This window comes from Cupriavidus pampae, assembly GCF_914271485.1.
Classification (GTDB): Bacteria; Pseudomonadota; Gammaproteobacteria; order Burkholderiales; family Burkholderiaceae; genus Cupriavidus; species Cupriavidus pampae.
Genome location: NZ_CAJZAG010000001.1, coordinates 55,877 through 112,240, shown reverse-complemented (window position 1 = coordinate 112,240; position 56,364 = coordinate 55,877). Strand labels below are relative to the sequence as shown.

The following is a 56,364-nucleotide window of genomic DNA, read 5'->3' as shown; positions in this document are numbered from 1 at the left end:
TCAGCAATGCCTGGGCATCGGCATCCAGGTTCTCGACCTCTTCGATCACAAACTCGGGGCCAGCCTGCACTACTTTCTTTACCGTGCAACGATCGATGGAACGCAAAATTCCCTGCCGATCTTTGGCAGAAATATCTGCCGGCAATTCGACCTGAATCTTGAATATTTGTTGATATCGGTTTTCCGGATCAACAATATTATTCTGCGACAGACGGATGTTCTCGGTCGGAATATTGCGAGTGGCGCAATACAATTTGACAAAGTAAGCCGCACACAATGCCGATGAGGCCAGAAAATAGTCGAACGGCCCCGGTGCAGAGCCATCGCCCTTATAACGGATAGGCTGATCGGCCACTACCGTGAAATCATCGAATTTGGCTTCAAGACGAAGCTTATCGAGAAAGTTGACCTTGATTTCCATCGGGGAATTCCAAAAAAACGTACTCAAAAAAACGCGAGTTCCCGCCAAGCATGCAGTTTTTCCGCATACGGCATGGTATGGGCAGGACTACTGGAAGGAAGCCTGAGGATGCGATGGTTGCCACCGTACCGACCGAGAGCCCTCAAACCAAGACGCTCGGCCGTACCACCATTGAACGCAATCATCTGCAACTTGGGCAGCGAGTCGATCAACCCCATCAGGTCATTCCCCGCATGGTCGCGGATATTGCTGTCGAGGCTGCCTTCGCGTCTGGCTTCGGCGACAACGTCCCATAAGCCGACATTGTGCGCCAGAAGCGTTTGCAAGCGCTGCTCGTAGGGCATGGCGACGAGGTCCTGCCCGATGACCTCGCCGACCAGGCGCCAGAACTGGTTCTGCTTGTGCGCATAATACTGGCTCTGCGCGAGTGAGATTTCGCCCGGCAGGCTGCCGAGTATCAGGACGCGCGTGTTGGCGTCCACCACCGGGGGAAAGCAGCGTTTGGTAGTCACGGTGCTTTCACCCCGGCGCCGATCATCTATCTCAGGCCAGCAGACGATTCACGCGCTGCACGTACGCGGCCGGATCGTCCAGCATGCCGCCTTCCGCCAGCAACGCCTGATCGAACAGCACGCGCACGCGATCGCCAAACGCTTCGCCGTCCGGAATATCGCGCAGCTTCTTCACCAGCGCATGTTCCGGGTTCAGTTCGAGGATCGGTTGCGCGTCCGGGGCCTTCTGGCCGGCTTGCTTGAGCAGGCGCTGCAGATAGCCGCTCATGTCGCCGTCATCGGACACCAGGCACGAAGCGGACTCGGTCAGACGCAGCGTCACGCGTACATCCTTGGCCTTGCCTTCGAGCACGGTCTTCGCACGATCGACCACTTCCTTCCACTCGGTCTCGGCCTTCTCCTGCTCGGCCTTCTCTTCCGCATCGGCCAGCGTACCGAGGTCGAGGTCGCCGCGCGCCACCGACACCAGCTCCTTGCCATCGAACTCTTGCAGGTACGACAGCATCCACTCGTCGACGCGTTCGGTCAGCAACAGGACTTCGATACCCTTCTTGCGGAACACCTCGAGGTGCGGGCTCGACTTCGCCGCGGCATACGTGTCGGCCGTGACGTAGTAAATCTTGTCCTGGCCTTCCTTCATACGGCCCACGTACGCGGCCAGCGCCACCGATTGCTCGGCGGTGTCGGCATGCGTCGATGCAAAGCGCAGCAGCTTGGCAATGCGCTCGCCATTGCCGGTGTCCTCGCCCGTGCCTTCCTTCAGCACCTGGCCGAACTGCTCCCAGAACGTCGTGTATTTGGCGCGTTCGGCTTCGTCTTCGCTGTCGGCCAGCGTCTCGAGCATCGACAACACGCGCTTGGTGCAGCCTTCGCGAATCGCCTTCACATCGCGGGACTCCTGCAGCAGTTCACGCGACACGTTCAGCGGCAGGTCCGCCGAGTCCACCACGCCCTTGACGAAGCGCAGGTACGCCGGCAGCAGCTGGTCCGCATCGTCCATGATGAACACGCGCTTCACATACAGCTTGAGCCCGGCCTTGTGATTGCGATCGAACAGATCGAACGGCGCACGAGCAGGGATATACAGCAGCTGCGTATATTCGCTGCGGCCTTCCACACGATTGTGCGTCCACGCGAGCGGCGCCTGATTGTCGTGCGAGAGGTGCTGATAGAACGTCTGGTACTGCTCGTCCGTGATATCGCTCTTGTTGCGCGTCCACAGCGCGCTGGCCTGGTTCACGCTCTCCCACTCGCCCGTGACCTTGTGCGTGCTCGACTCCGCATCCCACTCTTCCTTGGGCATGCGAATCGGCAGCGAGATATGGTCCGAGTACTTCTGGATGATGTGGCGCAGACGGTAGGACGACAGGAAATCGTCCTCGCCCTCGCGCAGATGCAGCGTGATGGTGGAGCCGCGCTCGGCGCGCGAGATCGCGTCGATCGTAAACTCGCCGTCGCCGGTGCTTTCCCAGCGCACGGCCTCGTCGGCGGTCAGGCCCGCGCGGCGCGTTTCCACGGTGACCTTGTCGGCGACGATAAACGCCGAATAGAAGCCCACGCCGAACTGACCGATCAGCGCCGCGTCTTTCTGCTGATCACCCGAGAGCTGCTGGAAGAATTCCTTGGTGCCTGAACGTGCAATCGTGCCGAGGTTGCGAATCGCCTCGTCGCGGCTCATGCCGATACCGTTGTCGGTGATGCGCAGCGTGCGCGTGGCGGCGTCAGCCTCGATGCGGATGGCCAGATCGGCGTCGTTTTCCAGTAACGACGGATTGGCGATGGCCTCGAAGCGCAGCTTGTCGGTGGCGTCGGAGGCGTTGGATACCAGCTCGCGCAGGAAGATTTCCTTGTTGCTATACAGCGAGTGGATCATCAGGTGCAGCAACTGCTTCACTTCCGCCTGGAAGCTCATCGTCTCATGCGGCGCGGTCATGGTTCTCCTCTTGAAAACGAAACAATAGTCAAATCAGTGCCCCTGCCGTCAATGCGTTGATGCGGCGAGGGTCGATGTGCGCAAAAATGGGGCTGCCAAGTATGGATTTCAACCCCGATAGAATTCAACCTCAGTCAACCTCAGCGTTCGAGCTGCCCAGCCAGAAACCGCAGCATGCCCGGATCCGTACTGCTGGCCACGTTGAAGCGCATCCAGGCCGATGGCATCTGCGAGGGCGAAAACAGGCTGCCTGGCGCGAACAGATAGCCCTCCTCGTGCCCTGCCGTGGCGATGGCATTGGTGTCGCGCCCGGTGTCGGCCCACAGATACATGCCCGCCGACTGGCCCGGGAACATGCGCAGACCCAGATCCTCGAGCGCGCGCCGCGTATCGTCGCGCGCGCGGTCCAGCCGCATGCGCACGCGCTCCACGTGCTTGCGGTAATGGCCTTCGGTCAGCACCTTGTACAGCACGCGCTCGTTGATCTCGGGCGTGGCCATGCCGGTCAGCAGCTTGCTGTCGGTCAGCGTCACGGCCAGATCCGGGCTGGCCGCGATAAAGCCGACCCGCAGATTGGCCGCGAGCGTCTTCGAGAAGCTGCCAAGGTAGATCACACGGCGCAGCTGATCGAGACTGGCCAGCCGCGTCGCCGCGTGTCCCGGCGGGCACAGGTCGCAGTAGATGTCGTCCTCGACGATCAGGAAGTCGTACTGCTCGGCCAGTTGCAGCAGCCGGAACGCGCGTGCGGCCGACAGCGAGGTGCCGGTCGGATTGTGCAGGACGGAATTGACGACGAACAGCTTGGGCCGGTGCGCCTGCACGATACGCTCGAGCGCCTCCAGATCCGGCCCGTCGGCGGTGTACGGCACGCCCATCACCTGCGCGCCCTGCGCGGCAAAGCGCGCGAACATCACGAACCAGGCGGGGTCGCCCACCAGCACGGCATCGCCGGGATGCAGGAATTGCCGCGCGATCAGGTCGAACGCCTGCGTAATGCCCGAGGTCATGACGATCTGCTCGGGCGTAACGCCGATCTCTAGCTCTTCGAGCCGCGTCCGCAACTGCTGGCGCAGCGGCAGGAAACCCTGCGGCGTGCCACTGGCGAGGAAATGATTGCCGGGCTGCCGGCCCAGCCCGCGCAGCGCACTGCCGACCAGTTCGCCATCGAGCCAGTCGTTGGGCAGAAAGCCCCAGCCCGGCGCCTTATGTGGCTCCGCCGAATGAAACATGCTGCGCAGCAGCCAGGTCACATCGATCGCGCGCGCGGACGGCGAGAGCGGCGGCGTGGCGGCGATGCCCGCCGCGTGCTGGCCGGCGCGCTCGCGCACGTAGAACCCCGAGCCGCGGCGCGATTCGAGGTATCCCAGCGCCACCAGCCGCTCGTACGCCTCTACCACGGTGAAGCGCGAGATGCCCTTCTCCTGCGCCAGCTGGCGGATCGACGGCATGCGCATGCCCGCGCGGAACACACGCTCGTCGATACGCAGCCGGGCCCATTCGGTCAACTGCTCGACCAGCGTCATCTGCGCCGATGGCACCGGGTCCGGCATGCGCTCGGTGTTGGCATGGCCACCGGCATTGCCCGCGCCGGGCATGACCAGCCGCAGCGAGCGGCCGCCCGCCCTGGGGCCGACACCTTCGCCGCCTTTGTTCTCGATGGCCGGTTCATTTCCCGCCTCGCCAGCGCCCGCGCTAGCTTTTCCGCCGCCTTTATCACTATGCTTGCGGTCTTGGCCGGCACGCTCGGCGCCGTCCTGGATGCTTTCCATGTGGTGCTCCCGCAACTGTACAGAATACGATCCGCAGAACTGTACCGGTACTGTACCGAGAACCTTGTCTACCATCAACCCACGATGACACTCGCCCTGGACCACCTCGTGATTGCCGCGCCGGACCTCGATACCGGCGTGGACTATGTTGCCGCCACGCTCGGCATCGCCCCGACCGGCGGTGGTGCCCACGCACGCATGGGCACGCACAACCGCGTGCTTGGCATGTATGGCGGCATCTACCTCGAAGTGATTGCGATCGACCCGGACGGGACCGCCGAGCGCGCGCGCTGGTTCGGCCTCGATAGCGATCTGGTCCAACAGCGCCTGCGCGACGGCCCGTTCCTGCTGCACTGGGCCGCGCGCGTGGAGCGCCCCGCCGACCTGTCGCGCTGGCAGGCGCAGTATCCCGACCGCCTGGCACCCCCGATTCCGATGTCACGCGGCGATCTGCACTGGCGCCTGACCGTGCCCGACGACGGCGCGCTACCCGCGTGGCGTGGCGAAGCCGCGAGCGCGGGCGAGGGCCTGTTTCCCACGCTGATCCAGTGGGATGTCTCGAACTACCCCGGCCAGAGCCTGCCAAGGCAGGACCTTGCATTGCGCCGCCTGCATGGCAGCCATCCCCACGCGGAACTGCTGCGCCAGGGCCTCGCGTGGATTGGCGCCGAGCATCTGATCGCGATCGAGCAGAGCGACGGCGTGCCCCTGCTGCGCGCCGAGATTGAAACCCCGAGCGGCGTGAAAACGTTGCAGTAGCCCCAGCACCCAGAAGAACGGAGACCCCGGATGTCCGCCCCCACCCGCAAGCGCTTCGACGACGACGCCTACCTCACCTCGTGCGAGGCCACCGTGATCGCGGCAAGCGACGACGGCATCGAACTCGACCAGACCGTGTGTTACGCGCGCAGCGGCGGACAGGCCGGCGATACCGGCACGCTGACGCTTGCCGACGGCAGCCAGCTCGCCATCGCCGATACGGTCTATGCCGACGATCGCACGCGCATCGTGCATGTGCTCGCCCCCGAGTCGCCCCGCCCCGCGGTGGGCGATCGCGTCACTGTGGCCATCGACTGGACGCGTCGTCATCGCCTGATGCGTCTGCATACTTGCCTGCATCTGCTCGGCTCGCTGATTCCCGTACCGGTAACGGGCTGTGGCATCTCGCCCGATTCGGCGCGCATCGACTTCGATCTGCCCGAGTCGACACTCGACAAGGCGGACCTGACCACGCGGCTCAATGCGCTGATCGATGCGCAGACCGACATCCGCATCGATCGCATTACGCCCGAAGCATTGGCCGCGCAACCGGACCTCGTGCGCACCATCGGCGCCGCGCCGCCGGCCGGCACCGAGCACATCCGCATCATCGAGATCCCGGGCATCGATCGCCAGCCGTGTGGCGGTACCCACGTGGCCAACACGCGTGAGATCGGGGCCATCGTCGTGACCAAGATCGAGAAGAAGAGCCGCACCAACCGGCGCGTGGTGGTGAATTTCGCATGAGTAACGTCTGGCTCTCCGGGTTGCCCACCGAACAGTTTTTCGCGCTCGTCACGCTACTGGTGGTGGGCACGTTCACACCCGGCCCGAACACCACCATCGCCGCCGTCACCGGCGCGAACTTCGGCATGCGCGCCACGCTGCCGCACAGCCTCGGCGTGTCGATCGGCTTCGCCAGCATCGTCGCGTTGTGCGCGGCGGGCGTGGGCGCGCTGATCCTCGCCAGTCCGTGGCTCGCCACGCTGATCCATGTGGCGGGCGTGATCTATCTGCTCTGGCTCGCGGCACGCATCGCGCGCAGCACCACGCTCTCGGAAAAGCAGGTGCTGCGGCCGATGACCGTATGGCAATCGGCGGCGCTGCAGTACGCCAATATCAAGGCGTGGATGCTCTCGCTCGCGGTCGCCGCTTCCTATATGGCCGGCGCGCCGTCGACACTACATCGCGCGGCGCTCGTCAGCGCGGTGTTCGCCACGCTCGGCTTCGTCAGCAACGGCTTCTACGGCGTGCTCGGCGCGTCGCTGCGCCGCTGGCTCGCGCATGGCAATCGTGTCGCATGGTTCAACCGAATCATGGGGCTCGCGCTTGGGCTCACCGCACTGTGGATCGCCATGGGCGCGCGTCCCGGTAGCCACTAAAAGAACAGCGGAGACCCGTCATGACGCAACGCACCCCCACCCACAGCCCCAACGGCGGCGGCATGCTGCTGGGACTGATCGGCGTGGCCATCTTCAGCCAGACGCTGCCGTTCACGCGTATGGCGGTGGCCGAGTTCGATGCGCTATTCGTCGCGCTGGGGCGCGCGGTCATCGCCGCCGTGCTCGCGCTTGGCCTGCTGGCACTGCGCGGCGCGCTCTCCGCGGAACGCCGGCCGCAGGGCCGGCAATGGCTGCGGCTGATCGTCACCGCAATCGGCGTGGTGGTCGGCTTTCCGGTGTTTTCCTCGCTGGCGATGCGCGAAGTGCCTGCCGCGCACGGCGCCATCGTGATCGGCCTGCTGCCGCTGGCCACCGCCGTGTTCGCCGCGTGGTTCGGGCAGGAACGTCCATCGTTCGCCTTCTGGCTGTCCGCACTGGCGGGTAGCGCGCTCGTGGTCGGCTTCGCGCTGTGGCAGGGCGCGGGCGGCCTCCAGCATGCGGACTGGTATCTGTTTGCGGCCGTGGTGCTGGGCGCGCTCGGTTATGCCGAAGGCGGCAAGCTATCGCGCGAACTCGGTGGGCTCGAAACGATCAGCTGGGCGCTGGTGGTGTCGCTGCCGCTGCTGGTCCCTGTGGTGGCGTGGCTCACGCACCATCAGGCCGACGCCATCGCCGTGGCATCGCCGCGCGCATGGCTCGGCATGGCCTATGTTTCCGTGTTCTCGATGTTCATCGGCTTCCTGTTCTGGTACGCCGGTCTGGCAAAAGGCGGCGTGGCCCGCGTCGGCCAGATACAATTGCTGCAACCGTTTCTCACACTCGCGGGTGGCGCACTGATTCTGGGCGAGCCGCTCGACGCCGCGACGGTCGGATTTGCGATCGCGGTCATCGCCGTGGTGGCGCTGGGCCGACGGGCGGCTGTAGGAGGCACCTCGGTTGGGGCCACCGCGAACACCCGCCTGAACACCCGCCCGACCGTCCCGGGACGTTTTCACTGAAGGAGAATGCATGTCCGTCTATGACACCCTTTCGCGCCTCGGCGTGGAACTGCCCACCGCCGGCGCACCGGCCGCCGCCTACGTAATGGCCGCGCAGACCGGCAACACGGTCTTCCTGTCGGGCCATATCGCCAAGAAGGACGGCAAGCCCTGGGTTGGCAAGCTCGGCAAGGACGTCGATACCGAAACCGGCAAGGCCGCCGCGCGCGCGATCGCGATCGACCTGCTCGCCACCCTGCATGGCCATGTTGGCGACCTGAACCGCGTCACGCGCATCGTCAAGGTGATGAGCCTGGTCAACTCCACGCTGGAGTTCACCGAGCAGCATCTGGTCACCAACGGCTGCTCGGAGTTCCTCGTCGAAGTGTTCGGCGAGAAGGGCAAGCATGCGCGCAGCGCGTTCGGCGTGGCACAGATTCCGCTCGGCGCATGCGTCGAGATCGAAATGATTGTCGAAGTGCAATAACGTAGCACCCTCACACGATTCACCCCCACGACCAATAGAGACACATCATGAAATGGGCTATCTCCCGCCGGGCACAGCAACTGACCAGCTCGGCCATCCGCGAAATCCTCAAGGTCACCGAGCGTCCGGAAGTCATTTCCTTCGCCGGCGGCCTGCCCTCTCCGGCGTCGTTCCCGGTAGCGGCAATGGAAGCCGCGGTAGCCCGTGTATTCGCCGATAATCCGCAGGCCGCGCTGCAGTACGCCTCGACCGAAGGCTACCTGCCGCTGCGCGAGTTCGTGGCGAAGCGCTACAACGTGGGGGTGGAGCGCGTGCTGATCACCACCGGCTCGCAGCAGGCGCTCGACCTGATCGCGAAGGTCATGATCGATCCGGGCAGCCCGGTGCTGGTGGAAACGCCGAGCTACCTGGGCGCACTGCAGGCCTTCTCGCTGTTCGAACCCGAGTTCGTATCGATGCCGACCGACGAGCGCGGCCTGCTGCCCGATGCGCTCACGCCGGAACTGACCGCTGGCGCGCGCTTCCTGTACGCGCTGCCGAACTTCCAGAACCCGACCGGCCGCCGCCTGCCGCTCGAGCGCCGCCAGGCACTGGTCGCGCGCGCGAAGGAACTGGATCTCCTTATCGTCGAAGACGATCCGTACGGTGAACTCAGCTACACCGGCGACCACTTGCCGACACTGCTGTCGATGAATCCCGATGGCGTGATCTACATGGGCTCGTTCTCGAAGATCCTCGCACCCGGCCTGCGCCTCGGCTTCGTCATCGCTCCGCCGGACCTGCATTTCAAGCTGTGCCAGGCCAAGCAGGCCTCGGACCTGCACACGCCGAGCTTCACGCAACGCCTTGCGTACGAGACCGTGCGCGATGGCCTGCTCGAGCGCCATATCCCGACCATCCGCGACCTCTACGGCAAGCAGTGCGAGTTCATGCTCGATGCGCTGACGCGCCATATGCCCGCGGGTGTCACGTGGAATCGTCCCGAAGGCGGCATGTTCATCTGGGTCGAGCTGCCCGAAGGTCTGGACAGCATGAAGATCCTCGAGGAAGCCGTGCGCCGCAACGTGGCCTACGTGCCGGGTGCGCCGTTCTACGCGGGCGCCCCGCGCAAGAACACGCTGCGCCTCGCGTTCGTGACGGTCTCGCAGGAACGGATCGAGCAAGGCGTGACGATCCTCGGCGAGCTGTTCCGCGAAGCGATCGCCAACGCCGCACCGCAGGTACGCGCGGCCTGAGGATCTCGCACATGTCACGATCGGACCTCGCAACCGACGATGGCCAGGGCCAGGGGATGCTGCGCATCTGGGGCCGGCTGTCGTCGATCAACGTCCAGAAGGTGGTCTGGTGCGCGCGTGAACTCCATCTGGACCACGAACGCATCGATATCGGCCATGTGCGCGGCGAGCTCGATACGGAAGCCTACGTCCGGCTCAATCCGAATCGCCTGATCCCCGTGATCGAAGACTTCCGCGGCACCGACGTCGGTGGTGAGCCGTTCGTGCTGTGGGAGTCGAACGCCATCGTGCGCTATCTGTGCGCGCGCTATGGCGAAGGCACGTTATGGCCGGCCGACGTCAAGGCGCGTGCCTCCGCCGATCGCTGGATGGACTGGCAGACCACCGCCTTCAGTCCCGCGATGGGCCCGGCCTTTCTGAACCTCGTGCGCGCGCCGGCCGAAGCGCGAGACGAAGCCGTCATCGCAGCCTCGTGCGCCCGCACGGAGCCGCTCGCGGCCATGCTCGATGCCGCGCTCGAAGGCAAGGATTTCATCGGCGGCGATCGCTTCACGATGGCCGATATCTCGCTCGCCTGCGCCGCGCATCGCTGGTTCGGCACGCCGGTGCCGCATGCGGAGCGTCCCCACCTCGAGCGCTGGCTCGCCGCCATGCGCGCCCGTCCCGCAGCCACCGGCATCCTCGAACTGCCGCTGAAGTAATCCCTCGCCAACCTGCACCACTGAAATTCGAACGCGCGTTTGAGGAGTACCCTCGCGTAGGGTCCCCGGACGGGCGTCGCGCTGCCCTCACCCCCCGAGCAAACCCTGTTCCCTGAATCCGTTTCACGAAGTCGATGACGGGAATTTGGGTAGCGCGCGACAGCCCGCTCCTTAAAATCCGACATTTGCCATACAAGCGGCGGTCGCCGCACGTGGCAGAACGGTTGCACGAGCCCATAGAGGCAAGGCGGCCGCCTACACCAGAGGAGGAGTCATCGTGTGGAGTCAAGTCTATGACCCGCTAGGCAATATGGCGCTGTCGACCATTGCCGCGGCGGTCCCTGTTGCCGTGTTGCTCGCGGCGCTCGCATTTTTCCATCTGCAGGCTCACTTCGCCGCCGGCCTTGCGCTGATCGTCGGCATCGTGGTGGCCGCGTTCGTGTTTGGCATGCCCGTCGAGATGGCCGGTAAGGCGGCCGGGTTCGGTATCGTGGCCGGGTTGTTCCCGATCGGCTGGATCGTGCTGAACATCATCTTCCTGCACCGGCTAACTACCTTGAACGGGTCATTCAAGGTGTTACAGAACTCGATCTCGGGCATTACCGAAGATCGCCGGCTGCAATTGCTGATGGTCGCCTTCAGCTTTGGTGCGTTCTTCGAGGGCGCGGCTGGCTTCGGCACGCCCGTCGCGGTGACCGGCGCCATCCTGATCGGCCTCGGCTTCTCGCCGCTGGCAGCCTCGGGCCTTGCGCTCATCGCCAATACGGCGCCCGTGGCCTTCGGCGCGCTGGGCGCACCGATCATCGGTCTGTCGTCGGTGACCGGCATCGACCAGCTCCAGCTGTCCGCGATGATCGGCCGCCAGTTGCCGTTCTTCTCGGTGCTGGTGCCGTTCTGGCTGATCTGGGCGTTCGCGGGCTTCCGCGGCATGCTGGCAATCTGGCCCGCGATTCTCGTGGCCGGCGTCAGCTTCGCGATTCCGCAGTTCCTGGTGTCGAACTTCCATGGCCCGTGGCTGGTGGACGTGATCTCCGCGCTGATCTCGATGGCCTGCCTCGCCGGCTTCCTCAAGATCTGGCAACCGAAGGAGATCTGGACTTCGACCCGGATCCTCGGCCGTCACGACGACTCGAAGATCGACAATCCGGAAGCCATTGCCGCGGATGCCAAAGCCAGCGCGGCCTCGGCCGGCATCTCGGTCGTCAAGGCATGGATGCCGTGGATCATCCTTACCGTTTTCGTATTTGTATGGGGTATCCCGGAATTCAAGAAGGCGGTCGATGCGCTGTGGCAGTGGAAATTTCCGATTCCGGGCCTCGACAAGTCGATCATCAAGGGCCCGCCCGTGGTGCCGAAGGAAATCGCGGAAGGCGCCGTGTTCACGTTCAACGTGCTGTCGATGGCCGGTACCGGCATTCTGGTTTCGGCGATCGTCGGCGGCCTGCTGATGGGCTATTCGGTACCGCGACTGCTCAAGGAATACTGGGAGACCATCAAGCTCACGCGCTACTCGTTGCTGACGATCTGCGCGATGTTCGGCATCGGCTATCTCACGCGTTACTCGGGCCTGGACGCGACGCTTGGCCTCGCGTTCGCGCAGACCGGCGTGTTCTACCCGCTGTTCGGCACCATGCTGGGCTGGCTCGGCGTGGCGCTGACCGGATCCGACACGGCGTCCAACGTGCTGTTCGGCGGTCTGCAGAAGACCACCGCGGAACAGCTGGGTCTGTCGCCGATTCTGATGGCCTCGGCCAACAGCTCGGGTGGCGTGATGGGCAAGATGATCGATGCGCAGTCGATCGTGGTCGCGTCTACCGCGACCAAGTGGTACGGGCACGAAGGCGACATCCTGCGCTACGTGTTCTTCCACTCCATCGTGCTGGCGATTCTGGTCGGACTTTTCGTAACGCTGCAGGCCTACGTGCCGCCGTTCACGCACATGGTCGTTAAGTGATTTTGCACTTGCCGCCTCGCGCACGCGCGAGGCGAACCTTCGATGCCGCCTTGGTTTGCGCCAGGCGGCATTTTTGTTTGTGCAGTATCTGAAGTTTGTTTTAAAGAAACAGCGATTCATTGCGGCGGCATCGGCGACGAGAATCAAGGCGTCCTCCGTCAATCGCCATCCACGCTTCCGCCCCCGCACAATCATGAACACGCGCTTAACCACTCTCCGGCCAGCTCATGGCCGCTTTGCCTGCTTGCCTCTCGCCCGCTTCGTCGTCACCGCTTCCGCCGCGTTGTGCCTGGTGCCGCTGGGCGCGCACGCGGCGCAATCCGCGGACCTCACGGTCAAAGGCATGATTCGTCCGGCGGCATGCAATGCCGATCTGTCCGGCGGCGCAACCGCCGATTTTGGTGTCATCTCGGCGCGCGCGCTGAGCGCCACAACCCCCACCGTGCTGCCCGCGCGGATCGTCACGCTGACCATTACCTGCAACCCGGGTGCAAAGGTTGCCATCACCACCACCGACAATCGTTCCGGCACCGTCAATGACGCCGCCAGCGCCGCACTGATCGGCACGCCGGGCTATACGTTCGGTGTGGGCGAGGTGGGCGGCAAGAACATCGGCGCCTATTCGCTCATGCTGGGCACCAATGCCGGCGTTCAGGCCACGGCCGATGGCCGCAACGTGACGGCCATCTATTCGCAGGACGGCGGCAACGCGTGGATCAGTTCATTACAGGGGCCCGCGCAGCCGGGAGTACGACTGCATGGCTGCGCAGCCCCGGGCGAGAGTCTGCCGGGCACGTTCAATCTGATCACGCAGCCGATCAAGGTCACGCTCGCACTGGGCAAAACCGGCGATCTGCCCGACCTGAGCCAGGATGTGCCGATCGACGGTCTGGCGACCATCTCGCTCAAGTACCTGTAGGGGCGTTGCTGCTACCATGCCGGGCTGATGGCAAACAACCCTGCCCGAGGAGCCCCGCAGTGAAGATCAGATTGGCGCTGGCCGCAACGGCCTGCCTGTTGGCCGCGGCATGCAGCACGACGACACCGCCGCCGCCCCCACCGGCCGCGACGAATATCACGCGCCAGATGTCGACGTGGGACATGTCCACCGAGTACACGGTGGAATACGTCGCCGATGGTTTTATGCTGACGATGAACTACCGCTATCCGGATTTCGTGCTGCGCCGGAGCACTGCGGAAACGCGCTGCCGATCCGTGGCTACGAGTATCGCCGACAGTCTCGCGGAACGGCGTCAGCGGCCGATCGCCGTGCCCGCCGCGCAACAGATCCAGACCGTGACCCAGAGGAAGTGGACCGGCGCGATGGCGACCTGCGCCGCCGTCGCGCACGTGACATGGCGTCAGTAGCCGACGCCATCGAGGCTGACGCTTACTGGTGCTGGACCGATTGCCATGTGTGCCGGCCCGGCAGCGGCATCGGCAGGTAGTCGTCCTCGAGCATGTTGCGGATGGCCGCTTCCATGCGCTCGATCGCGGCGGACTTCGGCAGGTGCTCCGCCACGCCGCAGTTCTGCAGCGACGACGGTACACGCAGCCACATGTTGTCCGACAGCAGCAGAATGCGAGCGTTCGGCAGGGCCTGATGGAGACGGCGCAGCAGGTACCAGTTGTCGGTGGCATCCTCGGACATGCCGAAGATGACCAGTGCATCGTCCGAGCTATGCGCGAGGCTCAGCACGGCATTGGGCTCCAGGCTCCGCACGGCACCCACGCCAGGCATGCGTTCCAGCATGCGTTGCATGCCCAGGCGCACCAGCGGATGCGCTTCGATGACGATGGTCGACATGTTTGATCTCCCCGTTTTGTTTGTCTGTCGGAAGAGATATCGCAAACCCCGTGCCAGCCGCATTGCCACTTTTCGGCACTGGCACACGCATGCCGATGGCGCGGTGCCATCGCCCGCAAACCCTTGTGATCTACCGGTCTTGATCGTTTCCATGGCGCGCTCGCCGCGCGCGCGACGGGTGCCACGAGATGGCCATCCGCGCGCGCGTTACGTTACGACTGACGTAACGTGTCACCGCGCCCGTAACGTGACTGCCGTTGATGCGCCGCGTCAATTCACCTGAATGCGATCGTCGACCACGCGCACCTGGCCACCGGACTTGTCTTCCATGACCTTGAGCACCTTGTGACCCACCTGTAGCGTCACGCCGCCGTGAATGCGGCGGCCGGCCACGATCACCGCATCGGCGGCAGGCTTCATCTGCTCGGTCATGCGCGCGATCTCGGCTTCGAGTTCGAACAGGTCGCGGCTGATCTTGTGCATCGTCGCGCGCGCCTTCTCGCGAACCTCGCCGGTGGCACGTTCCGGATGCTTGGCGAAGAACGCCACGAGCTGCTGCAGCTTGGCCTGGTCATCGAGCACCTTGCGCCGCTGCGCCTCCAGCGCGGTGCGTTGCTCGTCGGCGAAGGGGTTGAGCCCCACCTGCACCGTCGTCGCGGTGCCGGCCGGCGCGCCCAGCGTGGCCACGCTGACGGTGGTCATCGCACGCGTGCGGCCACCGCTGATGCTGCCCTGGCTGGTGGGCGTACCCACCACCACGCGCTCGCCGGCGGAGACATCGCTCTGGCGAATGCCGCTTTCCACGATCACTTCGGTCACGGCCTCGACGATCGCGTTCTGGATATAGCGCGCATGCACGGCGCCCTTGCTGCGCACGCTCGCGATGTCGTCGCTGTCGCCATGCGCGGTCTCGGCCTTGCCGATGATGCCGCCCTTGACGATTACGTCGCCACCCGCCTCGACGTGCGCGGCCTCGATGGTGCCGTTGACCACCACATCGCCGGTCACCTTGACGGACATGCCGGTCCGCACATCGCCGGACACGCGCAGCGAGCCATCGAAGGTCACGTTGCCCGAATGCAGGTCCACCGCTTCCACATCGACGACCGGGCTCACGGTCACGCCGCGCGGCGTGACCTTTGGCGAGCCCGCGATGACGGCGAGCAGCAGATTTGGATCATTAGGGTCGGCGGCCACGCCGGTCAGGTCGTCGGCGAACGTGACGTCTTCCACCACCTCCGCCGCGATCGGCTTGCCGAACAGGTCTACGCCATCACGACCCTGCATGGCGGGCGTGCGGCGCATCAGCGCGGTACCGGGATTGACCAGCAGCAGACTGCCAAGGTCGCGCAGGTCGAAGTGGCCGTCGTCTTCGTCCAGCTGCGCGGGCTTGCGCGGCTGCACCATGCTCGCGAACACGGCCGGCGTGCCCGCCACCGGCGCGGTGCCGCGCGCGATCTCCAGGTTCTCGCAGGTGCCCGTCGCGAGCGCTTTCGTGATGGCCGGCATATCGAGCGGCGCGACAATCTGCAGCGAAGTAATGGCCGCGCGGATATCCTCGAGTTCGATCGGCTTGCCGCCTTCGGGCGCTACCAGTGTGAGCCGCAGCGCCAGCTTGTCGTCGGCAACCTCGAGTTCGAACTCGCCATCGTGCAGCGCGCCGATGACGGCGTCGATCTCATGCTCGGCGAGCTGACATTGCGTCAGGAACGCGTTCACCGCGTCGGCATCGAGCCGCGCGTCCTTCCAGCCCTGGGCTTCGAGACTCTCCTGTAGCGCGGCACGATCGGGTGGCATGCGATCCGCCACCGGCGCGAAACACGCGCGCACCTGCTCGCCAGGCTGACTCAATTCCAGACGCAAACCCCCGTCGGCAATCATGTGTCCCCGCTTCTCTTTCCGGCCATGCCTGCGACGGTGCGGCCTGTCGGCCCATGACCCTTCCGCTGGGATCCACCTTGTCGCGGGCTAATAGTTGTCTTCGATCTTTGAACAACGGCGCGCGTCAGGTGAACTTGAGCCTACAAAGTGGGGATTTACATTTAAATGCACTATTGCGCACATATGATCGGGGTTGCATGGGAAGCCAGCCCGCAGGACGGGAGTTCGGTAAACTGTCGGCCTTGCTTTCCCGCCTCGCCATGCCAGCCAAATCCCCCAAGCCCGCCAAAACCACTACCGCATCTGCCGCCTCCGCGCAGACGGATCCCAACGATATCCGTCCGGGCCAGTCCCTCGAGCTGCTCAAGGCGCTGCACATCCTGACGCGCGACGGCAAGATGAACCAGGACAGCCGCCGCAAGCTCAAGCAGGTCTATCACCTGTTCCAGTTCATCGAGCCGCTGCTGCAGGACGTCAAGGACGCGCGCGGCAGCCTGTCGCTGGTCGATCACGGCGCCGGCAAGTCGTATCTGGGCTTTATCCTCTACGACCTGTTCTTCAAGGCGTTGCAGGACGACTCGCATATCTTCGGTATCGAGACGCGTGAGGAACTCGTCGCCACATCGCAGGAACTCGCGCAGCGACTCGGGTTCGGCGGAATGTCATTCCTCAACCTGTCGGTAGCGGATTCCATCACCTCACCCGCGCTGCCGGAGACGGTGGATGTCGTCACCGCGCTGCACGCGTGCAATACGGCCACTGACGATGCGATTCGCTTCGCGCTCGCCAAGCAGGCGCGGCATATCGTGCTGGTCCCTTGCTGCCAGGCCGAAGTGGCCGCGGTGCTGCGCAAGAACAAGGGCGTGCAGCTGGCCGGCAATCCGCTTACGGAAATCTGGCGGCATCCGATCCATACGCGCGAGTTCGGCAGTCAGGTGACCAACGTGCTGCGCTGCCTGCAATTGGAAGCGCACGGCTATCAGGTCAGCGTGACCGAGCTTGTGGGCTGGGAGCACTCGATGAAGAACGAGTTGATCATCGCGCAATACAAGGATCTGCCGCGCCGCCGCCCTGCCGAGCGGCTCGAGAACGTGCTGGACACGCTCGGCCTGCAGGAAATGCGCGAGCGCTTCTTTACCGCGCCTCAGGTCTGAATTTCAGCGCTGATCGTCAGGTCTGATCGTCACCGGCCATCCACTTGCGCCAGCCTTCCAGGCCGAGCTTCCGCATGGTGGCCTCGTTGCGCTCGTAGATATCCGCCGCATCCGGAAAAGCTTCCACGGCGCGCTCGATACTGTCCTCGCGCAGCAGATGCAGGATCGGCCACGGTGAGCGGTTGGTGAAGTTCTCGATATCGTCGGGCTCGGTGCCTTCGAACTGGTATTGCGGATGGAAGCTGGCAATCTGCAGCACGCCGTCGAGCCGCAGGCTTTGCAGCAGGCTCTCCGACAGATAGAGGAAATCGTTGTAGGCGAGGAAGTCCTGCAACACATCGGGCAGAATCAGCAGCGTGGTGTCGGTCTGCTCCGGATCGGCTTCCGCGAGCCAGCGCAGTTCGCGCTCGAGGTCGTCGATCAACGCGCCTTCATCGGTGGCGCGGCTCACCACGTAGCGCACCTGATCCTTGACGTGCACGCTCTTGGCGAACGGACACAGGTTCAGACCGATGACCGCGCGCGTGAGCCAGTGGCGCGTGGCCTCGATGAGCTGGGCATCGCGTTGTGCATCTGACGGGTTTGAGGCTTGTGAGGACATGGTGAGCAGCACGACAAAACGCCATTCTACTGACCAACGCCTATAATCGGGCGGCCCTCAAATCACGCAGCCCTCCATGTCGTTTGCCGCTCCTCACACCCTTCCCGATCATGACCACGCCGATGCCATCGTGATCGGTGGCGGCCCGGCCGGCTTGATGGCTGCCGAAATGCTGGCGGCAGAGGGCCTGCGTGTGGATGTGTACGACGCCATGCCGTCGGTCGGCCGCAAGTTCCTGATGGCCGGCAAGGGCGGCATGAACCTCACCCATGCGGAAGCCGCGGAAGCGTTCCTGGGCCGCTATGGCAGCCGCGCCGACAGCATCGCGCCGTGGCTCGCCACGTTCGGCGCACAGTCGTTGCGCGAGTGGGTGCACGCGCATGGCATCGACACGTTCGTCGGCAGCTCGGGCCGCGTCTTTCCTACCGACATGAAAGCCGCGCCACTGCTGCGTGCATGGCTGCATCGGCTGCGTGAGTCCGGCGTGCGCTTTCATATGCGTCACCGCTGGCTGGGTTTCGATACCGCTGACAATGGACTGCACGCGCTGCGCTTTGCCACCGCCGCGGGTGAAACCACCGTTCATGCACGCGCGGTGGTGCTTGCGCTCGGTGGCGGCAGTTGGGCGCGTCTCGGTTCCGATGGCGCATGGGTGCCGATGCTTGCTACACACGGCGTCGACGTGGCACCGCTGCGGCCCGCGAACTGCGGCTTCGAGATTGCATGGAGCGAAGTGTTTCGCGCGCGGCATGCGGGCGAGCCGGTGAAGTCGGTGACGATGTCGCTGACGGCAGGCGATGGCACGCCATTGCAGCGCGTCGGCGAGTTCGTGATCAGCGAATTCGGCATCGAAGGCAGCCTCGTGTACGCATTGTCCGCGCCGATCCGCGATCGCATCGAAGCCGAGGGTCACGTCATGGTCGAACTCGACCTCGCGCCGGGACGCTCGGCGGAGTATGTCGCGCAGGAGATCGGCCGTCCGCGCGGCTCGCGTTCGGTCTCGAGCCATCTGCAAAGCCGTCTCGGCATTACCGGCGTCAAGGCCGGCCTGCTGCGCGAAGTATTGTCGAAGGAAGCGATGCACGATCCCGCCGCGCTGGCAGCCGCCATCAAGGCGTTGCCGTTGCGACTGGAACGCGCGCGGCCGATTGATGAAGTCATCAGCTCGGCCGGCGGCGTGCGCCTGGAGGCGATGAACGATCGCCTGATGCTGGCGGCATTGCCCGGCGTGTTCTGCGCCGGAGAAATGCTCGACTGGGAAGCGCCGACCGGCGGCTATCTGCTGACGGCCTGCTTCGCCAGCGGCCGCGTGGCCGGCATGGGCGCGGCGGACTACCTCAATACCTGAAGCGATGCATTACGTGCCGTTGGCAATCGCCAGCGCCACCGCTTCCGCCACCTCGATGCCATCGATCGCCGCGGAGTAGATGCCGCCCGCATAGCCGGCACCTTCGCCGGCCGGATACAGGCCCTTCACGTTGATGCTCTGATAGCTGTCGTCGCGGCGAATCCGCAGTGGCGACGACGTGCGCGTCTCTACGCCAGTCAGCACCGCATCGTGCATGGCAAAGCCAGCGACCTTCTTGTCGATCTCGGGCAGCGCCTCGCGAATCGCGTCGATCACGTAATCGGGCAGCGCCGTGCTGAGGTCGGTCGGCGTCACGCCGGGTTTGTACGACGGTTCCACCGAGCCCAGCGATGTCGACGGCTGCCGCGCGAGGAAGTCGCCCACCAGCTGCGCCGGCGCGCGATAGTCGCTGCCACCCAGCTCGAACGCACGCTCTTCCCACTTGCGCTGGAACGCGATGCCCGCCAGCGGGCCGCCCGGAAAATCGCGCTCTGGCGTAATGCCCACCACGATGCCCGCGTTGGCGTTGCGCTCGGCACGGTAATACTGGCTCATGCCATTGGTCACCAGACGCCCCGGCTCCGATGCCGCCGCCACCACGGTGCCACCCGGGCACATGCAGAAGCTGTAGACCGCGCGGCCGTTGCTGCAGTGATGCACGACCTTGTAGTCGGCCGCGCCGAGCAGCTTGTTGCCCGCGAACTTGCCAAAGCGGCTGCGGTTGATCATGCCCTGCGGGTGTTCGATGCGGAAGCCGAGCGAGAACGGCTTGGCCTCCATGAACACGCCACGCTCGTGCAGCACCTCGAACGTATCGCGCGCGCTATGGCCCACAGCCAGCACCACGTGCTCGCACGGCAGGTAATCGCCGCTGGACAGCTTGAGTCCGCGCAGTTTGCCGTTGTCGATATCGAAGTCCTCGACGCGCGTCTCGAAGCGAATCTCGGCGCCCAGCTCGAGCATCTCCGCGCGCATCTTCTCGACCATGCTGACCAGACGGAACGTGCCGATATGCGGCCGCGCCTTGTACAGGATGTCCTCGGGCGCGCCCGCGCGCACGAACTCCTCGAGCACCTTGCGGCCCAGGTGCTTCGGATCCTTGATCTGGCTGTACAGCTTGCCGTCGGAGAATGTGCCCGCGCCGCCTTCGCCGAACTGCACGTTCGACTCGGGGTTCAGCACATTCTTGCGCCACAGCCCGAACGTGTCCTTGGTGCGCTCGCGCACTTCCTTGCCGCGCTCGAGAATGATCGGCCGGAACCCCATCTGCGCGAGGATCAGCCCCGCCAGCAGTCCGCACGGCCCCAGCCCGATCACCACCGGTCGCGATGCGGTGCCCCCCGCGGGCGCCTGCGTCACGAAGCGGTAGGTCATGTCGGGCGTGATGCTCCAGTTCGGCTTGCCGGCCATGCGGCGTACCGCGGCGGCCTCGTCCGCCACCTCGATATCGATGATGTAGGTGAGCTTGATATCGGAACGCTTGCGCGCATCGTGCGCGCGGCGAAACACGGTGAATCCGACGAGACCGTCGTGCCTGACGCCGATCTGCGCGAGCGCGGCGCGCACGGCGGCGTCGAGCGCGCCCTCGTCATGGTCGAGCGGGAGTTTTAATTCGCTGAGTCGTAGCATGGGGACCTGATGAAACTTCGGCCTGTGTGTCTGGTGGCCAGGAGTTACCCGGCAGGAGTCCAGAACGGCCAAGGCGCGATTTTATCAGCCAGCTCCACCACGGATGCGGTGCCGGACGAATCAATCGCACCGAGGCCGGCCCCACGGCCGCGATCGTGACCCAGCCGCCATCCGCGGCGACCTCGGTCGCGCCCTCCGCCAATCGCAGATGCGCCCGCACCAGGGTCCCGCTCAACCATGCCGGCGCCCCGGCCAGGGTGACGCGTCCGGCCGCCACGTGTAGCACTGCGCCGCGCGAAAGATAAGTACGCAGCACGTGGCCCGCGGCCAGCTCGATCGATTGCGTGGAAGTGTTTGGGTGCCGATCCATGGCGGTCTCCAATGTGGAATGCATGGACCTCAGCGTACCGACGCGTCTGCCCGCGAAACAGGCACAACGCCGTACGGACTGAACCGAAACAGATCAGAAAATTCCTCTCTGTTGCGATACAGTGAAGCCATATCTGTATCTGTTCCTGCCGGACGCCTTCGCCGATCATCCCGAGCATGACCGCTCCGCTCTACCAGCAACTCGCCGCCCGCTACCGTCAGGCCATCACGGCCGGCACGCTAGCGCCTGGAGATCGCATGCCCTCCGTACGCACGCTGATGGGCCTGCACGAGGTAAGCCTCTCCACCGCGCTGCAGGCGTGCCGCGAGCTCGAGGCCGCGGGCCTGCTGGAAGCTCGTCCGCGCTCCGGCTACTTCGTGTGCGCGCCCGCGCGCCCGGCCTTGCGGCCGCTGGCCGAGCCCGATCTCACGCTGCCGGACGCGGATCAACTGGCGGGTCAGTTCGAAGGCATTCACGCGCGCATCTCGTCGATCATGGCCAGCTGGCAGCGTCACGAGATCCGCATGGACTTCGGCGGCGCGTTCTGCGCGCCCGCGCTGTATCCCAACGATGCGTTGCGCACGGCCGCCGCGCGCGCGCTGCGCCGGTATCCGGACGTGTACGGTCACGTGGTACAGGCCGACGGTCATGCGCCCTTCCGCGTGGCCGTGGCGCGCCATGCGATGCGCGCGCGCATTCGCGTCGCGCCGGAGGATATTGCCATCACCTATGGCTGCACCGAGGCCCTGCATATCGCATTGCGCGCGGTCACCGCACCGGGCGATGCGGTCGCGGTGGAATCGCCGACGTATTACGGCCTGCTGCAGACACTGGAAAGCCTGGGCCTGCGCGCGGTGGAAATTCCTTGCAGTTCGCAGACCGGCATCTCGCTGGAAGCGCTCGAACTCGCCGCGCGCACGCACGACGATATCAAGGCCGTGGTGGTGGTGCCCAATCTGCAGAACCCGCTCGGCTGCATCATGCCCGACGCCAACAAGGCGCGACTCGTGGCGTGGTGCGATGACCGTGCGCTGCCTCTGATCGAGGACGACTGCTTCTCCGCCACCGCCGACGACGAGGTGCCGCTCGCGGCCGCCAAGGCGTGGGATACCACCGGCAACGTGATCTACTGCGCGTCGCTGAACAAGGTGCTGGCGCCGGGCCTGAGGCTCGGCTGGATGGCCGCGGGCAAGTGGCAGGCGCGCGTGGAAATGCTCAAGATCAACATGTCGCGGCCCAACGAATTGCTGCCGCAGATCATCGCCGCCGACTTCATGCACGATGGCGCGTTCGAACGCCATCTGCGCCGCCTGCGCGTGCAATTGCGCGCGCAACGGGAATGGGTGGCCGGCAGGATCGCGCGCACGTTTCCGGAGGGCACACGGCTGACGTTGCCACGCGGCGGCATGCACTTGTGGATCGAATTGCCCGAGAGCGAGAGCGAAACATCGCAAACGCCGGTCTCCGCGCGCGTCGCCGATCAGGCGCTGCAGCAGGGTATTCGCGTGCTGCCGGGTGCGATGTTCTCGAACTCCACGCGTTACGACCGCTATCTGCGCGTGAACTGCGGCGCCCCGCGTTCCGACGATATCGAACGCGCGCTTGACACGCTCGCGGGAATTGTCCGGCAACACGCGAGATAAGCGTCCGGAAGTGTTGGAAGCAGGCATCGATCTTGCAAGTTTTCTCCCCAAAGCGTGGCGCGCTCGCCTATCCTAGTGCGCTAGATCAGACTGACCGCCGCAGCGGATTCCGGGAGAACAGATTTGCAAAGCGAACGCGCTGCCACGCCGCTCGACCACAACATCAACGCCACCACCGACGTTATTTTCGATAACGACTACGAGAGCCTGTTCGAGCTCGCGCCGGTCTCGCTGTGGCTCGAGGACTTCAGCGCCGTGCGCCAGGCATTCGAGGCGCTGCGCGCCGACGGCGTGACCGACCTGCGCGGCTACCTGCGCGCCAATCCCGTGGAAGTGGCGCGTTGCTCGGCACTGATCCGCGTAACTGCGGTCAACCGCCGCACGCTCAAGCTGTTCCGCGCGGCAGACTTCGACGACCTCGTCGCCAATCTCGACGCGGTATTCCGTGACGACATGTTCGATCAGCACGTCGAGGAACTGGGCCAGCTCTGGGACGGTGGCAATCATTTCTCGAGCCAGACCGTGAACTACACGCTCGATGGCGAGCGGCTCGACATTCGACTCGAGGCCAGCGTGTTGCCCGGCCACGAGTCCGACTGGTCGCGTGTGCTGCTGTCCATCGAGGACATCACGGTACGCGTGCGCACCGAGCGCGACCTGCGCCGCAGCCAGCAGTATGCGGTCGGCCTGTTCGAGCATTCGCCAGTGTCGCTATGGGTGGAGGATTTCAGCGCGGTCAAGATGCTGCTCGACGAGGTACGCTCGGCGGGCATCACGGACTTCCGCACGTTCCTCAACGTGCATCCGGACTTCGTCACGCGCTGCATGCAGGAAATCCGCGTGCTCGACGTCAATCAGCAAACGCTGTCGCTGTTCAGCGCGCCGAGCAAGGAGATCCTGCTCTCGCGGCTCGGCGATGTGTTTCGCGACGACATGCGCATCCACTTTGCCGAACAGCTCGTCGACCTCTGGCACGAGAAGCTGTGGCAGCAGCGCGAGGTCATCAACTACGCGCTCGATGGCCGCGCCGTCGATGTGTTCATGCAATGGTCGGTGTTCCCGGGTCACGAAGCGGACTGGGATCAGGTGCTGGTCTCGCTGACCGATATCACCGCGCGCAAAAAGGCCGAAGCCTACGTCGAGTTCCTCGGCAAGCACGATGTGCTGACCAAGCTGTTCAACCGCGCGTACTACGAGGATGAGCTCGCGCGACTCGGCCGCAAAGGACCGTGGCCGGTCAGCGTGATCGCATTGGATCTCAACGGACTCAAGGTCGTGAACGACCAGTTCGGCCACAGCGACGGCGACGCGCTGCTGCGCCGCACGGGCGAGGTACTGAAGAAGGCGGTCGGCGAACAGGCGTGCGTCGCGCGCACGGGCGGCGACGAGTTCATGGTGCTGCTGCCCGGCCGCGACGAGCGCGGGGCCGCGACGGTGGTCGAGCAGATCGAGCAGGTCATCGAGCTCAACAACAGCTTCTACCCGGGTGTGCGTCTATCGTTCTCGATCGGTGCCGCCACCTGCGTGCAGGGCGAACGCCTGACGGACACCTGCAAGATCGCCGACGCGCGCATGTACGAGGCCAAGCGCGCGTACTACCTGGCGATGGGCAACGAACGTCGCCAGACTGGCGACGTTTGATCGAACTGGATCAGATGAAAACGATCAGCGCGACGCCGCCGATGATCAGGCCGAACTTGGTCACGTAATACAGGCCCCGGTTCCACGACTTGAAGCGGCGGCGATACTGGCCGCCGAGCCACACGAAGCGGAACAGCTTGTTGATCGCGCCGGTCTGGTCGGCTTCGTCATTGGGCGAACTCGCTGCGGTCATCACCTTGCGGCCCATCCAGTGATTGAACGCCGCGGCCCAGCGATAACGCATCGGACGCTCGATATCGCAGAACAGGATCAGACGATCGGTCTCGCTCTTGTTCTCGGCCCAGTGCAAATACGTTTCATCGAACACCACGCCATGCCCATCGCGCCAGCTATGGCGCTCGCCGTCGACCTCGATAAAGCAGCGATCGTCATTCGGCGTCGACAGGCCCAGGTGATAGCGCAACGAACCCGCGAACGGATCGCGGTGCGGATTGAGCTTGCCGCCCGGCGGCAGCTCGGCGAACATCGCCGCCTTCACGGTCGGGAGTTCGCGCAGCAACGCCACGGTGTTCGGGCACAGCGTCTCCGCGGACGGATGCTGGGCTTCGTACCACTTGAGGTAGAACCGCTTCCAGCCGTATTTGAAGAACGAGTTGAAACCGGCGTCGTCGTTCTTGTCCGCGGCCTTGATCTTGCGCATGGCGATCAGCGCCATACCCTCGTCACGAATCTGTGGCCAGGCAGCGCGCAGTTTTTCGAGATCCGGAAAGCGTTCGACCGGAATATACGGCGTGGTCGGCACGCCGGAGAACATGTACATAAAGCAGTTGACCGGCGCAACCAAGGCGGAGTGGTCCAGCAACTGACGCATGAACGGCAACCGAACCTTGCCGCGCAAATGCACGTACAGAATGGCGCCGGCATAGGCGGCGACGATTATCCACTTGATCACCCGAGAATCCTCCAGTCATGCCACCGCGAGACGCGGCCCGACAGGCGTCTCCGGCGAAAGCCGGTATTTTAGCGAAATGCTGCCGGTGCCGCACCGGTGTCACATCGGTGTGCACCAAGCAGCACCCTTGATCGAGATCAAGGCACGTTCGCTCAAGGATTGTCGCGCGACTGCCGGGCGATGCGGTCGATCAGCGCGCGCGCATCCTCTGGCGCACCCTGCAATGTCAGCAGGCGGGCATTGAGCACGATGTTTTCGAGCACGAGCTTGGCGGTGGACGCCCACAATGTGGCAAGCAACGCGTCCATCGACATCCCGGACGCCTCGATCTCCTGCGAGCGCGCGGCGATCAGCCGGCACGCCAGCTCGCGCAGCCCTGCATCGTTGAACGGCAGGTCCGCATAGTCGATCGGATCCTCCCGCTCGACTTCGGCCATCAATCGCAGCAGCATTTCCTCGGTCATCGGCAAACTCCTGTCATCCAACGGTGATCACTACCCCTGCCCGCACCCTGCTCAAACCCTGCTCATACTCTGAATTCCGCCGCCATGTCCTCGTCATTGCGCGCGGGCAGTTCGCCCTTGCGGCACACGTCCACAAAGCGCGCGTAATCGCGCTCCACCTGGTCCGCATACACGTTTGCGTACGCGACCAACGCATCGGCCATGCGATCGCTGGTACCCAGATATCCACTGATCTCGGCCGCCTGTCCGCCCGCTTTCGCATGCGCGCGCGCCAGTACCCAGCCGCACACGGCCGCGTATTTGCCCAGCAGCGTTGCATCCATGAGCTCGAGTTGTGGTGACAGTTTCATATCGCGCAGCTGGCGCAGATAGAAACACCGGCCTGACGGTCCCTTGGCCCAGCCCAGAAACAGATCGCTCGCCGCCTGCATCAGACGCTGGCCCTCCACCACGCGCCGGCCCTCGTGCACGGCGCCCGCACCGTTCGCCGCACGCTTGCCCGCAGTGGCATGCCGCGCCTTCGCACCCGCCTTGAAATAGCGCGCCACCACCGACTGCCCGGCTTCCTTGATCTGCAGGAACAGCGGCTTGCCATGGCTGTCGATCATCAGCTGGATCAGGCAGCGCGTGCCGACGCTGCCGACGCCCACCACCTTGAACGCGATGTCGTGCCGCGTGAAATGCGACAGCAACTGTCGCCGGTCGGGCGCGAGCGTGGTCAGGTAGTCGGCATAGAACTTGTTGATGGCCGCATCGACGTTCTTGAATGTCATCCAGTCGTCGTCCGCCGCGAACAGGGTCTGGTTGCCACGCACATGGAAGACCGCGGGCGGTGCGTCGAGAATGTGCCAGCGGCCGTTGACCTGCGTGCCGAGCTTGGGCAGCAGCGCGACATGCGTGCGATCGGCCGCGCGCTCCATGCCGCGGCGAATCCTGCGTTGCGTTTCGGGATCGTCCGCCTCGTTCAGCAGGCGTTCGAACGTGATGTGGTCATACCAGGTGTCGAGAATACCCATGTCGCCGTACATCGCCATGCGATCGCGGTAGCTGCACGTGACTTGTCGCACGAGCGCGTCGGCGGTTGCGCGCGAATGGCGCAGATGGCGTGCCGCCACGACGAAGCTCGCGACCAGGCGCTTGAGGTCCCATTCCCATGGGCCCTCGCTGGTCTCGTCGAAGTCGTTGACGTCGAGCAGCAGCGCACGCTCGGGCGTGGCAAAGCCACCAAAGTTGGCCACGTGGCAGTCGCCGCAGATCTGCTGCACGATGCCCGAATGGGGCGTACCGGCGAGGTCGTGCGCCTGCAGGATGGCGCTGCCGCGAAAGAATGCGAACGGCGACTCGAGCATGCGCCCGTAGCGTAGCGGGATCAGCCGCTCGACACGGCCCGCGCTATTGATCTTGAGCAGGCCGATGGGGTCCCGGTCGACATGGCCGACCTCCGCATGCAGCCCGCGCGGCGCGTGCTGACGTAATGCCTTGCCGCGGGCACGACGTGCCTCCTGCAACGGCTCCGAACTTGCGACGATCGCCACGATGCCTCCATGCTGGGCCCCGATGTGATCGAACGTAATGCAACGTCTCGGGCTTGTCAATTTGACAACCCACACCCGCTGCGAGTGATGCATCGGGCGCGCACGGAAAAAATCAGACGCAACCCTACAAAAGCGTCACAACTTGTTGTGTAAGCTGTGGTCTCAAACATCGCATAGACACAGAACGAGTCAACTCATGACCAAAAGTTTTCTTGCTGCCATGCGTCAATACGTGTGGTTCAGAGGGGTGAAGCATCATGTGGTCCAGGGCGTCGAAGCACTGGCCGATCTGTTGAAGTCCCCATCCGTCGCGGCACGTGCCGTGGCTGCCATCGTCTCGGAAACCGAGCACGGCGTACAGGTGTGGGTGTCCTATTTCGGCAAGCCGATGGACCCGCATACGAACTACGTGCTGTGGCCCGCGCGCGCCATGAAACCCGCACGACGACGCATCCCCGTCTACCATCCCGGACAGTTGCCGCCGCCGCGCGACTGATCCCCGCTTTCAGCGCCCTCACGTCATCATTCAGGAGCCCGCAACATGTCTGAACCGAAGCACGATGAGGCGCTGGTTAACAATTTCCTCGAACGGATTTCCGCACTCTCCGTCAGCGCCTTCGATGGCGCCGACGTGAGTGGCGAGCTCGCGCAGATCATGCGCGAAGCGGCTTCACGCGCGGATGCCGGCACGCTGCAAGTACTTGCGCAACGGTTGCGCGAACGTGCGGAGGCTGCCGAACGCGAAGGTCAGGCGGTCGTGCGCGATACGTTTGCGAAAGCTGCAACGCTGGCGAAATAAACTTTGCGCCTGGGATTTTTACTGCTGGGAATTTACTGCTGAGTACTAACTTCGGCCGTCTGCAGAGAAACTCTGCAGAGGATTGGTTGCGGGGGCAGGATTTGAACCTGCGACCTTCGGGTTATGAGCCCGACGAGCTGCCAGACTGCTCCACCCCGCGTCTGAAGAAAGCAATTATGACTGAAACCCATCGCTCATGCAATCGTTATTTGCACAGCGATGGGGATTTCGCGGGTCATGCCATGCGCTGCTGTCGTGCATCGTGTTCGACGATCAGCGTTTCGATATGGCGATTCACCTGATCGAGCGCTTCGAGTTTCGTATCGAATGCATGCACGGGAAACGGATTGTGCCGCTGCGCAATGGTCGCACCGCTGTCGCGATGAATGACCTCGATCATGATGGCCCATTTGCCCTTCGGCATGGCGATCACTTCGTAGAGGACCTTATATCCCTCGTACTCCTTCATGGTTGGCTCCTGCCACTGCGACGCGCAACTCCGCGCCTGAATTCAGCGTAGGCCTAACCGTTCGGGACAAGAATGATCCTCGTCAAACGCGAGGCAATGAGCGTCGACATGCGCCATTGCGTATCTCGCAACGGCGCATGCGGAGGTCATGCAAGCAGCTTGTCGATCTGCGCGTATGCGGCAGCGAACGCCGCGGTCTCCGCCGCATGACGCGTGGCGAAGACATGATTGCCACTGTGCAGCACCTCGGTGTCGCCAGCATCGGTGGGATCGGTGCCCTCCTCCGTGATGCGCACCTCGTAGTGCCATAGCTGCGTCTCGTCCATGCTGCCCGCAACGTTTTCGCGCTGCGGCGAGACCAGGACGTAGGCGTCCTTGCCGCGGTATTGCTCCACGCGCCAGTCATCGCTTGCCATGAGGGCTCTCCCGTGTGTGATCACTCAGGTTTGAGCGTTGGAATGGGGAGGCGTTCCGGGGACAGAAGATTCGAGGACAGAAAAGGGCTTCTGCTTCCCGAGGACAAAAGAAAAGGGGCTTCCGTTTCCGGAAGCCCCTTGTCCTGATTGGTGGTGCGGCTGGCAGGATTCGAACCCACGACCCCTTGGTTCGTAGCCAAGTACTCTATCCAACTGAGCTACAGCCGCACGCGAGAAAAGAGATTATATAGAAGTTTTGATTTTTGGGAAGCCCCTTTGCGCATTTTTTTGCTGCCGGGACGCACCTTCCTATAATGACGGTCTCAGGAAGTGATCTCAACATGAACAAAGCATTCGTCAAAGAGTCGTCCGACGAGGATGACGAGGACCTCCCGGAAGGCGCGACCCCGCTGCCCGCCGGCACCAAGAACTACATCACCGCCACCGGTTACGACCGCCTGCGCAACGAGCTCATGCATTTGATCGACGTCGATCGTCCCGACGTGGTGCAGATCGTGTCGTGGGCCGCGTCCAATGGCGACCGTTCGGAGAACGGTGACTATCTGTATGGCAAGAAGCGGCTGCGCGAGATCGATCGCCGCATTCGCTTTCTCACGCGCCGGCTCGACAAGGCCGAGGTCGTCGACCCCTCGCTGCAGGGCGACAACGATCAGATCTTCTTTGGCGCCACGGTCACCTACACGAATCGCGCGGGCGAGGAGACGACGATCACGATCGTCGGCATGGATGAAGTGGATCTCGCCACGAATCGCGTGAGCTGGATCTCGCCCATTGCCAAGGCGCTGATCAAGGCGCGCGAGGGAGATACCGTACCGCTGCGTACGCCAGCAGGTATCGAACAGATCGATATTGTGGAGGTGCGATACCCGAAACCGGGCGAGGCCTGATCAGGTATCGTTGCGATCGCGGAAGATGCGGATCACGTCCGGGTTGCGGCGCAGTGCGCGCATGACGTTGGCCAGGTGCAGGCGGTTCTGGACCTGAAGCACGAACTGCATGTACGTCGCTTCCTGGTGGCCGCCCTGCTGCTGCTCCATCGAGATATGCGCGACGTTGGCATCGGCCGACGTGAGGTCCGCGGCGAGGCGCGCGACGATACCCTTGGTATTGCGCACCATCACCTTGATCGATACATCGAACGCGCGCGTAGTCTTCTTCGCCCACATGACCTCGATCCAGTGCTCGGGGTCCTTGCTGTGCAGCCGCTTGGCCACCTTGCAGTCCTGCACGTGGATCTGCAGACCTTCGCCCTTGCCGAGGTAGCCCACGATCGAGTCGCCGGGAATCGGCCGGCAGCACGCCGAGAAGATCATCGACATGCCTTCGTCGCCGGTAATCGCCACCGCTGGCGCTTCTTCACCTGCGAACGTCTGCACCGCCGCCAGCAGCGCGCTGTCGACATCGCCGGACAGCTCCTGCAACAGGATCTCCATGCGGCGCGCCACCACGGCCGGCACGCGACGGCCGAGCGCGAGGTCCGCGAAGATGTCTTCCCTGTGCTTGTTGCCGGTCCACTGGATCATGCGATCCCACACCGCCTGCGGCACCGCCTTGAGTTCGATGCCCAGTTGTCGCGCGGCCTGCTCCAGCAGGCGTTCGCCCAACTGGATCGCCTCGTCGAGCTTGGTCGTCTTGAGGTAATGGCGGATTGCCGCGCGCGCCTTGCCGGTGCGCACGAACGCGAGCCATGCCGGATTCGGCTTCGAGTACGGCGCCGTCACCACCTCGACGATATCGCCGCTCTTGAGCTCCGTACGCAACGGCAGCAGCTCGTTGTTGATCTTGACGGCCACGCATTGATTGCCGAGGTCGCTATGCACCGCGTACGCGAAGTCGAGCGCGGTGGCACCGCGCGGCAAGGCGCGGATATGGCCCTTGGGCGTGAACACGTAGACCGCGTCCGGGAACAGGTCGATCTTGACGTGTTCGAGGAATTCCTGCGAATCGCCAGTCTGGCTCTGGATATCGAGCAGCGACTGCAGCCACTGGTGCGCCTGCTGCTGGATATCGTTGGCGTGATCGGCCTGATGCTTGTACATCCAGTGCGCGGCCACGCCGGCTTCGGCGATCTGATGCATGCCGCGCGTGCGAATCTGGAACTCCACCGGCGTGCCGAACGGACCCACCAGCGTCGTATGCAGCGACTGGTAGCCGTTGATCTTCGGAATCGCGATGTAGTCCTTGAACTTGCCGGGCATCGGCTTGTACAGCCCATGCAGCGCGCCCATCGCCATATAGCAATGCATCTGCGTTTCCACCACCACGCGGAAACCGTACACGTCCAGCACCTGCGAGAACGACAGCTGCTTGTCGTGCATCTTGCGATAGATGCTGTATAGCGTCTTCTCGCGCCCCGACAGCTCGGCCACGATGCCAGCATCGGCCAGCCCGTGCTGCGCGGCTTCGAGAATGCGCTTGACCACTTCGCGCCGATTGCCACGCGCGGCCTTCACGGCCTTCTCGAGCGTGGCGTAGCGGAACGGTGAGCCGACCTTGAACGACAGCTCCTGCAGTTCGCGGTAGACCGTGTTGAGACCGAGACGGTGCGCGATCGGCGCGTAGATCTCCATGGTCTCGAGCGCGATGCGGCGGCGCTTCTCGGGCGGCACAAAGCCGAGCGTACGCATGTTGTGCGTGCGGTCGGCCAGCTTGACGAGAATCACGCGCACGTCGCGCGCCATCGCGAGCAGCATCTTGCGGAAGCTTTCCGCCTGCGCCTGTTCGCGACTCTGGAATTCGAGCTTGTCGAGCTTGGTCAGCCCATCGACGAGTTCGGCCACCTTGGGCCCGAACTTCTCGGCGAGCTCGCTCTTGGTAATGCCCTGGTCCTCGATCACGTCGTGCAGCAGCGCCGCCATGATCGACTGCACGTCGAGCTTCCAGTCGGCGCACAGCTCCGCCACCGCGACCGGGTGCGTGATATACGGCTCGCCGCTCTGCCGGTACTGGCCGAGGTGGGCTTCGTCGGAAAACTGGAACGCCTCGCGCACGACGGCCTGATCGGCTGGCTTCAGATAAGCCAGCTTCTCCATGAGCCGTGCGATCGAGATGACCTGCTGCCGCGGTGGCACCGCGGGCTGCGACGTGGGACCGAAGAAGTGCCGGTAAGACTGCGCCAGCACCGCGTCGATATACAGGTCGCTGCCGGGCGCCGGCGGCGGCACGCTGGCCGGCGGCTCCGCCAACAGTTCGTTGGTCAGTGCCGTGGCGGCGCGCGCCTTGGTTTGCGCGATGGGCGGCACGGCCGCGCGCTCCCCGACAACGTCGTTGCCGAGCGGATCGGGGAGATTGGGTGCGCCGGTGCGTGCCGTCACTGAGGGCGAGCCGGGGTTGCCTTGCCTACGACCGGGCGGACCGGAGGGACCGGAAGAAGCGGGAGGTGCAGGCGGCAGAACAGACATGATGGCGGCCTATGGAATCCGGCTGGTAGCGAGGACGCACGATGGGCCGCCTGACAATCAGGTCGGGACCTTCTTCAGCATCTCGATGCCAACCTGGCCCGATGCGATTTCACGCAGCGCCACGACGGTGGGCTTGTCCTTGGCTTCGACCTTGGGGGTGTGACCCTGCACGAGCTGACGTGCACGGTACGTCGCGGCCAGCGCGAGCTCGAAACGATTCGGGATGTGTTTCAGACAATCTTCGACGGTAATACGCGCCATATCAAATCCACCTTGGGATAAAACCTGTTCGACAGGCCGCCATTTTACAGCACGCGGCCGAATCGGGTCCGGCCGCGTCTGGTTGACTGCCTCGCTGACCGATTGGGTCAGTGAATTCCGAGCTCGATAAACAGCTCCGCGTGACGCGCCTTTTGCGACGAAAAGCGCAGACGTGTCGCACGAACGACGTTCTTCAGCTGCTCCAGCGCATCCTCGAAAACCTCGTTGATGATCACGTAGTCGGACTCGCTGGCGTGCGCCATTTCGCTACCGGCGGCCAGCAGGCGGCGCGTGATCACGTTGGGCTCGTCCTGGCCGCGTTTCTTGAGGCGTTCCTCGAGCGCGGTCAGCGACGGCGGCAGGATAAAGATCTCCATGGCATTGGAGAAGCGCTTGTGCACCTGCTGCGCGCCCTGCCAGTCGATCTCGAGCAGCACGTCGTTGCCCTGCGCCATCTGCTCCTCGATCCACACACGCGACGTCGCGTAGTAGTTGCCGTGGACTTCCGCCCACTCGAGGAACTCGCCGCGATCGCGCGCGGCGCGGAACGCATCGATGTTCGTGAAATGGTATTCGCGGCCGTTCTCCTCGCCCGGGCGCGGCGCCCGCGTGGTGTGGGAGATGGACAGCCGGATGGCCTGGTCCTGCGCGAGCAGCGCATTGACCAGCGTGGACTTGCCGGCGCCCGAAGGCGCGACCACCATGAAGAGGTTGCCCGGATAGGCGGTGTCGATGGCAGTGTGGGACGAATCGCTCATGATGATGGTGGATCGTTATTCGAGGTTCTGAATCTGTTCGCGCATCTGCTCGATCAGCAGCTTGAGCTCCATCGAAGCGTCGGAGAGCTCCTTGGCGGCGGCCTTCGAGCCGAGCGTGTTGGCTTCGCGGTTGAGCTCCTGCATCATGAAGTCGAGCCGCTTGCCGACCTGGCCACCCTTCTTCAGGATATGCCGCGTTTCGTTGAGGTGGGCCTGGAGGCGTGAAAGTTCCTCGGCGATGTCGATGCGGATGCCATAGACCGTGGCTTCCTGGCGAATCCGTTCGCCGATCTCGTCGCGGCTCATCGAAGGCATGCCCGCTGGCGCCGCGAGGTTGAATGCCTCCTGCAGCCGCTCGGTCAGCTTTTCCTGATGATGCGCGATCAGTTGCGGAATCGTCGGCGTCAGGCGTTCGACGATCGCGAGCATCGCATCGACGCGCTCCTCGAGCGTGGCCTTGAGGGCCGCGCCTTCACGACGGCGGGCTTCGAGCAGTTGCTTGAGCGCCTCGCGCGCGGCGCCCATCACGGCTTCGCGCAGCGCATCCTGCGAGAGTTCCGGCTCCACCAGCACGCCGGGCCAGCGCAGGATTTCACCCATGCGCAGCGAGCCCGCGCCCGCGAAGGTAGCGCTCACCGTTGTTTCAAGCGCGCGAATCTGGTCCAGCAGCCCCTGGTTCAGCGCCAGCGTGGCGCCGCCGGTGTCGGTGCGCTGCAGGTTGATACGGCATTCGAGCTTGCCGCGCGACAACTCGCCCATCAGCATTTCACGCAGCGCCGGCTCGTACGCGCGGCACTCTTCGGGCGCGCGGAACAACAGGTCGAGAAAACGCGAATTGACAGTCCGGAATTCCACCGAAACCGAAGCAGTCCGCCCGCTGGGCTCGCCCTGCGCGTTCGTCAGCGGCGCCTGCCGCATGGCCGAACCAAAACCTGTCATGCTGTGAATCATTGGGTAATCTCGCGAGTGGGTCGGTGGCCGGTCCGATCAGCCATGGAAATCATGACTGCAACAAGACCGGCAACATCGAAAATCAGGGAAATAGCCATGCAAAACAGCGGCCCGGAATGAAATATAGCGGGGGTTGGATAATCGACAACACCCCGCTACGCTTTCCTTTACAAGTGACCGATTAGCCCGGACAATCCGTTGCAAATCCGGTCCCGAATCCTATGACAGAGTCCAAGGGCGCTAACCAACCCAAGAGTGCGCCGCTGCCCATCGGCACGCTGCTTGCCAATTACCGCATTGTAAAGAAGTTGGCCAGCGGGGGGTTCAGTTTCGTTTATCTCGCTACCGACGAAACCGGCGCGCCGGTCGCCATCAAGGAATATCTACCCTCCTCGCTCGCTCGCCGCAGCCCGGGCGAACTGATCCCCGTCGTACCCGAGGAAAATGCCGCGTCATTCCGGCTCGGCCTCAAGTACTTTTTTGAGGAAGGCCGCTCGCTCGCGCTTATTTCTCATCCGAGCGTGGTACGCGTGGTGAATTTCTTTCGCGAGAATTCCACCGTCTACATGGTGATGAACTACGAGCTGGGCAAGACGCTGCAGGAGCATATCCTGCAGGCCCGGCAGCAGGGTCGCGCCAAGGTCCTGCGCGAACGGTTCATCCGCAAGGTGTTTCACGACCTGATGAGCGGGCTGCGCGAGGTGCATATCCACAAGCTGCTGCATCTGGATATCAAGCCCGGCAACATCTATCTGCGCGAGGACGAGTCGCCGATCCTGCTCGACTTTGGCGCCGCGCGGCAGATCCTGACCATGGAGGCCGCGCGCTTCCAACCGATGTACACGCCCGGTTTTGCCGCGCCCGAACTGTACGGCAAGCATTCCGAGCTCGGCCCGTGGACCGACATCTACAGCCTGGGCGCCACGCTCTACGCGTGCATGGCGGGCATGCCTCCGCAGGAAGCGAACCAGCGCGAGAAGGACGATCGCATGATCGAAGCCATGTCGCGGCTGCGCAGCACGTACACCAACGGCCTCGTGGATCTGGTCGAATGGTGCCTGCGCCTGACGCCGTCCGAGCGGCCGCAGAGTGTGTTCCGCCTGCAGAAGGAGTTGCGCGACCAGAGCAATGCGCTCGGCGAGCAATCCGCGGCCGCGCTGGCATCGGCCGCGCCCGCCACGGAGCCTATGCCCGAGCGCCAGGGCGCGACCAGCCGCTTTATGACGCTGCTGCGCCGCCGCGAGGTGGGCACCGATTGATTACGACGCGCGCGGCCCGGGCCCAGCGGCCGGCCAGCGCGCGCCAGAACGTTACCGAATAGCCAACATGCGATTCTCCGTCTACCAGGAAAGCCGAAAAGGCGGCCGCCGCATCAACCAGGACCGCATGGGCTATTGCTTCACGCGCGACGCCCTGTTGATGGTGCTGGCCGATGGCCTCGGTGGCCATGCGCTCGGCGAGGTGGCCGCGCAGCAGGCGCTGCAGACCCTGGCCCGCCAGTTCCAGGCGCAGGCCCGGCCCCAGATCCGCAATCCCGCCGACTTTCTGCAGGACACGATCATGCTCGCGCACCGCGAGATCCATCGTTATGCGGAAGCGAACCGATTAGCGGATATCCCGCGCACGACCGTGGTGTGCTGCCTGATTCAGCAGGGGCAGATCCACTGGGCCCATGCCGGCGATTCGCGCCTGTATCTGATCCGCAAGGGCGGCCTGCTGACGCGCACGCGCGACCACTCGAAGATCGAGAACCTGCTGCAGCAGGAGCGTGTGCTGCCGATGGACGTGGCCAATCACCCCGAGCGCAACAAGCTCTACAACTGCCTGGGTTCGCCCAACCTGCCGCTGATCGATATCGGCGGCCCGGTGCGGCTGGAGCCGGGCGACGTGGCCATGCTGTGCTCGGACGGCCTGTGGGGCAGCATCGAGGAACGGATCATCGTCGAGAAGGTGACGAGTCTGTCGGTGGTCCATGCGATTCCGGACCTGATCGAACAGTCGCTGCTCAATGCCGGCGAAGGTGCCGACAACACCACCGCGATCGCGATGATGTGGGAGCTCGACACCGCGACCCCGAGCGAGGAAGCCGTGCTGACCGACACGCTGCCGCTCAACGCGTTCACCACGTCGATCCTCGAGCGGACCGGCAACGACAGCGACCTGCTGTCCGAAGAAGAGATCGAACGGTCGATTGCCGAGATTCGCGCGGCCATCGACAAGACCACGAACTTCATGCGCTAGCGGTCCGAGGGGGTAGCATCTTCGTGTGGCCGGCAGCACGCGACAGCGGCCGGCGTTAGAATCGCGGTCTTAACCCGATTCGACAAAAGATCCCCCTATGCGACCGAGCGGCCGCGCAGCCGATGCGCTGCGACCTGTCACCCTGACCCGTCATTACACGCGCCATGCCGAAGGCGCCGTGCTGAGTGCCTTTGGCGATACCAAGGTCCTATGCACGGCGAGCGTGCTCGCCAAGGTGCCCCCGCACAAGAAGGGCTCCGGCGAAGGCTGGGTCACCGCCGAATACGGCATGCTGCCCCGCGCCACGCACACCCGCTCCGATCGCGAAGCCGCGCGCGGCAAGCAGACCGGTCGCACGCAGGAGATTCAGCGCCTGATCGGCCGCGCGATGCGCTCGGTGTTCGACCTCTCCGCGCTGGGCGAATATACGATTCACCTGGATTGCGACGTGCTGCAGGCCGATGGCGGCACGCGCACGGCCGCCATAACCGGCGCATTCGTCGCCGCGCACGATGCGGTGAGCAAGATGCTGGCGGCCGGGCAGATCGCCGCCAGCCCGATCCGCGACTTCGTGGCCGCGGTGTCGGTCGGCATGGTCGATGGCGTGCCCGTGCTCGATCTCGACTACGTCGAGGACAGCAGCTGCGATACCGATATGAATGTGGTCATGACCGGCAGCGGCGGCTTCGTCGAGGTGCAGGGCACGGCCGAAGGCGCGCCGTTCGCGCGCGCCGACCTCGATGCGATGACGCGACTGGCGGAAGCCGGCATCGCCGAACTGGTCCGCCTTCAGCGTCAGGCGCTGGGGCTCTGATACGCGTGGGAGGCAACATGCAACGTCTGGTCCTCGCTTCGAACAACGCCGGCAAGCTGCGCGAGTTCGGCGCCCTGCTCGCTCCATTCGGCTTTGACGTCGTGCCGCAGGGCGAACTTGGCATCCCTGAAGCCGAGGAACCGCATGCGACGTTCATCGAGAACGCGCTGGCCAAGGCGCGCCACGCCAGTCGCCTGGCCGGCATGCCCGCGCTGGCCGACGACTCGGGCATCTGCGTCGATGCACTCGACGGTGCGCCGGGCGTGTTTTCGGCACGCTATGCCCAGTGCGTCGGCAAACCCAAGTCGGATGCCGCCAACAACGCCCATCTGATCTCGCAGCTGGCGGGCAAGCTCAATCGCCGCGCGCAGTACTACTGCGTGCTGGTGCTCGTGCGCCACGCCGAAGATCCGCGTCCGATGATCGCGGAAGGCACATGGGCTGGCGAGGTCGTCGACGCGCCGCGCGGCAACGGCGGCTTTGGCTACGACCCGCACTTCATGCTGCCCGCGTTCGGCAAGACCGCGGCCGAGCTCAGCGCCGACGAGAAAAACGCCGTCAGCCATCGCGCGCTGGCGTTGCAAGGGCTGGTGGCGCGCCTGCAGGCGCATGGCATGCGGATCGGCACATGATTCCGATCATTCCCGTCGGCAGCCTGCCATCTTCGTCATCGTCGCCGTCGTCACCCTCGTCACCCTCGTCACCCTCGTCACCCTCGTCGTCCTCGTCGTCCTCCACCACGCTGTCTCCCGCCGACAATCAGCAGTTGTGGCTCAAGCCCGGGCAGATCGCGCTACCGGGGTCGCCGCCGTTGTCGCTGTATGTGCATATCCCCTGGTGCGTGCGCAAATGCCCGTACTGCGATTTCAACTCGCATGCGGCACCGGGCGGGTCGCAGGAAATTCCCGAGGACGCGTATCTCGATGCGCTGCGCGCGGACCTCGAGCAATCGCTGCCGCTGGTCTGGGGCCGACCCGTGCATACGGTGTTTATCGGTGGCGGCACGCCGAGCCTGCTATCCGCGGCCGGCATGGATCGCCTGCTGTCGGATATCCGCGCGTTGCTGCCGTTGGATGCGGACGCCGAGATCACGATGGAAGCCAACCCGGGCACGTTCGAGGCCGAGCGCTTCGCGAGCTTCCGTGCAAGTGGCATCAATCGGCTATCCATCGGCATCCAGAGTTTCAGCGACCGCCATCTGCAGGCGCTGGGGCGCATTCATGGCGAGCGCGAGGCGCGCGGTGCGATCGAGATCGCGCTGCGGCACTTCGACAACGTCAATCTGGACCTGATGTATGCGCTGCCGCAGCAGACGCTGGACGAGTGCATGCACGACCTCGAAGCGGCGCTCTCGTACCGCACCACGCATCTGTCGATGTATCACCTGACGCTGGAGCCGAACACGCTGTTCGCAAAGTATCCGCCAGCGCTGCCGGACGAGGACATCGCCTACGAGATGCAGGATCTGATCGAGGCGCGCACGGCGCAGGCCGGCTTCCGTCATTACGAAACGTCGGCGTATGGGCAACCGCATCGCGAGGCGCGGCATAACCTCAACTACTGGCGCTTTGGGGATTACCTAGGCATCGGCGCGGGCGCGCACGGCAAGCTGTCATTTCCGCATCGTGTACTGCGCCAGATGCGCTACAAGCATCCGGCCACGTACATGGAGCGCGCGCTGGCCGGCGAGGCCGTGCAGGAGTCGCGCGACGTGAACGCGAGCGAGCTGCCGTTCGAGTTCATGCTCAACGCGTTACGGCTCACCGATGGGGTGCCGGCATCGAGCTTCCATGACTACACGGGGTTGCCGCTGCACTCGATCAGCAAGCAACTGGCGGCGGCGGAAAAGAAAGGGCTGCTGGAGGCGGACCTGACGACGATCCGCCCCACCGAGCTGGGACGACGCTTCCTGAACGATCTGCAGGAGATGTTCCTGTAGCGTCGGAATATCTGGGTTAGTACGGCGTGGCCCTTAGTAAGGAGTCGCCATATCGTTGGCCACGCGCGCGCGATCACCCACGCGCAAGGCGCCCAGATCGCGCTGCGTCACGCTGGCCATGCGGCCATCGTCGAGGCGCACGTTGACGCGGTACACGGTGCTGGTATTGCTGCCCGTGCGCTTCTCCACCTGATTGCCCGCTACCGCACCCACTACGGCGCCGCCAATAGTGGCCGCGGTGCGTCCACGTCCGCCGCCGATCTGGTTGCCGAGCAGGCCACCGGCCGCGCCGCCGATCACGGTACCGAGAATGCCCGAGCTGTTCTGTTGCTCGGTGGCGACGGGCTCGATCGACTCGACGCGACCCGTGAACACCGAACCCTGCGGCGCCTGATAGGTATTGGGCGCCTGTTGCTGGTAGCCGGGTTGTTGCTGATAGCCCGGCTGCTGCTGATAGCCGCCCTGGTTGTACGCGGGCGGCGGCGGCGCGTTGTAGGCCGAATTGCCGTACGGTTGGTTGTAGCCGGGCTGCGCGCAGCCGGCCAGCGTGGCCGCGACAGCCGTCACGGCGAGAATGGCGCCGCGGGTCAGCGCGCCTTGATGACGGATCTTGGTCATTGGGAATCCTCCTCTGTTTGGAATATGCGAGATGTCTGGTCGTATGCAGACATCTTCGCCATATGAGGCCAGAAAGGCCTGCAAGGTTCCGCGCTGTCCGACCGACACTGACAAGCCGCAAGTCAAACATCAGCGGAGAATCCAAGGGGATACGATTGTGCTAACGATGCAACTTTTTGTTGCTGCGTTAGCTTGTATAATGCGCGCTCTTCTCCAAGGAAGCGTGGCCGAGTGGTTTAAGGCAGCAGTCTTGAAAACTGCCGATGGGGTGACCCATCCGTGAGTTCGAATCTCACCGCTTCCGCCATCCCTCCCCGGTCAATCCACCCGGCAGTTGCCATAAACCTTGCCAACGGGCAAGATCGCGCATACGCTTGGTGTGCGTTATCTGTCGTCGTATAACTTACGACAACGTATAATGAACGCGTCCGTATTTCACGCAACAGGCTTGCCTTCACCGACTGATCTCGTCGACTTCTCCATGTCCAACGCCACGCTCACTCCGACGCTTGCCTCGACCGGCCCCTCGCCCGCACCCTTGCGCCGCCGCGGCCGTACGCTTGCCGAGGAAGTGGTCGCCAACCTCTCGGACAGCATCCAGCAGGGGCAACTGAAGCCCGGCGACAAGCTGCCGACCGAGTCCGAGATCATGGCGTCACTCGGCGTGAGCCGCACCGTGGTGCGCGAAGCGCTGTCGCGACTGCAGGCAAGCGGCATGGTCGAGACCCGCCACGGCATCGGCACGTTCGTGCTGACGCGTTCGCCGGAAGCGATCTCGCCGTTCCGCATCGACCCGTCCGCGATGATCACCGCGATGGACGTGCTGGCGATGCTCGAGTTTCGGGTGAGCCTGGAAGCCGAGGCCGCGAGCCTTGCCGCCACCCGCCGCACCGATGAGCATCTGGCGGCGATGCGCCGCGCGCTCGACGAGCTCAAGCGCAATGCCGCCGCCGGCAACGACGCGGTGCGGTCCGACTTCGAGTTTCATCTGTCGATCGCGCGCGCGACCGGCAACCGCTATTTCACCGACATCATGGGTCACCTCGGCACCATGGTGATTCCGCGTAGCCGGCTGCAGGTGAATACGCCGGAGCGCGAGCAGTACCTCGAGCGCGTCAATTTCGAGCACGAGAGCATCTATGATGCGATCGAGCGGCATGATCCCGAGGCGGCCAAGGCCGCGATGCGCATGCACCTGACCAACAGCCGCGAACGTCTGCGCAAGGCGTCGGCGATGGCTGGCACGGCGGGCGCCTGAGCCGTTACTGGCGCGGCGCGCGATGCGGGTTGTTGCGCGGTTGCGTCCTCGCACGCCATGTCATATGATGTCTTATGACGTCGGCTCGATGCCGAAAATGCAAAGCTGATTTTCAGGGCTCGCCAAAGACTTTCGTCAGAGCCCTGTATCCTCTCTTCCCTCCTCCCTTCCCAGCAGGACATCCCATCATGACGATTACCGGCGAAATGCTGATTGGCGCCAGCGCAGTGCGCGGCACCGAAGATACGTTCCAGGCCATCAACCCGGCCACTGGTGAAACGCTGACCCCGACGTTCCACGGTGGCGGTGCTGCCGATGTGGACCGCGCCTGCGTGCTGGCCGAAGCGGCTTTCGATACGTTCCGCGCGACCTCGCCGGAACAACGCGCCAAGTTCCTCGAGCAGATTGCCGACAATATCGAGGCCATCGGTGACGAGCTGATCCAGCGCGCCAATGCCGAAACCGCGCTGCCGCTGCCGCGCCTGACCGGCGAGCGTGGCCGCACCACGGGCCAGCTGCGTCTGTTCGCGCGCCTGCTGCGTGACGGCCGCTGGCAGAGCGCCACGCTCGACAGCGCCCTGCCCGAGCGTACGCCGCCGCGTCCCGACCTGCGCATGCAGAAGATCGCGATCGGCCCTGTGGGCGTGTTCGGCGCCAGCAACTTCCCGCTCGCGTTCTCGGTGGCCGGTGGCGATACCGCGTCGGCGCTGGCCGCTGGCTGCCCGGTGGTGGTGAAGGCTCACCCAGCGCATCCGGGTACCTCGGAACTCGTGGGCCGCGCGATCCAGAAGGCCGTGGCCGATGCCGGCCTGCCGGAAGGCGTGTTCTCGCTGGTGTCGGGTGCCGGCATCGCAATCGGTACCGCGCTGGTGGCGCATCCGGCCATTCAGGCCGTGGGCTTTACGGGTTCGCGTGTTGGCGGCCTGGCGCTGACGCAGGTGGCCAACAACCGTCCGCAGCCGATTCCGGTGTACGCCGAGATGAGCAGCATCAACCCCGTGTTCCTGCTGCCCGAAGCCCTGGCCGCGCGCGGTGAGTCGATCGCGCGCGATCTGGTGGATTCGCTCGTGATGGGCGTGGGTCAGTTCTGCACGAATCCGGGCCTGCTGCTGGCCATCGAAGGTCCGGCGCTGGACGCCTTCCGCGCTGCCGCCACGGCCGCGATCGGCGGCAAACCGGCCGCGACGATGCTGACACCGGGTATCCACGGCGCGTTTGAAAAGGGTATTGCGAAGCTGACCGATATCAACGGTCTGTCGCGTGTGGGTTGCGGCCTCGAGGCCACTGGCCCGAATCAGGCGCGTCCGGCCTTCTTCGAAGCCTCGGCCCAGCAGTTCCTGGCCGACGAGCGCATGCACGCCGAAGTGTTCGGTCCGTCCACCGTGCTCGTGACGTGCCGCAACGCGGACGATCTGCTCGCCGTGGCGCGTGCGGTTGAGGGTCAGCTGACCGTGACCGTGCAGGCCGATGCGGGTGACCATGCACTGGCCGCGCGCCTGCTGCCGACGCTCGAACGCAAGGCTGGCCGGATTCTGTTCAACGGCTACCCCACCGGCGTGGAAGTGTGCTTCTCGATGGTCCACGGCGGCCCGTACCCGGCCACGTCGGACACGCGCACGACCTCGGTGGGCACCACCGCGATCGACCGCTTCCTGCGTCCGGTCTGCTACCAGAACCTGCCGGCGGCCCTGCTGCCGGAAGCCGTGAAGGATGGCAACCCGCTGAACCTGTGGCGCCTGAAGGACGGCGAGCTGGGCCACGCGTAAGCAGCCCACGTCCGATGACGTGATGCCCCGCTCGCTGCGAGTGGGGCAGATAACAAAGGGCGGCTGGCGCATCGCGCGCCAGCCGCCCTTTGTCGCTCAGGCGCTCATCGCCAGTTTGGCGCCGCGCGAGCGGCCCGAGCTCAGATAGTCCGCGATCGATTCCTGCGTCACCTCGCCGAGATAGGCGCCGTCGGCATCGACCACCGGCAACCAGCTGGTGTTGTGCTGGTACATGCGCGACAGCACGATGCGCAGATGCTCGTCGAAGGCGGCCGTGGCCGCGAACGGACGCAGTGCATCGGCACAGACGGCATCCCCACGGCTCATGCCCGCGCGCGCGTCGCGGCGCGACACATATCCCACCGCCTTACCCGATCCATCGACCACCGGCAGATGCCGCACGTCCGCGTCATCCATCACGCCGAACGCCTGCGCGAGCGTCGTGTCCGGCGTCGCGTTCGGCGGCATCGTGGCCGCATCGCCGGCGCGCACCAGCAGCAGGCGCTTGAGCGTGTTGTCGTGACCGACGAAGGCCTGCACGAAGTCGTCGGCGGGATGTGCCAGCAGCGCGTCCGGATGATCGAACTGCACGAGCTTGCCGCGGCGGAACACCGCAACCTTGTCGCCCAGCTTGATCGCCTCGTCGATATCGTGCGACACCATGATCACGGTCTTGTTGAGCTGCCGCTGCATCTGGAAGAACTCGTTCTGGATGCTCTCGCGATTGATCGGATCCACCGCGCCGAACGGCTCGTCCATCAGCAGCACGGGCGCATCGGCCGCCAGCGCGCGAATCACGCCGATACGCTGCTGCTGACCGCCCGACAGTTCGCGCGGATAGCGGCCGAGCATGCGATCCGGATCGAGCTGCACCATGGACATGAGCTCGCGCGCGCGTTCGCGGCTGCGGCCCTTGTCCCAGCCCAGCAGACGCGGCACCACCATGATGTTTTCCTCGATCGTCATGTTCGGGAACAGGCCGATCTGCTGGATCACGTAACCGATCTTGCGGCGCAGGGCCACACCATCGATGCCCGAGGTGTCCTCGCCATCGATGCGCACGGTGCCCGACGTCGGCTCGATCAGCCGGTTGATCATCTTGAGCGTGGTGGTCTTGCCGCAGCCGGACGGGCCGAGGAACACGCAGATCTCGCCGCGCGGCACCGTCAGCGAGACGGCATCCACCGCGTTGGAACGCGTGCCGTCCTTCTGCACGAACGTCTTCGTCAACTGGTCGAGTTCAATCATGGGCACGGTCATTGTCGGATTCCTTTCGGTGTCAGCGCGCGCTGCAGGCTCTGCAGGCACAGGTCGGCGGCGATGGCGAGCACGCTCACGAGCGCCGCGCCGACCGCGAGCTTGCTCATGTTGCTTTGGCTGATGGCCTGCAGGATCAGCACACCCAGGCCACCGGCGCCGATCAGCGCGGCGATGGTGGTCACGCCGATGTTCATCACCACGGCGGTACGGACGCCACCGAGGATCACGGGTACCGCGAGCGGCAGATCGACCAGACGCATGCGCTGCCACGTGGTCATGCCGATGCCGCGCCCCGCTTCCTGAATGCCGGGGTCGACATTGGCGAGCGCGGTGTACGTATTGCGCATGATCGGCAGCAGCGAGTACAGGAACACGGCCGTGACCGCCGGCAGGTAACCGAGCGCGTGGCCAAAGCGCGCGAAGATCGGAATCATCAGCCCGAACAGCGCAATGGACGGCAGCGTCAGCACGATGGTGGCAAGCGCGAGCAGCGGCGTGGCCAGCCAGCGATGGCGCGTGATCAGAATGCCGAGCGGCACGCCGATCAGGATGGCGAGGCCGACGGCCGCGCCGACCAGCGCGAGATGCTGGCCCGTCAGGCGCAACAGCGTCGGCCAGCTATGTTGGAGGTAAGCGAGCAGATCCATGGTCCCCTCAGATCAGGCCGTGGCCGCGCAGGAAATCCCCGGCGACCTTGTCCACGGGCTGCTGCCCGATATCGACCTGGTAGTTCATATCGGTCATCGCCGCGTTGTCGAGCTTCGATGCCAGGGCATCGAGCAGCGCGGCGAGCTCCGGATGGGCGTCGAGCACCGCGCGGCGCACCACGGGTACCGCGTTGTACGGCGGGAAGAAATGCAGATCGTCCTCGAGCAGCGCAAGGTCGAAGCCCTTCACGCGACCGTCGGTCATGTAGACCAGGCCGAGTTCCACCTGATCGTTCTTGAGCGCGGTGTAGACGAGGCCCGGGTCCAGCTGGATCACGTCCTTGCGCGTGAAGGGCAACTGGTACGCAGCCTTGAGCGGCTCGAGGCCGTCGGGTCGCGCCGCGAATTCCATATCCACCGCGAATGGGTGCCTGGCATCGGGGTCGGCGCGCATCTTCGCGGCAAGCGCCGACAGCGTGGTCACGCCGGCGGCTTCCGCTCGCACGCGCGGCATGGCCAGCGCGTACGTATTATTGATGCGCGAAGGCGCGAGCCATACCAGACCCTTGTCGGCATCGAGCGCTTTCACGCGAGCATAGCTCTCGGGGCCATCAAGCTTTTCCTGCACGCGGTTGAACACGATCAGCGCGGTACCGGTGTAGTCCCACACCACGTCGAGCTGCCCCGATTCGAGTGCCTGCCGCATCAGCGTGCTACCGAGGCCCGACGTCAGCTCGGTGCCGAAGCCCTTGGCACGCAGGTACTGCGACGTCATCGACGACAGGATCAGCTGCTCGGTGAAATTCTTGCCGCCTATCTTCAGCGCGGAGGACGTCAGCGCTGGGGATGCCGCGGCGCCCTCCCCGGCCGACGGCTGCGAAGCCTGCGCGTGCGCCGGTGCAGTACCGAGCAGGACAGCCGCCACAATCGCGCCAACCACCGCGAAAATCCAGAACGCCTTGCGCTCCGTATCCGGTTTCCAAGCCATGCAAATACTCCTTCAGTTGGCCAGCCCGCGGCGGCGCAGATACACATGCCCCGCGTACGCAAACAGCGCATCGAGCACGAGCGCGAGCAGCGCGGTGGCGGCCGCGCCGAGCAGCAGCAGCGACTGGTTGTTGAGGTAGATGCCCGGGAAGATCAACTCGCCGAGGCTGTTCGCGCCGATCAGGAACGACAGCGGCACCGTGCCGACATTGATCACCAGGCTGATGCGCACGCCCGCGAGCACCACGGGCAGCGCGTTCGGAAACTCGACGCGCACGAGTCGCTGGATCGGCGTCATGCCGATGCCGCGCGCCGCCTCGCGCAATGCCGGCGAGACATTGCGCAGCCCTTCGTACGTGTTGCGCACGATCGGCAGCAGCGACGCGAGCCACAGTGCGAGAATCGCGGGCCGCTCGCCGATGCCGAGCACCGCGAGCGCCAGCGCGAGCACGGCCAGCGATGGCACCGTATTGCCGATGTTGAAGACCTGCATCAGCCGATCCGCCCAGCGGCGCATGCACGGGCGCGACAGCGCGATGCCGGCGGGCACGCCCGTGGCAAGCGCAAGCGTCATCGAGATGGCGACGAGGCGCAGGTGATCGGCCAGGTCATACAGCAGCCGGTCCCGGTGCGTGGCGATGACGTCCGGTCCGATCCAGGCGATCAGGCCGACGAGCGCCATGGCAATCAGCGCGCCCCAGGCGAGGCGCACAGCTTGTCGGTTCATGGGTCCTTTTCCTCAAAGGGGGTCCATGGCGGTCCATGAGCATGGATCGCCACACGACGAAAGCGAGAAACAATGGGTCCGCTGCGGGGACTCCGCCGGATCCGGTTCAGATTGCATTGCCGCCATGGCCGGCAGGGGCGCCGGCGGACGGACTATCGGGGCTCTGCCGCGAACGGCGAACACCTCTTTGATGGAACGCCACGAGCGTGACGATCCGGGTAGCGGCGCAAGAAGCTGGGCGGCGTGGGACAAATCCTGGGGGATTCGTACGGCTGCCGGCCTCGATGGCCAAGATTGATTGTTGCGATCTCTGCGCAACTTGTGACAAACAGGCCGCTATTCTACACAAGTTCTGCGAACCTGTCATTCCGCGCGGTTCTCCGCCCATTGAGCGGCCTTTTCCGACGACCAAATCAGTGTTCTGCCGACAGAACAATCTTTTGTCATTAGGGCGTCTACCGGAATTTCGCCAAATCTATACATTGCTCATATCGCATAGGCAGCATCAACCGGAGAACCCTTATGGACACCCGCACCCCCACCACCGTCACCGCCACGGCTATCGAGACGGTTTCCCGCTCGCGCACGGTCGATCGTGTCGTGCGCGGCGTTGCCACCTCCGACGGCGCCGGCGTCAAGCTCACGCGCGTGCTCACGCAGAACCTGCAGCGCCGGCTCGACCCGTTCCTGATGCTCGACGCGTTTGGCACCGACAATCGCGACGACTACATCGGCGGCTTTCCAGACCATCCGCACCGCGGCTTCGAGACCATCACGTACATGCTGGCCGGCCGTATGCGCCATCGCGATAGCGCGGGCCACGAGGGCCTGCTCGAGAACGGCGGCGCGCAATGGATGGTCGCCGGCTCAGGCGTCGTGCACTCGGAATTGCCCGAGCAGGAAGACGGCCGCATGGAGGGCTTTCAGCTTTGGCTGAACCTGCCCGCCGCCGACAAGATGACCACGCCGTGGTATCGCGACGTGCCGGCTCGCGACATTCCGATCGTCGCACTGCCGGATGGCGGTACCGCGCGCGTGATCGCCGGGGCGACGCACGGCATTGCGGGCGCCGTTACGCGGCCGGTCACCGAGCCGCTGTACCTCGACGTGCATCTGCCGGCTGGCGCGCGCTTCGCGCAGACGCTACCCGCGGGCCACAACGCGTTCGTGTACGTGTATCGCGGCGAGATCGCGATCGGTGAAGGCGAGGGTCGCGCCGTGGTGGAGGCGCAGCGCATGGGCGTGCTGGACAACACCGGGCTCGGTGATGGCGTGGTGATCACGGCGAGCGCCGATGCGCGCTTTCTGCTGATTGCAGGGGCACCGCTGAACGAACCGATCGCGCAGTACGGTCCGTTCGTGATGAACACGCAGGACCAGATCTACCAGACGCTCGCCGATTACCGCGATGGGCGCTTTGCGAAGATCCCGGCGGAGAATCATGGCTAAGCGCGATGGCTGACCACGGTTAAGCACGCTGCCGACCACGGTTAGCACGATCAATCCCCACAAGGCCACGGCACCCGCCGTGGCCTTTTTCATTCCGGCATGCGAATTGCAATCTCCCGCGAGCCGTTGCAGGACGCGGCATGCCGCGTGAAACGGGCATTCGCACCCCCGCACACTTATATAATCCGGAACTAATGTCGGACATTACCGCGCCATGATGATGGACCGTACTGTCTGAGATCAACGTTGCTGCCACAACAATTCGAGCCGCCTCAGTGACCCTACAAACCCCTCCCAGGCTGGCGCTTGCCCACATCACCAAGCGCTATCCCGGCGTGACCGCCAACGACGACGTGAGCCTGTCCGTCGCGCCCGGCGAAATCCATGCCGTGCTCGGCGAAAACGGCGCCGGCAAATCGACCCTCATGAAGATCATCTTCGGCGCGGTGCGACCCGATGCCGGCGAGGTGCACTTCAACGGGGCGCCGGTGTCGATCGCCAGTCCGCACGATGCGCGCAACCTGGGCATCGCGATGGTGTTCCAGCATTTCTCGCTGTTCGACACGCTGACCGTCGCCGAGAACATCGCGCTCGGCCTGCCGCCGAAGGACGCGGGCAACATGAAACAGCTGGCCGCGCGCATCCGCACCACGGCCGAGCGCTATGGCCTGCCGCTCGAGCCCCACCGTCATGTACATACGCTGTCCGTGGGCGAGCGGCAGCGCGTGGAGATCGTGCGCGCGCTGCTGGCCAATCCGCAACTGCTGATCCTCGACGAGCCGACTTCGGTGCTGACGCCGCAAGCGGTGGAGACGCTGTTCGTCACGCTGCGGCAGCTCGCGGCCGAAGGCACCAGCATTCTCTACATCAGCCACAAGCTCGACGAGATTCGCGCGCTGTGCCATCGCGCCACGGTCATGCGCATGGGCCGCGTGACCGGCGTGTGCGACCCACGCGAGGAAAGCGCGGCCTCCCTCTCGCGCCTGATGATCGGTGGCGAGCCGCCGCGCGAATCGCGCGTGGCCGCCGAGCGTGGACCGCTGCGCCTGTCCGTGCGCGAGCTGTCGCTGCCGCGCGCGCATGCGTTCGGCACCACGCTGGAACGCATCGCGCTGGACGTGCATGGCGGCGAGATCGTCGGCATTGCCGGGGTGTCGGGCAACGGCCAGCAGGAACTGCTGGCGGCGTTGTCCGGAGAAGATGGGCGTTCCACTGGTGACGCGGGTGGCGCGGTGCGGATCGACGGACGCCCGGTGGGCAAGCTCGATGCGCGTGCACGCCGCCGCGCTGGCCTGGCCTTCGTACCCGAGGAACGGCTGGGGCGCGGCGCGGTACCCGGCATGAGTCTGGCCGCCAATACGTTGCTCTCGCACCAGACCCCGCCGTTCGTGCGCGCGGGCCTGATTTCGCCGACGGCCGCCGCGGGACTCGCGGCCACCGTGATCCAGCGCTTTCGCGTGAAGGCCAACGGCCCCGCCGCGCTCGCGCGCAGCCTGTCCGGAGGCAATCTGCAGAAGTTCATCGTGGGCCGCGAGATCGCCTCGGGCCCGAAGGTACTGATCGTCGCGCAGCCGACGTGGGGCGTCGATGTGGGCGCCGCCGCGCAGATCCATAACGAAATGCTCGCGCTCAAGGCCACCGGCTGCGCGGTGCTGGTCGTGTCCGAAGAGCTCGACGAGCTGTTCGCGATCTGCGACAGGCTGCACGTCATCGCCAAGGGACACCTGTCGCCATCGATTCCTGTGGAGACCGCCACGCGCGAGCAGGTGGGCCTGTGGATGAGCGGACTCTGGCACGGCGGTCCCGCCACCGAACGCGACAAGACCGACGCGGAGGTGAGCCATGGCTGATTTCCGCCCACTGCTGACGCTGGCGCCGCGTGGCGCCCCGTCGCGCGCGATGGCCTATGCCTCGCCCATCATCGCACTCGCGCTGACGTTGCTGTTTGGCGCATTGCTGTTCGTTGCGCTCGGCAAGGATCCGGTGAGCGCGCTCAAGGTGTTCCTCGTCGATCCGCTGCGCGACAAGCGCGCGATCGGCGAAGTCCTGCTGAAGACCGTGCCGCTCGTGCTGTGCGCGCTCGGCCTCGCGGTCTGCTATCGCGCCAATGTGTGGAACATCGGCGCGGATGGCCAACTGATCCTGGGCGGCATCTTCGCCGGCGCCACAGTGCTGTATTTCGACGTGCCCGGTCACACCATCGGCGGCGTGCCGGTGCTGGTGATGGCCTCACTGGCCGGCATGGCCGGTGGCATGCTGTGGGCCGCGATCACCGCGCTGCTGCGCGACCGCTTCAACGCCAACGAGATCCTGGTCTCGCTGATGCTGACGTATATCGCGCAGCAACTGATCCTGTGGGTCGTCAACGGCCCGCTCAAGGATCCGCAGGGCATGAACTTCCCACAGTCGAAAGTGTTTTCGCCCGAGTTCCTGCTGCCGAATCTGCTGTCGGGCTCGCGCCTGCATGCGGGCTTTGTGGTCATGCTGGTGCTGGTGGCGATCATGACGGTGTTCGTGTTCCGCAGCTTTGCGGGCTATCGCCTGCAGGTGGGCGGCACCGCACCGGCGGCGGCGCGCTACGCGGGCTTTTCCGCGCGCGGGTCGCTGTGGAGCGCGCTGCTGATCTCGGGCGCCACTGCCGGCCTCGCGGGCGCGTTCGAGGTGACCGGACCGATCGGCCAGTTGCTGCCGTCGATTTCGCCCGGCTATGGGTTCACCGCCATCATCGTCGCGTTCGTCGGGCGACTGCATCCGGTGGGCACCGTGTTCGGCGGTATCGTGATGTCGCTGTTCTATATCGGCGGCGAGATGGCGCAGTCGCGCCTGGGCCTGCCCTCCGCGCTCGGCTGGGTGTTCCAGGGCATGCTGCTGTTCTTCCTGCTGGCGTGCGACACGCTGATCGACAACCGCCTGCGCTGGCGCGCCAGGACTGCCTGAAAGAGCCCGCAATCGCTATGGAACAACTCGCTCCCCTGATCGCCACCGCGATCAATGCCGGTACCCCACTGCTGCTTGCGGCACTGGGCCTGCTCGTCAACGAACGCGCCGGCGTGCTCAACCTCGGCGCCGAGGGCATGATGCTGGTGGCCGCCGCATTCGGCTTTATGGTCGGCTACCAGACGCAGTCGCCATTGCTCGGCTTTGTCGCCGGCGCGGGTGCCGGCATGCTGATGGCCACGCTGTTCTCGTGGCTCGCGCTCGTGCTGGCCACCAACCAGGTGGCCACCGGCCTGGCGCTGTCGATCTTCGGCACCGGCCTTTCCGCCTTCATGGCCCAGCGCTTCGTCGGCTATGCGATGCCCGCGCAGGCCAAGGCCGTGCCGGGCCTCGCCGATCTACCGTTTATCGGCCCCGCGTTTTTCCAGCATCACTGGATGGTGTACTTCAGCCTGCTGTTGTGCGGCGCCATCACGTGGTTCCTGTTCCGCACGCGCGCGGGCCTGACGCTGCGCGCGATCGGCGAGTCGCCGGAGTCCGCGCATGCGCTCGGCTATCCGGTGCGCTGGATCCGCTTCGGCGCGTTGCTGTTCGGGGGCGCGTGCTGCGGACTGGCGGGCGCGTACCTGTCGCTGGTCTACACGCCGATGTGGGTGGAAAACCTCGTCGCGGGGCGCGGCTGGATCGCGCTGGCGCTGACGACGTTTGCCACCTGGCGCCCGGGCCGCGTGCTGATCGGCGCATGGCTGTTCGGCGGCGTGACGATTCTGCAGTTCTACCTGCAGGGCATCGGCATCGCGGTGGCACCGCAGTTCCTGTCGATGCTGCCGTACGCCGCGACCATCGTCGTGCTGGCGCTGATTTCGCGCAATCCGGCCTGGATCCGCCTCAATATGCCGGCCTCGCTGGGCAAGCCGTTCCGCCCCGGCAATGCCTGACCCTGCCATAGAAGAACGACGCAAACGCTTTACCCATTCCACCAAGAAGACGGTCAACCAAGGAGAGATCATGAACATCACACGCAGGACCACCCTGGCGGCCCTCGCGGCCACCACCGTGCTGGCGCTGGCCGGTTGCGGCAAGAAGGAAGACGCGCCCGCTGCCGCCGGTGCGGCTTCAGCACCGGCCGCCGCTGCCACCGGCGAACCGCTCAAGGTCGCGTTCGTCTACATCGGACCGGTCGGCGACGCGGGCTGGACCTATGCGCACGACGCCGGTCGCAAGGCCGTGGAAGCGAAGTTCGGCGACAAGGTAAAGACCTCTTACGTCGAGAACGTGCCCGAGTCCGCCGCGGACGCCGAGCGCGTGTTCCGCGATCTGGCCAGCCAGGGCAACAAGCTGATCTTCGGCACCACGTTCGGCTATCAGGAATCGATGCTGAAGGTGGCAAAGGAATTTCCGGACGTGAAGTTCGAGCACGCCACGGGCTTCAAGACCGCCGACAACCTCGCGCAGTACGACGTGCGCACCTATGAGGGCGCATATCTGGCCGGCGTGGTCGCGGGCAAGATGAGCAAGAGCGGCAAGATGGGCGTGGTGGCATCGGTGCCCATCCCCGAAGTGGTCCGCAATATCGACGCGTTCGCGCTCGGCGCGCGCAGCGTGAACCCGCAGGCGTCGGTCAAGGTGGTCTGGGTCAACAAGTGGTTCGATCCGGGCAAGGAGCGCGAGGCCGCGACCACGCTGATTGGTCAGGGCGTGGACATGCTGATGCAGAACACCGACTCCGCCGCCGTGGTGCAGACCGCGCAGGAGAAAGGCGTCTACGCGTTCGGCTGGGACAGCGACATGAGCAAGTTCGGCGAGAAGGCCCACCTGGCGGCGTCGGTCATCTCGTGGGGCGTGTACTACACCAAGGTCGTCGACGACGTGCTGAACAACCAGTGGAAAAACAGCACGATCTGGTGGGGCCTCAAGGAGAACATGATCGACCTCAAGAGCTTCAACGCGGTGGTGCCGGAAGACGTCAAGGCGCTCGTGGAAGAACGCCGCAAGGGCATCGTCGATGGCTCGGCGCCGATCTGGAAGGGCCCGATCAAGGACAACACGGGCAAGGAACAGGTTGCCGCGGGCCAGACCGCCGACGACAACTTCCTGCATAACGTGAAGTTCTACGTGGAAGGCGTGGAAGGCAACGTTCCGGGCTAAAACGACCGAGGGAACTTGAAGCACGAACGAACGGCCCAAGCTAATTGCCTGGGCCGTGTCTTTTTGCGCGGCCTTGTGATCGTTATGATCGTTGTGATCGAGGAGGCCCTACGATGTGGAAACGTTTTTCCGCCCTGTGGACCATGATCCGCCGCGACGGACGGATGCTGTGGTTTGCGCTGCGGCACCCCGACGCCCCGGTCTGGCTGCGTCCGGCCACCATTGCGCTGCTGGTCTATGCGGTGTCGCCGATCGATCTGATTCCGGACTTTGTGGCCGGGCTAGGCATCGTCGATGACGTCGTACTCATTCCGCTAGCGGTGCATCTGATGTTGAAGCGCCTGCCGCCTCACATCATGCGGCAGGCCCAGCTGCGCGCCGGCGCGACCACGGTCAGACCGCGTTAGACCGCGCTAGGCCACGGCCGACCACGGTCGACCGCTTCCCCTCAATGACTGTCCTGCGAGAGCTGCGCGATCAGCAGCTCCGCCGTCGCCAGATTGGTCGCGCACGGCACGTTGTGCACGTCGCACGCGCGCACCAGCGCGTTGATGTCCGGCTCGTGCGGTTGCGGCGTCATCGGGTCGCGCAGGAAGATCACCGCGCTGACGCGCCCTTCCGCCAACTGCGCCCCAATCTGCAGATCCCCACCCCACGGCCCCGACAGCATGCGCGTGACCGTCAGCCCGATCTCGTCGGCAATGCGGCCACCGGTCGTTCCGGTGGCCAGCAATTCGCACTGCGACAGAAACTCGCGATGCCGGCCCGCGAACGCCACGATGTCGTCCTTCTTGTGATCGTGCGCGATCAGCGCAATGCGGGGACGCGTCATCTCACATCGTGCCCGGGAAGGCACCGCCGTCGAGCAGCAGATTCTGGCCGGTAATGAAGCCCGCCTGCTTGCTGGCCAGGAACGCGCACGCCGCGCCGAATTCTTCCGAGGTGCCGAAACGGCGCGTCGGGTTGGCGGCGGCACGACGCGCCGTGGCGTCTTCCACCGAGATGCCGGCCTTCGTGGCGGCGAGCTCGATGTTCTTGATCAGGCGGTCGGTGTAGAACGGGCCGGGCAGCAGGTTGTTGACGGTCACACCATGCTGCGCCACTTCGCGCGCGAGGCCCGCCACAAAACCGGTCAGGCCCGAGCGCGCGCCGTTGGACAGGCCCAGCACGTCGATCGGCGCCTTGACGGCACCGCTGGTGATATTGATCACACGGCCCCACTTGCGCGCGATCATGCCGTCGATCGATGCCTTGATCAGCTCGATCGGCGTCAGCATGTTGGCGTCGATCGCGGCGATCCAGTCATCACGCTCCCAGTCGCGGAAGTTGCCCGGGGGCGGGCCACCCGCGTTGTTCACGAGGATATCGAGGTCGCCGAGCTTGGCCACGGCATCCAGGGCCTGCTTGCGACCTGCCGGCGTGGTGATATCGGTCGCCACGGCCACCACACGGCGGCCATAGCGCGCGCGCAGTTCCGCCGCGGCCTTCTCGAGTGCCTCCGCGCCGCGCGCGACGATCACCACATCGACGCCTTCAGCGGCCAGCGCTTCCGCGCAACCGAAACCGAGTCCCTTGCTGGCGCCGCACACCAGCGCATGCTTACCGCGCAATCCGAAATCCATGTTTTCTCTCTCCGTTGAGTGTTTGTTGTTGCGTTGTGGGCAAATCAGGTCTTGCGCGCGGACAGCAGATACATGCCACCAAGCACGAGCGCACTTCCCGCGAGCTGTACGCCGGTGACCGGCTCGCCGAGCAGCCAGAATGCCAGGGCGAGCGTGGACACCGGGCCGATCATGCCGGCCTGCGAGGCCAGCGGTGCGCCGATGCGCGCCACCGCGACCATCGTCATCGACACGGGCAGCACGGTACAGAACACCGCGTTCAAGACCGACAGCCACAGCACCGGAGCCGGCTGCGCGAGCTCGGCCAGCGGCCGGCCCAGTACCACGTACTGGATCGCGCAGCAGGCGGTGGACACGCACATTGCATACGCCACGAGCCGCAGCGAGCCCACGCGCTTTACCAGCTCGCCGCTGAGTATCAGATACACACCATACGACAACGCACTGCCGAGCACCAGCGCGCCACCGAGCCAGACCTGCGCGCCGCTGACGTCGAGGTCATGCGCGAACACCAGCAGGATGCCCGCATAAGCCAGCAGCAGCGAGATCCACTGCCGTGCGTGAATCGGGCGGCGGAACAGGAACGCCGTGGCCAGCAGCACGAACGAGGGCGTGAGGAACAGGATCAGCCGCTCGAGCCCCGCGGTGATGTACTGCAGACCGATGAAATCGAGAAAGCTCGACAGGTAGTAGCCGATAAAGCCGAGGAAGACCACGCGACCGCGATCGGCCCACGACAGCGCCGGCAGCTTGCGCGCCTGCCACCAGCCGATGGCCATGAACAGCGGCACCGCGAACAGCATGCGCAACGTGATGACCATGACGGCATCCACGTTGTAGCGGTACATGAGCTTGGCGACGATCGCCTTGGCGGAGAACAGCACGGCGCCGACGGCGGCAATGGCCAGACCGGAGCGCTGCGCGATGGCCGCGGCATGCGGAGCGGATTGGGGAATGGTCTTCTGGGAAGCGGTCACGGGGACGACGGGGCGATGACGGAAGCGACGGGCAATGCGGATCGGCTGGCGGGGACGCCGGAGTGCGCCGGAACCCGCCGATTGTAAGTCAAAAGGCGCAACGGCGAGGAGGGTGCGGGAGGGCGACGGAGGCACCGACTCCGGACGCACGGTCGATCCCCTACAATGGCTCGCGCGCGGTCCGCGTCACAAGCGCGGACCAGACGCCAAGATAATCATCATGGAGACATTCAAGTCATGCCGTTCGCCTGCCCTTCCACCAATCACCCGTCGCGCGCGCGCCGCGCGCTGATGCAGTCAGCGCTGGTCCTCGCCCTGCCCGTCACGCTCGCCCTCGGCTTGCCGCGCGCGGGCCACGCCGCCGAGGCCTACCCGTCCAAGCCGATCCGCTTCGTCGTGCCCTACGCCGCCGGTGGCACTACCGACCTCGTCGCGCGCACGGTCGGCCAGCGCGTGGCCGAGAAGCTGGGCCAGCCGGTGGTGATCGAGAACCGCCCCGGCGCGGGCGGCAATATCGGCATGGACGCCGTGTCCAAGGCCGCGCCCGATGGCTACACGATCGGCTTTGGCGCGATCTCGACCAATGCGCTCAATCCGCATATCTACAAGCACGTCCCGTTCGATCCGCGCAAGGACTTCACGGCGATCAGCCTGCTGGGCACCTCGACGATCGTGCTGGAGGTCAGCGAGAGCCTGCCCGTGAAAACGGTGCCCGAGCTGATTGCCTATGCCAAGGCACATCCGGGCCTGACGTATGCGACCGCGGGCACCGGCACCTCGAT

General features: G+C 64.9%; 56 protein-coding genes and 3 tRNA genes (2 of these 59 only partly in view). 32 read left to right on the top strand and 27 right to left on the bottom strand.

Features of this window, described 5'->3' with window-relative positions:
• The 4 genes from LDO41_RS00575 to LDO41_RS00560 all read right to left on the bottom strand — a co-directional run.
• Positions 1-421 carry the 5' end (the start) of an OsmC domain/YcaO domain-containing protein gene (locus LDO41_RS00575; protein WP_223980531.1) on the bottom strand. The gene continues 1,784 nt to the left of window position 1, outside the view, so the window shows 421 of its 2,205 coding nt (coding positions 1-421); its start codon is at positions 419-421; the stop codon falls past the left edge of the window.
• Positions 422-444: 23 nt separating this feature from the next.
• Positions 445-933, bottom strand: a complete 489-nt coding sequence (locus LDO41_RS00570) for a DNA-deoxyinosine glycosylase (RefSeq protein WP_223980528.1) — start codon at positions 931-933, stop codon at positions 445-447.
• 31 nt (positions 934-964) lie between these two features.
• Entirely contained in the window at positions 965-2,866 is a 1,902-nt protein-coding gene (gene htpG / locus LDO41_RS00565; RefSeq protein WP_223980527.1) for a molecular chaperone HtpG, read from the bottom strand.
• Positions 2,867-3,006: 140 nt separating this feature from the next.
• Positions 3,007-4,461, bottom strand: a complete 1,455-nt coding sequence (locus LDO41_RS00560; RefSeq protein WP_223982301.1) for an aminotransferase-like domain-containing protein — start codon at positions 4,459-4,461, stop codon at positions 3,007-3,009.
• Between the two features lie 258 nt (positions 4,462-4,719).
• Between LDO41_RS00560 and LDO41_RS00555 the strand changes: the two genes are divergently transcribed.
• From LDO41_RS00555 to LDO41_RS00510, 10 genes are all read left to right on the top strand, one after another.
• Positions 4,720-5,394, top strand: a complete 675-nt coding sequence (locus tag LDO41_RS00555; protein ID WP_223980525.1) for a VOC family protein — start codon at positions 4,720-4,722, stop codon at positions 5,392-5,394.
• Between the two features lie 30 nt (positions 5,395-5,424).
• Positions 5,425-6,141, top strand: a complete 717-nt coding sequence (locus LDO41_RS00550; RefSeq protein ID WP_223980509.1) for an alanyl-tRNA editing protein — start codon at positions 5,425-5,427, stop codon at positions 6,139-6,141.
• The gene (locus LDO41_RS00545) at positions 6,138-6,776 is read left to right on the top strand and encodes a LysE family translocator (protein ID WP_223980506.1); all 639 of its coding nucleotides are present in this window, start codon (positions 6,138-6,140) and stop codon (positions 6,774-6,776) included. Before LDO41_RS00550 ends, LDO41_RS00545 begins: the two co-directional genes overlap by 4 nt.
• Positions 6,777-6,796: 20 nt before the next feature.
• On the top strand, positions 6,797-7,774 hold the full coding sequence (locus LDO41_RS00540) for a DMT family transporter (protein ID WP_223980504.1): 978 nt from the start codon (positions 6,797-6,799) through the stop codon (positions 7,772-7,774).
• A 10-nt stretch (positions 7,775-7,784) separates the two neighbouring features.
• A complete protein-coding gene (locus tag LDO41_RS00535) occupies positions 7,785-8,240 on the top strand; it encodes a RidA family protein (RefSeq protein WP_223980502.1) in 456 nt (151 codons plus the stop codon).
• A 47-nt stretch (positions 8,241-8,287) separates the two neighbouring features.
• Entirely contained in the window at positions 8,288-9,475 is a 1,188-nt protein-coding gene (locus LDO41_RS00530) for an aminotransferase-like domain-containing protein (RefSeq protein ID WP_223980500.1), read from the top strand.
• Between the two features lie 56 nt (positions 9,476-9,531).
• Entirely contained in the window at positions 9,532-10,176 is a 645-nt protein-coding gene (locus tag LDO41_RS00525) for a glutathione S-transferase family protein (RefSeq protein WP_223982300.1), read from the top strand.
• A gap of 277 nt (positions 10,177-10,453) precedes the next feature.
• Positions 10,454-12,130 carry an L-lactate permease gene (locus LDO41_RS00520; RefSeq protein WP_223980497.1) on the top strand — a complete coding sequence of 559 codons (1,677 nt, stop codon included), beginning with the start codon at positions 10,454-10,456 and terminating at the stop codon, positions 12,128-12,130.
• 193 nt (positions 12,131-12,323) lie between these two features.
• On the top strand, positions 12,324-13,049 hold the full coding sequence (locus tag LDO41_RS00515; RefSeq protein WP_223980495.1) for a DUF1120 domain-containing protein: 726 nt from the start codon (positions 12,324-12,326) through the stop codon (positions 13,047-13,049).
• A 59-nt stretch (positions 13,050-13,108) separates the two neighbouring features.
• A complete protein-coding gene (locus tag LDO41_RS00510) occupies positions 13,109-13,498 on the top strand; it encodes a hypothetical protein (RefSeq protein WP_223980493.1) in 390 nt (129 codons plus the stop codon).
• A 22-nt stretch (positions 13,499-13,520) separates the two neighbouring features.
• Here the strand turns inward: LDO41_RS00510 and LDO41_RS00505 are convergent, their stop codons facing one another.
• Both LDO41_RS00505 and LDO41_RS00500 read right to left on the bottom strand, forming a co-directional pair.
• On the bottom strand, positions 13,521-13,937 hold the full coding sequence (locus LDO41_RS00505) for a response regulator (RefSeq protein WP_223980491.1): 417 nt from the start codon (positions 13,935-13,937) through the stop codon (positions 13,521-13,523).
• A gap of 270 nt (positions 13,938-14,207) precedes the next feature.
• Entirely contained in the window at positions 14,208-15,818 is a 1,611-nt protein-coding gene (locus tag LDO41_RS00500; protein ID WP_223980488.1) for a DUF342 domain-containing protein, read from the bottom strand.
• Positions 15,819-16,078: 260 nt separating this feature from the next.
• Between LDO41_RS00500 and LDO41_RS00495 the strand changes: the two genes are divergently transcribed.
• Complete coding sequence (locus LDO41_RS00495) at positions 16,079-16,972, top strand: class I SAM-dependent methyltransferase (RefSeq protein WP_223980486.1); 894 nt, start codon at positions 16,079-16,081, stop codon at positions 16,970-16,972.
• Between the two features lie 16 nt (positions 16,973-16,988).
• Here the strand turns inward: LDO41_RS00495 and LDO41_RS00490 are convergent, their stop codons facing one another.
• The gene (locus LDO41_RS00490) at positions 16,989-17,573 is read right to left on the bottom strand and encodes a DUF1415 domain-containing protein (protein ID WP_223980484.1); all 585 of its coding nucleotides are present in this window, start codon (positions 17,571-17,573) and stop codon (positions 16,989-16,991) included.
• Positions 17,574-17,649: 76 nt separating this feature from the next.
• On the opposite strand from LDO41_RS00490, the gene LDO41_RS00485 reads away from it, so the two are divergent.
• Entirely contained in the window at positions 17,650-18,921 is a 1,272-nt protein-coding gene (locus LDO41_RS00485) for a TIGR03862 family flavoprotein (protein WP_223980482.1), read from the top strand.
• Between the two features lie 9 nt (positions 18,922-18,930).
• On the opposite strand, the gene LDO41_RS00480 is transcribed toward LDO41_RS00485, so the two are convergent.
• A complete protein-coding gene (locus tag LDO41_RS00480) occupies positions 18,931-20,550 on the bottom strand; it encodes an NAD(P)/FAD-dependent oxidoreductase (RefSeq protein ID WP_223980480.1) in 1,620 nt (539 codons plus the stop codon).
• A 546-nt stretch (positions 20,551-21,096) separates the two neighbouring features.
• On the opposite strand from LDO41_RS00480, the gene LDO41_RS00475 reads away from it, so the two are divergent.
• A complete protein-coding gene (locus tag LDO41_RS00475) occupies positions 21,097-22,563 on the top strand; it encodes an aminotransferase-like domain-containing protein (RefSeq protein ID WP_223980478.1) in 1,467 nt (488 codons plus the stop codon).
• Between the two features lie 162 nt (positions 22,564-22,725).
• Complete coding sequence (locus tag LDO41_RS00470; protein WP_223982298.1) at positions 22,726-24,204, top strand: sensor domain-containing diguanylate cyclase; 1,479 nt, start codon at positions 22,726-22,728, stop codon at positions 24,202-24,204.
• Positions 24,205-24,214: 10 nt separating this feature from the next.
• Here LDO41_RS00470 and lpxO read toward each other — a convergent pair whose 3' ends face one another.
• The 3 genes from lpxO to LDO41_RS00455 form a co-directional block, all read right to left on the bottom strand.
• Positions 24,215-25,117 carry a lipid A hydroxylase LpxO gene (lpxO, locus tag LDO41_RS00465; protein WP_223980475.1) on the bottom strand — a complete coding sequence of 301 codons (903 nt, stop codon included), beginning with the start codon at positions 25,115-25,117 and terminating at the stop codon, positions 24,215-24,217.
• A gap of 152 nt (positions 25,118-25,269) precedes the next feature.
• Positions 25,270-25,581: a hypothetical protein gene (locus LDO41_RS00460; protein WP_223980472.1), complete on the bottom strand. Its 312-nt coding sequence runs from the start codon at positions 25,579-25,581 to the stop codon at positions 25,270-25,272.
• A gap of 62 nt (positions 25,582-25,643) precedes the next feature.
• Positions 25,644-27,209 carry a DUF2252 domain-containing protein gene (locus tag LDO41_RS00455; RefSeq protein WP_377740934.1) on the bottom strand — a complete coding sequence of 522 codons (1,566 nt, stop codon included), beginning with the start codon at positions 27,207-27,209 and terminating at the stop codon, positions 25,644-25,646.
• Positions 27,210-27,312: 103 nt separating this feature from the next.
• Between LDO41_RS00455 and LDO41_RS00450 the strand changes: the two genes are divergently transcribed.
• Both LDO41_RS00450 and LDO41_RS00445 read left to right on the top strand, forming a co-directional pair.
• Positions 27,313-27,612: a hypothetical protein gene (locus LDO41_RS00450; RefSeq protein ID WP_223980467.1), complete on the top strand. Its 300-nt coding sequence runs from the start codon at positions 27,313-27,315 to the stop codon at positions 27,610-27,612.
• Between the two features lie 45 nt (positions 27,613-27,657).
• Entirely contained in the window at positions 27,658-27,915 is a 258-nt protein-coding gene (locus LDO41_RS00445) for a hypothetical protein (RefSeq protein ID WP_223980465.1), read from the top strand.
• An 83-nt stretch (positions 27,916-27,998) separates the two neighbouring features.
• Here LDO41_RS00445 and LDO41_RS00440 read toward each other — a convergent pair.
• From LDO41_RS00440 to LDO41_RS00425, 4 genes are all read right to left on the bottom strand, one after another.
• Positions 27,999-28,075: transfer RNA gene (locus LDO41_RS00440), tRNA-Met, on the bottom strand.
• 75 nt (positions 28,076-28,150) lie between these two features.
• Positions 28,151-28,384, bottom strand: coding sequence for a hypothetical protein (locus LDO41_RS00435; RefSeq protein ID WP_223980463.1), 234 nt, complete (start codon positions 28,382-28,384; stop codon positions 28,151-28,153).
• A 146-nt stretch (positions 28,385-28,530) separates the two neighbouring features.
• A complete protein-coding gene (locus LDO41_RS00430) occupies positions 28,531-28,800 on the bottom strand; it encodes a hypothetical protein (RefSeq protein ID WP_223980461.1) in 270 nt (89 codons plus the stop codon).
• A 151-nt stretch (positions 28,801-28,951) separates the two neighbouring features.
• A tRNA-Arg gene (locus LDO41_RS00425) sits at positions 28,952-29,028 on the bottom strand.
• Between the two features lie 113 nt (positions 29,029-29,141).
• Here LDO41_RS00425 and greB point away from each other — a divergent pair.
• On the top strand, positions 29,142-29,708 hold the full coding sequence (greB, locus tag LDO41_RS00420) for a transcription elongation factor GreB (RefSeq protein ID WP_223980459.1): 567 nt from the start codon (positions 29,142-29,144) through the stop codon (positions 29,706-29,708).
• Here greB and LDO41_RS00415 read toward each other — a convergent pair whose 3' ends face one another.
• The 4 genes from LDO41_RS00415 to LDO41_RS00400 all read right to left on the bottom strand — a co-directional run bounded on the left by LDO41_RS00415 (position 29,709) and on the right by LDO41_RS00400 (position 34,192).
• Positions 29,709-32,135: a RelA/SpoT family protein gene (locus tag LDO41_RS00415; protein ID WP_223980457.1), complete on the bottom strand. Its 2,427-nt coding sequence runs from the start codon at positions 32,133-32,135 to the stop codon at positions 29,709-29,711. It abuts the gene before it with no gap.
• 144 nt (positions 32,136-32,279) lie between these two features.
• A complete protein-coding gene (gene rpoZ, locus LDO41_RS00410) occupies positions 32,280-32,483 on the bottom strand; it encodes a DNA-directed RNA polymerase subunit omega (protein ID WP_006578656.1) in 204 nt (67 codons plus the stop codon).
• 107 nt (positions 32,484-32,590) lie between these two features.
• On the bottom strand, positions 32,591-33,241 hold the full coding sequence (gene gmk, locus LDO41_RS00405) for a guanylate kinase (protein WP_377740938.1): 651 nt from the start codon (positions 33,239-33,241) through the stop codon (positions 32,591-32,593).
• 15 nt (positions 33,242-33,256) lie between these two features.
• On the bottom strand, positions 33,257-34,192 hold the full coding sequence (locus tag LDO41_RS00400) for a YicC/YloC family endoribonuclease (RefSeq protein WP_223980452.1): 936 nt from the start codon (positions 34,190-34,192) through the stop codon (positions 33,257-33,259).
• Positions 34,193-34,413: 221 nt separating this feature from the next.
• Here LDO41_RS00400 and LDO41_RS00395 point away from each other — a divergent pair, with 221 nt between their 5' ends.
• The 5 genes from LDO41_RS00395 (at position 34,414) to hemW (ending at position 39,186) form a co-directional block, all read left to right on the top strand.
• On the top strand, positions 34,414-35,451 hold the full coding sequence (locus tag LDO41_RS00395) for a serine/threonine protein kinase (protein WP_223980448.1): 1,038 nt from the start codon (positions 34,414-34,416) through the stop codon (positions 35,449-35,451).
• Positions 35,452-35,518: 67 nt separating this feature from the next.
• Positions 35,519-36,433: a PP2C family protein-serine/threonine phosphatase gene (locus LDO41_RS00390; RefSeq protein WP_223980445.1), complete on the top strand. Its 915-nt coding sequence runs from the start codon at positions 35,519-35,521 to the stop codon at positions 36,431-36,433.
• A gap of 97 nt (positions 36,434-36,530) precedes the next feature.
• Complete coding sequence (gene rph, locus LDO41_RS00385) at positions 36,531-37,247, top strand: ribonuclease PH (protein ID WP_223980442.1); 717 nt, start codon at positions 36,531-36,533, stop codon at positions 37,245-37,247.
• 17 nt (positions 37,248-37,264) lie between these two features.
• Positions 37,265-37,879, top strand: coding sequence for an RdgB/HAM1 family non-canonical purine NTP pyrophosphatase (gene rdgB / locus LDO41_RS00380; RefSeq protein ID WP_223980440.1), 615 nt, complete (start codon positions 37,265-37,267; stop codon positions 37,877-37,879).
• Complete coding sequence (gene hemW / locus LDO41_RS00375; RefSeq protein WP_223980438.1) at positions 37,876-39,186, top strand: radical SAM family heme chaperone HemW; 1,311 nt, start codon at positions 37,876-37,878, stop codon at positions 39,184-39,186. Before rdgB ends, hemW begins: the two co-directional genes overlap by 4 nt.
• Positions 39,187-39,219: 33 nt before the next feature.
• Here hemW and LDO41_RS00370 read toward each other — a convergent pair whose 3' ends face one another.
• Complete coding sequence (locus LDO41_RS00370; protein ID WP_223980436.1) at positions 39,220-39,804, bottom strand: outer membrane lipoprotein; 585 nt, start codon at positions 39,802-39,804, stop codon at positions 39,220-39,222.
• A 217-nt stretch (positions 39,805-40,021) separates the two neighbouring features.
• On the opposite strand from LDO41_RS00370, the gene LDO41_RS00365 reads away from it, so the two are divergent.
• From LDO41_RS00365 to LDO41_RS00355, 3 genes are all read left to right on the top strand, one after another.
• Positions 40,022-40,111 (top strand) — tRNA-Ser (locus LDO41_RS00365).
• 174 nt (positions 40,112-40,285) lie between these two features.
• A complete protein-coding gene (locus tag LDO41_RS00360; RefSeq protein ID WP_223980434.1) occupies positions 40,286-41,062 on the top strand; it encodes a FadR/GntR family transcriptional regulator in 777 nt (258 codons plus the stop codon).
• 188 nt (positions 41,063-41,250) lie between these two features.
• Positions 41,251-42,828, top strand: a complete 1,578-nt coding sequence (locus LDO41_RS00355; RefSeq protein ID WP_223980432.1) for an aldehyde dehydrogenase (NADP(+)) — start codon at positions 41,251-41,253, stop codon at positions 42,826-42,828.
• A 96-nt stretch (positions 42,829-42,924) separates the two neighbouring features.
• Here LDO41_RS00355 and LDO41_RS00350 read toward each other — a convergent pair whose 3' ends face one another.
• Genes LDO41_RS00350 through LDO41_RS00335 form a run of 4 tightly spaced genes read right to left on the bottom strand, consistent with a single transcriptional unit; the run spans position 42,925 to position 46,449 of the window.
• A complete protein-coding gene (locus LDO41_RS00350; RefSeq protein WP_223982294.1) occupies positions 42,925-44,076 on the bottom strand; it encodes an osmoprotectant ABC transporter ATP-binding protein OsmV in 1,152 nt (383 codons plus the stop codon).
• Between the two features lie 8 nt (positions 44,077-44,084).
• Positions 44,085-44,735 (bottom strand): ABC transporter permease, encoded by a 651-nt coding sequence (locus tag LDO41_RS00345; RefSeq protein WP_223980430.1) that lies wholly within the window; start codon positions 44,733-44,735, stop codon positions 44,085-44,087.
• Positions 44,736-44,742: 7 nt separating this feature from the next.
• The gene (locus LDO41_RS00340) at positions 44,743-45,723 is read right to left on the bottom strand and encodes a glycine betaine ABC transporter substrate-binding protein (RefSeq protein WP_223980428.1); all 981 of its coding nucleotides are present in this window, start codon (positions 45,721-45,723) and stop codon (positions 44,743-44,745) included.
• A gap of 12 nt (positions 45,724-45,735) precedes the next feature.
• Entirely contained in the window at positions 45,736-46,449 is a 714-nt protein-coding gene (locus tag LDO41_RS00335; RefSeq protein ID WP_223980426.1) for an ABC transporter permease, read from the bottom strand.
• A 522-nt stretch (positions 46,450-46,971) separates the two neighbouring features.
• Here LDO41_RS00335 and LDO41_RS00330 point away from each other — a divergent pair.
• From LDO41_RS00330 to LDO41_RS00305, 6 genes are all read left to right on the top strand, one after another.
• A complete protein-coding gene (locus LDO41_RS00330) occupies positions 46,972-47,898 on the top strand; it encodes a pirin family protein (protein ID WP_223980423.1) in 927 nt (308 codons plus the stop codon).
• A gap of 275 nt (positions 47,899-48,173) precedes the next feature.
• Positions 48,174-49,748, top strand: coding sequence for an ABC transporter ATP-binding protein (locus LDO41_RS00325; RefSeq protein ID WP_223980421.1), 1,575 nt, complete (start codon positions 48,174-48,176; stop codon positions 49,746-49,748).
• Complete coding sequence (locus LDO41_RS00320) at positions 49,741-50,835, top strand: ABC transporter permease (protein ID WP_223980420.1); 1,095 nt, start codon at positions 49,741-49,743, stop codon at positions 50,833-50,835. Before LDO41_RS00325 ends, LDO41_RS00320 begins: the two co-directional genes overlap by 8 nt.
• 17 nt (positions 50,836-50,852) lie before the next feature.
• Positions 50,853-51,773 carry an ABC transporter permease gene (locus LDO41_RS00315; protein ID WP_223980417.1) on the top strand — a complete coding sequence of 307 codons (921 nt, stop codon included), beginning with the start codon at positions 50,853-50,855 and terminating at the stop codon, positions 51,771-51,773.
• 70 nt (positions 51,774-51,843) lie between these two features.
• Positions 51,844-52,983: a BMP family ABC transporter substrate-binding protein gene (locus tag LDO41_RS00310; protein WP_223980415.1), complete on the top strand. Its 1,140-nt coding sequence runs from the start codon at positions 51,844-51,846 to the stop codon at positions 52,981-52,983.
• A gap of 113 nt (positions 52,984-53,096) precedes the next feature.
• Complete coding sequence (locus LDO41_RS00305) at positions 53,097-53,390, top strand: YkvA family protein (RefSeq protein WP_223980412.1); 294 nt, start codon at positions 53,097-53,099, stop codon at positions 53,388-53,390.
• Positions 53,391-53,431: 41 nt separating this feature from the next.
• On the opposite strand, the gene LDO41_RS00300 is transcribed toward LDO41_RS00305, so the two are convergent.
• From LDO41_RS00300 to LDO41_RS00290, 3 genes are read right to left on the bottom strand one after another with little or no spacing between them, the layout of a single operon-like run.
• Complete coding sequence (locus LDO41_RS00300) at positions 53,432-53,815, bottom strand: methylglyoxal synthase (RefSeq protein WP_223980410.1); 384 nt, start codon at positions 53,813-53,815, stop codon at positions 53,432-53,434.
• Position 53,816: 1 nt separating this feature from the next.
• Complete coding sequence (locus LDO41_RS00295) at positions 53,817-54,605, bottom strand: SDR family oxidoreductase (protein WP_223980408.1); 789 nt, start codon at positions 54,603-54,605, stop codon at positions 53,817-53,819.
• Between the two features lie 44 nt (positions 54,606-54,649).
• Complete coding sequence (locus LDO41_RS00290) at positions 54,650-55,561, bottom strand: DMT family transporter (protein WP_223982292.1); 912 nt, start codon at positions 55,559-55,561, stop codon at positions 54,650-54,652.
• 312 nt (positions 55,562-55,873) lie between these two features.
• On the opposite strand from LDO41_RS00290, the gene LDO41_RS00285 reads away from it, so the two are divergent.
• Positions 55,874-56,364, top strand: the 5' portion of a protein-coding gene (locus LDO41_RS00285) for a Bug family tripartite tricarboxylate transporter substrate binding protein (RefSeq protein ID WP_377741179.1). 481 nt of this gene lie beyond the right edge of the window; 491 of the gene's 972 nt are visible here — the first part of the coding sequence; the start codon lies at positions 55,874-55,876; its stop codon lies off the right edge, out of view.

Bases quoted from the DNA above. Each gene is read 5' to 3' on its own strand.
- htpG (WP_223980527.1), bottom strand. From the start codon at position 2,866: ATGACCGCGCCGCATGAGACGATGAGCTTCCAGGCGGAAGTGAAGCAG.
- LDO41_RS00560 (WP_223982301.1), bottom strand. From the start codon at position 4,461: ATGCCCGGCGCGGGCAATGCCGGTGGCCATGCCAACACCGAGCGCATG.
- LDO41_RS00555 (WP_223980525.1), top strand. From the start codon at position 4,720: ATGACACTCGCCCTGGACCACCTCGTGATTGCCGCGCCGGACCTCGAT.
- LDO41_RS00550 (WP_223980509.1), top strand. From the start codon at position 5,425: ATGTCCGCCCCCACCCGCAAGCGCTTCGACGACGACGCCTACCTCACC.
- LDO41_RS00545 (WP_223980506.1), top strand. From the start codon at position 6,138: ATGAGTAACGTCTGGCTCTCCGGGTTGCCCACCGAACAGTTTTTCGCG.
- LDO41_RS00540 (WP_223980504.1), top strand. From the start codon at position 6,797: ATGACGCAACGCACCCCCACCCACAGCCCCAACGGCGGCGGCATGCTG.
- LDO41_RS00535 (WP_223980502.1), top strand. From the start codon at position 7,785: ATGTCCGTCTATGACACCCTTTCGCGCCTCGGCGTGGAACTGCCCACC.
- LDO41_RS00530 (WP_223980500.1), top strand. From the start codon at position 8,288: ATGAAATGGGCTATCTCCCGCCGGGCACAGCAACTGACCAGCTCGGCC.
- LDO41_RS00525 (WP_223982300.1), top strand. From the start codon at position 9,532: ATGCTGCGCATCTGGGGCCGGCTGTCGTCGATCAACGTCCAGAAGGTG.
- LDO41_RS00515 (WP_223980495.1), top strand. From the start codon at position 12,324: ATGAACACGCGCTTAACCACTCTCCGGCCAGCTCATGGCCGCTTTGCC.
- LDO41_RS00505 (WP_223980491.1), bottom strand. From the start codon at position 13,937: ATGTCGACCATCGTCATCGAAGCGCATCCGCTGGTGCGCCTGGGCATG.
- LDO41_RS00500 (WP_223980488.1), bottom strand. From the start codon at position 15,818: ATGATTGCCGACGGGGGTTTGCGTCTGGAATTGAGTCAGCCTGGCGAG.
- LDO41_RS00495 (WP_223980486.1), top strand. From the start codon at position 16,079: ATGCCAGCCAAATCCCCCAAGCCCGCCAAAACCACTACCGCATCTGCC.
- LDO41_RS00490 (WP_223980484.1), bottom strand. From the start codon at position 17,573: ATGTCCTCACAAGCCTCAAACCCGTCAGATGCACAACGCGATGCCCAG.
- LDO41_RS00485 (WP_223980482.1), top strand. From the start codon at position 17,650: ATGTCGTTTGCCGCTCCTCACACCCTTCCCGATCATGACCACGCCGAT.
- LDO41_RS00480 (WP_223980480.1), bottom strand. From the start codon at position 20,550: ATGCTACGACTCAGCGAATTAAAACTCCCGCTCGACCATGACGAGGGC.
- LDO41_RS00475 (WP_223980478.1), top strand. From the start codon at position 21,097: ATGACCGCTCCGCTCTACCAGCAACTCGCCGCCCGCTACCGTCAGGCC.
- LDO41_RS00460 (WP_223980472.1), bottom strand. From the start codon at position 25,581: ATGACCGAGGAAATGCTGCTGCGATTGATGGCCGAAGTCGAGCGGGAG.
- LDO41_RS00455 (WP_377740934.1), bottom strand. From the start codon at position 27,209: ATGCATCACTCGCAGCGGGTGTGGGTTGTCAAATTGACAAGCCCGAGA.
- LDO41_RS00450 (WP_223980467.1), top strand. From the start codon at position 27,313: ATGACCAAAAGTTTTCTTGCTGCCATGCGTCAATACGTGTGGTTCAGA.
- LDO41_RS00445 (WP_223980465.1), top strand. From the start codon at position 27,658: ATGTCTGAACCGAAGCACGATGAGGCGCTGGTTAACAATTTCCTCGAA.
- LDO41_RS00435 (WP_223980463.1), bottom strand. From the start codon at position 28,384: ATGAAGGAGTACGAGGGATATAAGGTCCTCTACGAAGTGATCGCCATG.
- LDO41_RS00430 (WP_223980461.1), bottom strand. From the start codon at position 28,800: ATGGCAAGCGATGACTGGCGCGTGGAGCAATACCGCGGCAAGGACGCC.
- greB (WP_223980459.1), top strand. From the start codon at position 29,142: ATGAACAAAGCATTCGTCAAAGAGTCGTCCGACGAGGATGACGAGGAC.
- rpoZ (WP_006578656.1), bottom strand. From the start codon at position 32,483: ATGGCGCGTATTACCGTCGAAGATTGTCTGAAACACATCCCGAATCGT.
- gmk (WP_377740938.1), bottom strand. From the start codon at position 33,241: ATGAGCGATTCGTCCCACACTGCCATCGACACCGCCTATCCGGGCAAC.
- LDO41_RS00400 (WP_223980452.1), bottom strand. From the start codon at position 34,192: ATGATTCACAGCATGACAGGTTTTGGTTCGGCCATGCGGCAGGCGCCG.
- LDO41_RS00395 (WP_223980448.1), top strand. From the start codon at position 34,414: ATGACAGAGTCCAAGGGCGCTAACCAACCCAAGAGTGCGCCGCTGCCC.
- LDO41_RS00390 (WP_223980445.1), top strand. From the start codon at position 35,519: ATGCGATTCTCCGTCTACCAGGAAAGCCGAAAAGGCGGCCGCCGCATC.
- rph (WP_223980442.1), top strand. From the start codon at position 36,531: ATGCGACCGAGCGGCCGCGCAGCCGATGCGCTGCGACCTGTCACCCTG.
- rdgB (WP_223980440.1), top strand. From the start codon at position 37,265: ATGCAACGTCTGGTCCTCGCTTCGAACAACGCCGGCAAGCTGCGCGAG.
- hemW (WP_223980438.1), top strand. From the start codon at position 37,876: ATGATTCCGATCATTCCCGTCGGCAGCCTGCCATCTTCGTCATCGTCG.
- LDO41_RS00370 (WP_223980436.1), bottom strand. From the start codon at position 39,804: ATGACCAAGATCCGTCATCAAGGCGCGCTGACCCGCGGCGCCATTCTC.
- LDO41_RS00360 (WP_223980434.1), top strand. From the start codon at position 40,286: ATGTCCAACGCCACGCTCACTCCGACGCTTGCCTCGACCGGCCCCTCG.
- LDO41_RS00355 (WP_223980432.1), top strand. From the start codon at position 41,251: ATGACGATTACCGGCGAAATGCTGATTGGCGCCAGCGCAGTGCGCGGC.
- LDO41_RS00350 (WP_223982294.1), bottom strand. From the start codon at position 44,076: ATGATTGAACTCGACCAGTTGACGAAGACGTTCGTGCAGAAGGACGGC.
- LDO41_RS00345 (WP_223980430.1), bottom strand. From the start codon at position 44,735: ATGGATCTGCTCGCTTACCTCCAACATAGCTGGCCGACGCTGTTGCGC.
- LDO41_RS00340 (WP_223980428.1), bottom strand. From the start codon at position 45,723: ATGGCTTGGAAACCGGATACGGAGCGCAAGGCGTTCTGGATTTTCGCG.
- LDO41_RS00335 (WP_223980426.1), bottom strand. From the start codon at position 46,449: ATGAACCGACAAGCTGTGCGCCTCGCCTGGGGCGCGCTGATTGCCATG.
- LDO41_RS00330 (WP_223980423.1), top strand. From the start codon at position 46,972: ATGGACACCCGCACCCCCACCACCGTCACCGCCACGGCTATCGAGACG.
- LDO41_RS00320 (WP_223980420.1), top strand. From the start codon at position 49,741: ATGGCTGATTTCCGCCCACTGCTGACGCTGGCGCCGCGTGGCGCCCCG.
- LDO41_RS00315 (WP_223980417.1), top strand. From the start codon at position 50,853: ATGGAACAACTCGCTCCCCTGATCGCCACCGCGATCAATGCCGGTACC.
- LDO41_RS00310 (WP_223980415.1), top strand. From the start codon at position 51,844: ATGAACATCACACGCAGGACCACCCTGGCGGCCCTCGCGGCCACCACC.
- LDO41_RS00305 (WP_223980412.1), top strand. From the start codon at position 53,097: ATGTGGAAACGTTTTTCCGCCCTGTGGACCATGATCCGCCGCGACGGA.
- LDO41_RS00300 (WP_223980410.1), bottom strand. From the start codon at position 53,815: ATGACGCGTCCCCGCATTGCGCTGATCGCGCACGATCACAAGAAGGAC.
- LDO41_RS00295 (WP_223980408.1), bottom strand. From the start codon at position 54,605: ATGGATTTCGGATTGCGCGGTAAGCATGCGCTGGTGTGCGGCGCCAGC.